This window comes from Bacillus sp. AC266 (genome assembly GCF_979253805.1).
In genome coordinates this window covers 168,669-226,339 of the sequence record NZ_CEEDEC010000004.1, presented here as the reverse complement: position 1 = coordinate 226,339, position 57,671 = coordinate 168,669, and the positions used below count along the sequence as shown (strand labels likewise).

The 57,671-nt window shown below is 37.3% G+C and carries 60 protein-coding genes, 1 tRNA gene and 1 other RNA gene (2 of these 62 cut by a window edge); 45 read left to right on the top strand and 17 right to left on the bottom strand.

All coding sequences use genetic code 11. From position 1 onward, the window contains the following. The 17 genes from AC0IXC_RS18220 to AC0IXC_RS18140 form a co-directional block, all read left to right on the top strand. Positions 1-96, top strand: the 3' end of a protein-coding gene (locus AC0IXC_RS18220) for a hypothetical protein (RefSeq protein ID WP_471653114.1). The gene continues 525 nt to the left of window position 1, outside the view; 96 of the gene's 621 nt are visible here — the last part of the coding sequence; the start codon falls outside the window, past its left edge; its stop codon occupies positions 94-96. A gap of 47 nt (positions 97-143) precedes the next feature. Further along, the gene (locus tag AC0IXC_RS18215; RefSeq protein WP_471653186.1) at positions 144-575 is read left to right on the top strand and encodes a DUF4362 domain-containing protein; all 432 of its coding nucleotides are present in this window, start codon (positions 144-146) and stop codon (positions 573-575) included. A gap of 153 nt (positions 576-728) precedes the next feature. Continuing rightward, complete coding sequence (uvrB, locus tag AC0IXC_RS18210) at positions 729-2,705, top strand: excinuclease ABC subunit B (RefSeq protein ID WP_002016097.1); 1,977 nt, start codon at positions 729-731, stop codon at positions 2,703-2,705. Positions 2,706-2,710: 5 nt separating this feature from the next. After that, positions 2,711-5,581, top strand: a complete 2,871-nt coding sequence (uvrA, locus tag AC0IXC_RS18205; RefSeq protein ID WP_002016096.1) for an excinuclease ABC subunit UvrA — start codon at positions 2,711-2,713, stop codon at positions 5,579-5,581. 186 nt (positions 5,582-5,767) lie between these two features. Beyond that, positions 5,768-6,148, top strand: a complete 381-nt coding sequence (locus AC0IXC_RS18200) for a phage holin family protein (protein ID WP_002089574.1) — start codon at positions 5,768-5,770, stop codon at positions 6,146-6,148. Between the two features lie 156 nt (positions 6,149-6,304). Then, a complete protein-coding gene (gene hprK / locus AC0IXC_RS18195; protein ID WP_002016091.1) occupies positions 6,305-7,234 on the top strand; it encodes an HPr(Ser) kinase/phosphatase in 930 nt (309 codons plus the stop codon). 24 nt (positions 7,235-7,258) lie between these two features. Further along, a complete protein-coding gene (gene lgt / locus AC0IXC_RS18190) occupies positions 7,259-8,071 on the top strand; it encodes a prolipoprotein diacylglyceryl transferase (protein WP_002034719.1) in 813 nt (270 codons plus the stop codon). A gap of 66 nt (positions 8,072-8,137) precedes the next feature. Beyond that, a complete protein-coding gene (gene ppaX, locus AC0IXC_RS18185) occupies positions 8,138-8,785 on the top strand; it encodes a pyrophosphatase PpaX (RefSeq protein WP_002089567.1) in 648 nt (215 codons plus the stop codon). Between the two features lie 53 nt (positions 8,786-8,838). Continuing rightward, positions 8,839-9,345, top strand: coding sequence for an acyltransferase (locus AC0IXC_RS18180; protein WP_471653113.1), 507 nt, complete (start codon positions 8,839-8,841; stop codon positions 9,343-9,345). 145 nt (positions 9,346-9,490) lie between these two features. Then, a complete protein-coding gene (locus AC0IXC_RS18175) occupies positions 9,491-11,002 on the top strand; it encodes a tetratricopeptide repeat protein (RefSeq protein WP_471653112.1) in 1,512 nt (503 codons plus the stop codon). An 84-nt stretch (positions 11,003-11,086) separates the two neighbouring features. Beyond that, on the top strand, positions 11,087-12,043 hold the full coding sequence (gene trxB, locus AC0IXC_RS18170; protein ID WP_002089563.1) for a thioredoxin-disulfide reductase: 957 nt from the start codon (positions 11,087-11,089) through the stop codon (positions 12,041-12,043). 160 nt (positions 12,044-12,203) lie between these two features. Beyond that, positions 12,204-13,010: a DUF368 domain-containing protein gene (locus tag AC0IXC_RS18165; RefSeq protein ID WP_002034722.1), complete on the top strand. Its 807-nt coding sequence runs from the start codon at positions 12,204-12,206 to the stop codon at positions 13,008-13,010. Between the two features lie 215 nt (positions 13,011-13,225). Then, a complete protein-coding gene (locus tag AC0IXC_RS18160; protein ID WP_002124062.1) occupies positions 13,226-13,684 on the top strand; it encodes an NUDIX hydrolase in 459 nt (152 codons plus the stop codon). Positions 13,685-13,704: 20 nt separating this feature from the next. Continuing rightward, positions 13,705-14,586, top strand: coding sequence for an RNase adapter RapZ (gene rapZ / locus AC0IXC_RS18155; RefSeq protein WP_002016084.1), 882 nt, complete (start codon positions 13,705-13,707; stop codon positions 14,584-14,586). A gap of 3 nt (positions 14,587-14,589) precedes the next feature. Next, the gene (locus AC0IXC_RS18150; RefSeq protein ID WP_002016083.1) at positions 14,590-15,543 is read left to right on the top strand and encodes a gluconeogenesis factor YvcK family protein; all 954 of its coding nucleotides are present in this window, start codon (positions 14,590-14,592) and stop codon (positions 15,541-15,543) included. A gap of 88 nt (positions 15,544-15,631) precedes the next feature. Then, positions 15,632-16,582 carry a DNA-binding protein WhiA gene (gene whiA, locus AC0IXC_RS18145; protein WP_002016082.1) on the top strand — a complete coding sequence of 317 codons (951 nt, stop codon included), beginning with the start codon at positions 15,632-15,634 and terminating at the stop codon, positions 16,580-16,582. A gap of 23 nt (positions 16,583-16,605) precedes the next feature. Beyond that, positions 16,606-16,854 (top strand): HPr family phosphocarrier protein, encoded by a 249-nt coding sequence (locus AC0IXC_RS18140; protein WP_002016081.1) that lies wholly within the window; start codon positions 16,606-16,608, stop codon positions 16,852-16,854. 525 nt (positions 16,855-17,379) lie between these two features. On the opposite strand, the gene clpP is transcribed toward AC0IXC_RS18140, so the two are convergent. The 8 genes from clpP to AC0IXC_RS18100 all read right to left on the bottom strand — a co-directional run bounded on the left by clpP (position 17,380) and on the right by AC0IXC_RS18100 (position 21,978). Continuing rightward, positions 17,380-17,961, bottom strand: a complete 582-nt coding sequence (clpP, locus tag AC0IXC_RS18135) for an ATP-dependent Clp endopeptidase proteolytic subunit ClpP (protein ID WP_001049163.1) — start codon at positions 17,959-17,961, stop codon at positions 17,380-17,382. 240 nt (positions 17,962-18,201) lie between these two features. After that, positions 18,202-19,071, bottom strand: coding sequence for a DUF421 domain-containing protein (locus tag AC0IXC_RS18130; RefSeq protein WP_002016080.1), 870 nt, complete (start codon positions 19,069-19,071; stop codon positions 18,202-18,204). 20 nt (positions 19,072-19,091) lie between these two features. Beyond that, on the bottom strand, positions 19,092-19,298 hold the full coding sequence (locus tag AC0IXC_RS18125) for a DUF1657 domain-containing protein (RefSeq protein WP_002191146.1): 207 nt from the start codon (positions 19,296-19,298) through the stop codon (positions 19,092-19,094). Between the two features lie 9 nt (positions 19,299-19,307). Continuing rightward, positions 19,308-19,658, bottom strand: a complete 351-nt coding sequence (spoVAE, locus tag AC0IXC_RS18120; protein WP_000575919.1) for a stage V sporulation protein AE — start codon at positions 19,656-19,658, stop codon at positions 19,308-19,310. Further along, positions 19,655-20,671, bottom strand: a complete 1,017-nt coding sequence (gene spoVAD, locus AC0IXC_RS18115) for a stage V sporulation protein AD (RefSeq protein ID WP_000938981.1) — start codon at positions 20,669-20,671, stop codon at positions 19,655-19,657. Before spoVAD ends, spoVAE begins: the two co-directional genes overlap by 4 nt. After that, positions 20,672-21,148, bottom strand: coding sequence for a stage V sporulation protein AC (gene spoVAC, locus AC0IXC_RS18110; RefSeq protein WP_002034730.1), 477 nt, complete (start codon positions 21,146-21,148; stop codon positions 20,672-20,674). It lies immediately after the preceding gene. Between the two features lie 28 nt (positions 21,149-21,176). After that, positions 21,177-21,665, bottom strand: coding sequence for a YhcN/YlaJ family sporulation lipoprotein (locus AC0IXC_RS18105; protein ID WP_002034731.1), 489 nt, complete (start codon positions 21,663-21,665; stop codon positions 21,177-21,179). 106 nt (positions 21,666-21,771) lie between these two features. Further along, positions 21,772-21,978, bottom strand: coding sequence for a DUF1657 domain-containing protein (locus AC0IXC_RS18100; protein WP_000216167.1), 207 nt, complete (start codon positions 21,976-21,978; stop codon positions 21,772-21,774). Positions 21,979-22,888: 910 nt separating this feature from the next. Here AC0IXC_RS18100 and AC0IXC_RS18095 point away from each other — a divergent pair. The 10 genes from AC0IXC_RS18095 (at position 22,889) to eno (ending at position 32,502) form a co-directional block, all read left to right on the top strand. Further along, complete coding sequence (locus tag AC0IXC_RS18095; protein WP_002129884.1) at positions 22,889-23,089, top strand: hypothetical protein; 201 nt, start codon at positions 22,889-22,891, stop codon at positions 23,087-23,089. Positions 23,090-23,444: 355 nt separating this feature from the next. Further along, a tRNA-Arg gene (locus tag AC0IXC_RS18090) sits at positions 23,445-23,520 on the top strand. A 260-nt stretch (positions 23,521-23,780) separates the two neighbouring features. Then, positions 23,781-25,088 carry an RNA polymerase factor sigma-54 gene (gene rpoN / locus AC0IXC_RS18085; RefSeq protein WP_002016074.1) on the top strand — a complete coding sequence of 436 codons (1,308 nt, stop codon included), beginning with the start codon at positions 23,781-23,783 and terminating at the stop codon, positions 25,086-25,088. Positions 25,089-25,097: 9 nt separating this feature from the next. Then, positions 25,098-25,343, top strand: coding sequence for a glutaredoxin family protein (locus AC0IXC_RS18080; RefSeq protein WP_002143722.1), 246 nt, complete (start codon positions 25,098-25,100; stop codon positions 25,341-25,343). A 135-nt stretch (positions 25,344-25,478) separates the two neighbouring features. Then, on the top strand, positions 25,479-26,507 hold the full coding sequence (cggR, locus tag AC0IXC_RS18075) for a gapA transcriptional regulator CggR (RefSeq protein WP_471653111.1): 1,029 nt from the start codon (positions 25,479-25,481) through the stop codon (positions 26,505-26,507). Positions 26,508-26,533: 26 nt separating this feature from the next. After that, positions 26,534-27,538, top strand: coding sequence for a type I glyceraldehyde-3-phosphate dehydrogenase (gene gap, locus AC0IXC_RS18070; protein ID WP_471653110.1), 1,005 nt, complete (start codon positions 26,534-26,536; stop codon positions 27,536-27,538). Between the two features lie 139 nt (positions 27,539-27,677). Continuing rightward, entirely contained in the window at positions 27,678-28,862 is a 1,185-nt protein-coding gene (locus AC0IXC_RS18065; protein ID WP_002016070.1) for a phosphoglycerate kinase, read from the top strand. 32 nt (positions 28,863-28,894) lie between these two features. After that, the gene (gene tpiA, locus AC0IXC_RS18060) at positions 28,895-29,650 is read left to right on the top strand and encodes a triose-phosphate isomerase (RefSeq protein ID WP_002016069.1); all 756 of its coding nucleotides are present in this window, start codon (positions 28,895-28,897) and stop codon (positions 29,648-29,650) included. Further along, positions 29,647-31,176: a 2,3-bisphosphoglycerate-independent phosphoglycerate mutase gene (gene gpmI / locus AC0IXC_RS18055; RefSeq protein WP_002129880.1), complete on the top strand. Its 1,530-nt coding sequence runs from the start codon at positions 29,647-29,649 to the stop codon at positions 31,174-31,176. The genes tpiA and gpmI overlap by 4 nt, the downstream gene beginning before the upstream one ends. 30 nt (positions 31,177-31,206) lie before the next feature. Further along, positions 31,207-32,502: a phosphopyruvate hydratase gene (eno, locus tag AC0IXC_RS18050; protein ID WP_000103948.1), complete on the top strand. Its 1,296-nt coding sequence runs from the start codon at positions 31,207-31,209 to the stop codon at positions 32,500-32,502. A 50-nt stretch (positions 32,503-32,552) separates the two neighbouring features. On the opposite strand, the gene AC0IXC_RS18045 is transcribed toward eno, so the two are convergent. Next, positions 32,553-33,503 (bottom strand): nucleoside hydrolase, encoded by a 951-nt coding sequence (locus AC0IXC_RS18045; protein ID WP_063218051.1) that lies wholly within the window; start codon positions 33,501-33,503, stop codon positions 32,553-32,555. Positions 33,504-33,789: 286 nt separating this feature from the next. On the opposite strand from AC0IXC_RS18045, the gene AC0IXC_RS18040 reads away from it, so the two are divergent. The 7 genes from AC0IXC_RS18040 to ssrA all read left to right on the top strand — a co-directional run bounded on the left by AC0IXC_RS18040 (position 33,790) and on the right by ssrA (position 40,155). Then, positions 33,790-34,167 (top strand): CidA/LrgA family holin-like protein, encoded by a 378-nt coding sequence (locus AC0IXC_RS18040; RefSeq protein ID WP_002016064.1) that lies wholly within the window; start codon positions 33,790-33,792, stop codon positions 34,165-34,167. After that, entirely contained in the window at positions 34,164-34,856 is a 693-nt protein-coding gene (locus AC0IXC_RS18035) for an LrgB family protein (protein WP_471653109.1), read from the top strand. Before AC0IXC_RS18040 ends, AC0IXC_RS18035 begins: the two co-directional genes overlap by 4 nt. A gap of 94 nt (positions 34,857-34,950) precedes the next feature. After that, on the top strand, positions 34,951-35,184 hold the full coding sequence (gene secG, locus AC0IXC_RS18030; protein ID WP_002016062.1) for a preprotein translocase subunit SecG: 234 nt from the start codon (positions 34,951-34,953) through the stop codon (positions 35,182-35,184). A gap of 161 nt (positions 35,185-35,345) precedes the next feature. Then, positions 35,346-36,086, top strand: coding sequence for an alpha/beta hydrolase (locus tag AC0IXC_RS18025; RefSeq protein WP_162836430.1), 741 nt, complete (start codon positions 35,346-35,348; stop codon positions 36,084-36,086). Between the two features lie 222 nt (positions 36,087-36,308). Next, positions 36,309-38,747, top strand: coding sequence for a ribonuclease R (gene rnr / locus AC0IXC_RS18020; RefSeq protein WP_471653185.1), 2,439 nt, complete (start codon positions 36,309-36,311; stop codon positions 38,745-38,747). Between the two features lie 460 nt (positions 38,748-39,207). Then, complete coding sequence (gene smpB / locus AC0IXC_RS18015) at positions 39,208-39,675, top strand: SsrA-binding protein (protein ID WP_193652127.1); 468 nt, start codon at positions 39,208-39,210, stop codon at positions 39,673-39,675. 125 nt (positions 39,676-39,800) lie between these two features. After that, positions 39,801-40,155: a transfer-messenger RNA gene (gene ssrA, locus AC0IXC_RS18010) on the top strand. Between the two features lie 297 nt (positions 40,156-40,452). Here the strand turns inward: ssrA and AC0IXC_RS18005 are convergent. After that, on the bottom strand, positions 40,453-41,412 hold the full coding sequence (locus tag AC0IXC_RS18005; protein WP_326996750.1) for a choline-binding protein A: 960 nt from the start codon (positions 41,410-41,412) through the stop codon (positions 40,453-40,455). A gap of 1,113 nt (positions 41,413-42,525) precedes the next feature. On the opposite strand from AC0IXC_RS18005, the gene AC0IXC_RS18000 reads away from it, so the two are divergent. The 6 genes from AC0IXC_RS18000 to alo all read left to right on the top strand — a co-directional run bounded on the left by AC0IXC_RS18000 (position 42,526) and on the right by alo (position 49,650). Next, a complete protein-coding gene (locus AC0IXC_RS18000; protein WP_002034688.1) occupies positions 42,526-43,203 on the top strand; it encodes a response regulator transcription factor in 678 nt (225 codons plus the stop codon). A 480-nt stretch (positions 43,204-43,683) separates the two neighbouring features. Further along, positions 43,684-44,697, top strand: coding sequence for a siderophore ABC transporter substrate-binding protein (locus tag AC0IXC_RS17995; protein ID WP_471653108.1), 1,014 nt, complete (start codon positions 43,684-43,686; stop codon positions 44,695-44,697). 19 nt (positions 44,698-44,716) lie between these two features. Beyond that, positions 44,717-45,733, top strand: a complete 1,017-nt coding sequence (locus AC0IXC_RS17990) for an ABC transporter permease (protein ID WP_002143714.1) — start codon at positions 44,717-44,719, stop codon at positions 45,731-45,733. After that, positions 45,730-46,794 carry an iron chelate uptake ABC transporter family permease subunit gene (locus AC0IXC_RS17985; RefSeq protein ID WP_002089519.1) on the top strand — a complete coding sequence of 355 codons (1,065 nt, stop codon included), beginning with the start codon at positions 45,730-45,732 and terminating at the stop codon, positions 46,792-46,794. The genes AC0IXC_RS17990 and AC0IXC_RS17985 overlap by 4 nt, the downstream gene beginning before the upstream one ends. Next, on the top strand, positions 46,791-47,543 hold the full coding sequence (locus AC0IXC_RS17980; RefSeq protein ID WP_002089518.1) for an iron ABC transporter ATP-binding protein: 753 nt from the start codon (positions 46,791-46,793) through the stop codon (positions 47,541-47,543). Before AC0IXC_RS17985 ends, AC0IXC_RS17980 begins: the two co-directional genes overlap by 4 nt. Before the next feature lie 568 nt (positions 47,544-48,111). Continuing rightward, positions 48,112-49,650 (top strand): anthrolysin O/cereolysin O family cholesterol-dependent cytolysin Alo, encoded by a 1,539-nt coding sequence (gene alo / locus AC0IXC_RS17975; RefSeq protein WP_098635133.1) that lies wholly within the window; start codon positions 48,112-48,114, stop codon positions 49,648-49,650. A 51-nt stretch (positions 49,651-49,701) separates the two neighbouring features. Here alo and AC0IXC_RS17970 read toward each other — a convergent pair whose 3' ends face one another. The 3 genes from AC0IXC_RS17970 to AC0IXC_RS17960 form a co-directional block, all read right to left on the bottom strand. Beyond that, the gene (locus AC0IXC_RS17970; RefSeq protein ID WP_471653107.1) at positions 49,702-50,982 is read right to left on the bottom strand and encodes a purine/pyrimidine permease; all 1,281 of its coding nucleotides are present in this window, start codon (positions 50,980-50,982) and stop codon (positions 49,702-49,704) included. A gap of 127 nt (positions 50,983-51,109) precedes the next feature. Next, complete coding sequence (cynS, locus tag AC0IXC_RS17965; RefSeq protein WP_199662730.1) at positions 51,110-51,559, bottom strand: cyanase; 450 nt, start codon at positions 51,557-51,559, stop codon at positions 51,110-51,112. Between the two features lie 31 nt (positions 51,560-51,590). Further along, entirely contained in the window at positions 51,591-52,172 is a 582-nt protein-coding gene (locus tag AC0IXC_RS17960) for a beta-class carbonic anhydrase (protein ID WP_016102247.1), read from the bottom strand. A gap of 167 nt (positions 52,173-52,339) precedes the next feature. On the opposite strand from AC0IXC_RS17960, the gene AC0IXC_RS17955 reads away from it, so the two are divergent. After that, positions 52,340-52,771 carry an Lrp/AsnC family transcriptional regulator gene (locus tag AC0IXC_RS17955; RefSeq protein WP_002016035.1) on the top strand — a complete coding sequence of 144 codons (432 nt, stop codon included), beginning with the start codon at positions 52,340-52,342 and terminating at the stop codon, positions 52,769-52,771. A 262-nt stretch (positions 52,772-53,033) separates the two neighbouring features. On the opposite strand, the gene AC0IXC_RS17950 is transcribed toward AC0IXC_RS17955, so the two are convergent. From AC0IXC_RS17950 to AC0IXC_RS17940, 3 genes are all read right to left on the bottom strand, one after another. Then, a complete protein-coding gene (locus AC0IXC_RS17950) occupies positions 53,034-53,273 on the bottom strand; it encodes a DUF896 domain-containing protein (protein WP_088040408.1) in 240 nt (79 codons plus the stop codon). A 19-nt stretch (positions 53,274-53,292) separates the two neighbouring features. After that, positions 53,293-54,285 carry an LLM class flavin-dependent oxidoreductase gene (locus tag AC0IXC_RS17945; RefSeq protein ID WP_471653106.1) on the bottom strand — a complete coding sequence of 331 codons (993 nt, stop codon included), beginning with the start codon at positions 54,283-54,285 and terminating at the stop codon, positions 53,293-53,295. 69 nt (positions 54,286-54,354) lie between these two features. Beyond that, positions 54,355-55,002, bottom strand: coding sequence for a nitroreductase family protein (locus tag AC0IXC_RS17940; protein ID WP_471653105.1), 648 nt, complete (start codon positions 55,000-55,002; stop codon positions 54,355-54,357). Between the two features lie 164 nt (positions 55,003-55,166). Between AC0IXC_RS17940 and AC0IXC_RS17935 the strand changes: the two genes are divergently transcribed. The 4 genes from AC0IXC_RS17935 to AC0IXC_RS17920 all read left to right on the top strand — a co-directional run bounded on the left by AC0IXC_RS17935 (position 55,167) and on the right by AC0IXC_RS17920 (position 57,047). After that, positions 55,167-55,523: a winged helix-turn-helix transcriptional regulator gene (locus AC0IXC_RS17935; protein WP_471653104.1), complete on the top strand. Its 357-nt coding sequence runs from the start codon at positions 55,167-55,169 to the stop codon at positions 55,521-55,523. Positions 55,524-55,594: 71 nt separating this feature from the next. Then, the gene (gene psiE / locus AC0IXC_RS17930) at positions 55,595-55,999 is read left to right on the top strand and encodes a phosphate-starvation-inducible protein PsiE (protein ID WP_044439305.1); all 405 of its coding nucleotides are present in this window, start codon (positions 55,595-55,597) and stop codon (positions 55,997-55,999) included. 137 nt (positions 56,000-56,136) lie between these two features. Then, positions 56,137-56,652, top strand: coding sequence for a spermidine N1-acetyltransferase (gene speG / locus AC0IXC_RS17925; protein ID WP_002034701.1), 516 nt, complete (start codon positions 56,137-56,139; stop codon positions 56,650-56,652). A gap of 182 nt (positions 56,653-56,834) precedes the next feature. Beyond that, positions 56,835-57,047 carry a DUF3955 domain-containing protein gene (locus tag AC0IXC_RS17920; protein ID WP_181295495.1) on the top strand — a complete coding sequence of 71 codons (213 nt, stop codon included), beginning with the start codon at positions 56,835-56,837 and terminating at the stop codon, positions 57,045-57,047. Between the two features lie 292 nt (positions 57,048-57,339). Here the strand turns inward: AC0IXC_RS17920 and crcB are convergent, their stop codons facing one another. Further along, positions 57,340-57,671, bottom strand: the 3' portion of a protein-coding gene (gene crcB, locus AC0IXC_RS17915; RefSeq protein WP_193652119.1) for a fluoride efflux transporter CrcB. The gene runs 25 nt beyond the window's last position; only the last 332 of its 357 coding nucleotides appear in the window; its start codon lies beyond the right edge, outside the window; it ends in the stop codon at positions 57,340-57,342.

The window sequence follows — 57,671 nt, the reverse complement described above, 5'->3', positions numbered from 1 at the left end:
GTATGGGCTATTATTCTTTTAGTGGATACTGTAATTTCATTTTCATATGTTATTTTTCCGAAGAAGGAGAAAGGAAACAAGAAGCTACTTTCATAGAGGAAAGTAGCTTTTTTCTAGTATACCAATAGTTTGTATAGGAGAGGATAACGATAGGAAAAAGAACAGGTTTTATATGCTTATTTCTCTTTAGTTTAGTAGCATGTTCACAACCTAACAGTGCAATTGATAAGAAGAATGATGTCGTTGCAGAGGGGGCGGAAATTTCTAATCTAGATAAATTCGAGAAGTTCATTTGGAATGTGGAACAAGGGAAAGTTGATAAAATAAGAATTGTACAGTATACACATGAAGGTGATCCGATTTTTCAAACGTTAGAGCATAGTGAGAAAGATATACTTTATGTGTTAGATAATAGACGAGATCAATTTGCTGGTGACCATAAAGGGTTACATAAAGATAGTTGTAAAAGGATTGTTAAAGAGCAACGTGAATCAGAAACGGCATATAGGTTAATAGATTGTACGAATGAAAATGGGCGCAATGGATATGACTTATTATATGTACTTAAAAAATAGAGTTAGTAGAGGAAGGAAGTATTTATTCCTTCCTTTTTCTATATATAACTTGTCGAAAACTTTACCGAATATCTGTTCGTTTTTTTTTAGGTTTTTTATGGGCATTCGTGGTAAAATAATAATACAGATTTTTATGAGGAGGTCGGTTTTTAGTTGGAACATCCATTTGAAATTATCTCAGAGTATTCCCCGCAAGGTGATCAGCCGGGAGCGATAGAGAAGCTTGTAGAGGGAATTAATAGTGGAAAGAAAAAGCAAGTGTTGCTTGGAGCGACAGGAACGGGTAAGACATTTACGATTTCAAATGTCATTAAAGAAGTGCAGAAGCCAACACTTGTAATGGCTCATAATAAAACGTTAGCAGGACAGTTATATAGTGAGCTGAAAGATTTCTTTCCTAACAATTCTGTGGAGTATTTTGTTAGTTATTACGATTATTATCAGCCAGAAGCGTACGTACCACATACGGATACGTTTATTGAAAAAGATGCGCAAATTAACGATGAAATTGATAAATTACGCCACTCGGCAACGTCTTCTTTATTTGAAAGAGATGATGTTATTATCGTTGCGAGTGTTTCGTGCATATACGGTTTAGGTTCTCCGGAAGAATACCGCGAGTTAGTTGTTTCGCTTCGAGTTGGTATGGAAAAGGACCGCAATCAATTGCTTCGTGAACTTGTTGATGTACAGTATGGACGTAATGATATTGATTTTAAGCGTGGTACATTCCGTGTGCGCGGAGATGTAGTTGAAATCTTCCCCGCATCACTTGATGAGCATTGTATTCGAATTGAATTTTTTGGGGATGAAATAGATCGTATTCGAGAAGTAAATGCATTAACGGGTGAAGTATTAGCAGAACGTGATCATGTAGCAATCTTCCCGGCATCTCACTTCGTTACACGTGAAGAAAAGCTGAAGGTCGCTATTGAAAATATCGAAAAAGAATTAGAAGAGCGTTTAAAAGAATTAAATGATAACGGTAAGTTGTTAGAGGCGCAGCGCATAGAACAGCGAACGCGTTATGATTTAGAAATGATGCGCGAGATGGGCTTTTGTTCAGGGATTGAAAACTATTCCCGTCATTTAACACTTCGTCCAGCAGGTTCAACGCCGTATACGCTTTTAGATTATTTTCCAGAGGATTTCTTAATCGTTATGGATGAGTCGCACGTATCGGTTCCGCAAGTAAGAGCGATGTATAACGGGGACCAAGCACGTAAGCAAGTGCTTGTTGATCATGGATTCCGTCTGCCATCAGCTTTAGATAATAGACCGCTCACGTTTGATGAGTTTGAAGAGAAAACGAATCAAGTTATTTACGTTTCGGCAACGCCAGGACCGTACGAGTTAGAGCAGTCACCGAAAGCAATAGAACAAATTATTCGTCCAACAGGGCTTTTAGATCCACCAATTGATATACGACCAATTGAAGGACAAATAGATGATTTATTAGGAGAAATCCATGACCGGATTGCGAAAAATGAACGTGTATTAATTACGACTTTAACGAAGAAAATGTCAGAGGATTTAACGGACTATTTAAAAGATGTAGGAATTAAAGTGAATTATCTTCACTCTGAAATTAAAACATTAGAGCGTATTGAAATTATCCGTGATCTTCGCCTTGGTAAGTTTGATGTACTTGTCGGTATTAACTTATTACGAGAAGGATTAGATATTCCAGAAGTATCACTTGTAGCTATTTTAGATGCTGATAAGGAAGGGTTCCTACGTTCAGAGCGTTCATTAATTCAAACAATTGGTCGTGCGGCGCGTAATGCAAACGGCCGCGTTATTATGTACGCAGATCGCATAACGAGATCAATGGGAATTGCAATTGAAGAAACACAGCGTCGTCGTAGTATACAAGAAGCTTACAATGAAAAGCATGGTATTACGCCGAAAACGATTCAAAAAGGAGTACGTGACGTTATTCGTGCGACAACAGCAGCTGAGGATACGGAAATATATGAAGCAACACCAGCTAAGAAGATGACGAAAAAAGAACGTGAAAATACAATTGCGAAAATGGAAGCAGAGATGAAAGAAGCAGCAAAGGCATTAGATTTCGAGCGTGCAGCTGAATTAAGAGATTTACTATTAGAATTAAAAGCGGAAGGGTGAAAAGAGTGAGTAAAGATTTTATTGTTGTAAAAGGTGCTAGAGCGCATAATTTAAAAAATATTGACGTAACCATTCCGAGAAATCAGCTTGTTGTTGTGACGGGATTGTCTGGTTCGGGGAAATCATCGTTAGCATTCGATACGATTTATGCAGAAGGGCAGCGTAGATACGTGGAATCTTTATCTGCGTATGCGCGCCAGTTTTTAGGGCAAATGGATAAGCCGGATGTTGATATGATTGAAGGTTTATCTCCAGCGATTTCAATTGATCAAAAAACGACGAGTCGTAATCCTCGTTCAACGGTTGGAACGGTAACGGAGATTTATGATTATTTACGTTTATTATTTGCACGAATTGGTACGCCGATTTGTCCGAATCATGGAATTGAAATTACATCACAAACAGTGGAACAGATGGTAGACCGTGTTCTTGAATATCCTGAACGTACGAAGTTGCAAGTGTTAGCGCCTATCGTGTCAGGGCGTAAAGGTGCGCATGCGAAAGTATTAGAAGATATTAAGAAGCAAGGTTATGTTCGTGTGCGCGTTGATGGAGAGATGCTGGATGTATCGGAAGAGATTACTTTAGAAAAAAATAAGAAGCATTCAATTGAAGTTGTTATTGACCGTATTGTTGTGAAAGAAGGAATTGCAAGCCGACTTGCAGATTCACTAGAAAGTGCTTTAAAGCTTGGCGGGGGCCGAGTTTTAATCGATGTAATGGGAGAGGAAGAACTTCTATTTAGTGAACATCATGCTTGTCCACATTGTGGTTTTTCAATCGGAGAATTAGAGCCGCGTATGTTCTCGTTTAATAGTCCGTTCGGCGCGTGTCCTTCTTGTGATGGACTTGGATCGAAGTTAGAGGTAGATTTAGAACTTGTTATTCCGAACTGGGATGTATCATTAAATGAACATGCGATTGCTCCTTGGGAACCGACAAGTTCACAATATTACCCGCAATTATTAAAATCTGTGTGTAATCATTACGGCATCGATATGGATATGCCGGTGAAAGATATACCGAAGGATTTATTTGATAAAGTGCTGTACGGAAGCGGGGAAGAGAAGCTTTATTTCCGCTATGTGAATGAATTTGGTCAAGTAAAGGAAAATGAGATTTTATTTGAAGGTGTTATTCCGAATATTGAGCGTCGTTATCGTGAGACGAGTTCTGATTATATTCGTGAGCAGATGGAGAAATATATGGCAGAGCAAGCTTGTCCGAAGTGTAAAGGTGGACGCTTAAAGCCTGAGAGTTTAGCTGTTTTCGTTGGTGATAAAACGATTGCCGATGTAACGAAATATTCTGTTCAAGAAGTACAGGAGTTCTTCTCAACTGTTGAGTTAACGGAGAAACAACAAAAAATTGCTCATTTAATTTTAAGAGAAATTCAGGAACGTGTTGGGTTCTTAGTGAACGTCGGTTTAGATTATTTAACGTTAAGTCGTGCCGCAGGAACTTTATCAGGTGGTGAGGCGCAGCGTATTCGTTTAGCGACACAAATTGGTTCTCGCCTTACTGGCGTACTTTACATTCTTGATGAGCCTTCTATTGGTTTGCATCAGCGTGATAATGATCGTCTTATTCGTACATTGCAGGAAATGCGTGATTTAGGAAATACGTTAATTGTTGTTGAGCATGATGAAGATACGATGATGGCTGCTGATTATTTACTTGATATCGGACCTGGTGCAGGTATTCATGGTGGTCAAGTTGTATCAGCAGGTACACCAGCTGAAGTTATGCAAGACGAGAATTCATTAACTGGGAAATATTTAAGCGGTAAAGAGTTTATTCCGGTACCACTTGAAAGACGTAAAGGTGACGGACGTAAAGTGGAGATTGTCGGTGCGAAAGAAAATAACTTAAAGAATGCGAAAATGTCATTCCCTCTAGGAACATTTGTAGCAGTAACAGGCGTATCTGGCTCTGGAAAAAGTACGATAATTAATGAAGTACTATACAAATCATTAGCTCAAAAGCTATATAAAGCGAAAGCAAAGCCAGGGGCTCATAAAGAAATTAAAGGTCTTGAGCAGTTAGATAAAGTGATTGATATTGATCAATCACCAATCGGGCGTACACCACGTTCAAATCCGGCGACATACACTGGCGTATTTGATGATATTCGTGATGTATTTGCGCACACGAATGAAGCGAAAGTACGTGGGTATCAAAAAGGACGTTTCAGCTTTAACGTAAAAGGCGGCCGTTGTGAAGCGTGCCGTGGTGATGGAATTATTAAAATCGAAATGCATTTCTTACCAGACGTGTATGTTCCGTGTGAAGTTTGTCACGGTAAACGTTACAATCGTGAAACGTTAGAAGTGAAATATAAAGATAAGAATATTTCTGAAGTGTTAGGGATGACAATTGAAGATGGGGTAGAGTTCTTTGCTAATATCCCGAAAATTAAGCGTAAACTTCAAACGCTTGTAGATGTAGGGCTTGGTTATATGAAATTAGGACAACCAGCTACGACGTTATCAGGTGGTGAGGCGCAGCGTGTGAAATTAGCTTCTGAATTACATCGTCGTTCTACAGGGCGTACGTTATACATTTTAGATGAGCCAACGACTGGCTTACATGCACATGATATTGCACGCCTTCTAGAAGTGTTGCAACGTCTTGTTGAGAGTGGTGAGACGGTACTTGTAATTGAGCATAATTTAGATGTTATTAAAACAGCTGATTATATTATTGACCTTGGACCAGAAGGCGGAGACAAAGGCGGACAAATCGTTGCTTCCGGAACGCCAGAGCAAGTAGTGAAAGAAGAGCGCTCTTATACAGGTAAGTATTTAAAAGAGATTTTAGATCGTGATAAAGCAAGAATGAAAGAGAAAATAAAAGAAGTAGAGTTATCACAATAAGTTGTTAATAAAAACCGAGTGGGAATTGCACTCGGTTTTTATTTCACTAAGGAAAACTGGTAAGGTTGTTAGTAGGTATACAAGCATGAAGGTTAGAATAAGTTGATATAAGTGTATGTATGTTACTTGCGTTTATTATCTATTAGCGTATGATGAAATATATATGTTAAAAGGATGTGTAAGGAAATGAGATGGATTGTATCACTTCTTGTAAATAGCGTTGTGTTAATCGCTGTATCCGGACTTTTAAAAGGGGTTGCACCAGACGCATTTTACATAGCAAATATACAAACTGCAATTATTGCGAGTATTATATTGGCGATTTTAAACGTATTTGTAAAGCCGCTTTTAATTTTAATTACGCTACCGATTACTCTTGTAACTTTCGGTTTCTTCTTAATTGTTATTAATGCGATTACGTTAAAGATGACGGATTCGTTATTAGGGGACGCCTTTAATATATCTGGATTTGGTGTAGCGATTGTTGCGGCAATTTGTATTTCTATTTTTAATATGATAATTGAAAAAGTAATTGTTGAACCATTACATGAAAAAAAGAGAAAATGACAAAAAGAAAAACATTTCATGATTCATATGAAATGTTTTTTTCTATTTATTAGAAACCGAGTTTCTTGTTTCCAGAAAAAAATGGTACAATATCCGATAGAATGGAATTTTACATCAAATGAGACTGAACCCGCAGCGGAGTGGAGGTTTATACATATGCCGAAAGTAAGGACAAAAGATTTAATTGAACAATTTCAATTGGAGTTAGTAAGTGGTGAAGAAGGGATTCATCGTCCGATTGATACGAGTGATTTATCGCGACCTGGAATTGAAATGGCAGGATTTTTTACATATTATCCAGCTGATCGCGTGCAGCTTCTTGGAAAAACGGAGCTTACGTTCTTTGATACGTTAACGACAGAGCAAAAGCAAGAGAGAATGAAAGCGCTTTGTACTGAGGAGACGCCTTGTATTATTGTAACTCGTAATCAAGATGTACCGGATGAGTTATTACAAGCATCACGTGAATCAGGCGTGCCTTTATTACGTTCTGCTCAAACGACGACGAGATTATCAAGTCGTTTAACAAACTATTTAGAAGGTAAGTTAGCGCCAACAACAGCTGTTCATGGTGTGTTAGTAGATATTTATGGTGTTGGTGTTTTAATTACAGGTCAAAGTGGTGTCGGGAAAAGTGAGACAGCGCTTGAACTTGTAAAGCGTGGTCACCGCCTTGTTGCGGATGATAGCGTAGAAATTCGTCAAGAAGATGAAGATACATTAGTAGGGAGCTCACCTGATTTAATTGAGCACTTATTAGAAATTCGTGGTCTAGGTATCATTAACGTAATGACGTTATTCGGTGCAGGGGCAGTACGAAATTATAAACGTATTACACTTGTTATTAATCTTGAAATTTGGGATCAAAAGAAAAATTATGATCGCTTAGGTCTTGATGAAGAGAAGATGAAGATTATTGATACAGAACTTACGAAGATTACACTTCCAGTTCGTCCTGGTCGAAACTTGGCTGTTATTATTGAAGTAGCAGCGATGAACTTCAGATTAAAACGTATGGGAGTCAATGCGGCGCAACAGTTCTCTGAACGATTAATGAGTGCGATTGAGTTAGGAAATCAAGAGTAGACTCTGGAGAGGGAGGTCATATATATGCTGTTAGGTTCTGTACCACAGCTTGACCGTATAGCAGTCCAACTTGGGCCGTTCCCTGTTTATTGGTATGGGGTTATTATCGGTACAGGTGTGCTATTAGGTCTTTGGCTAGCAACTCGCGAGGGAGAAAGGCTTGGTATTCACAAAGATACATTTATCGACCTTGTATTAATCGCAGTACCAATTGCCATTCTTTTTGCGAGAATGTATTATGTCATTTTTGAATGGGAATATTATTCGCAAAATCCGAGTCAAATTATTAATATTCGTCAAGGTGGTTTGGCGATTCATGGTGGTTTAATCGGGGCTGTTATTACAGGAATCCTTTTTGCGAAACGACGCGGGCTTTCATTCTGGAAGTTAGCGGATATTGCTGCGCCGAGTATTTTACTAGGACAAGCAATTGGCCGATGGGGAAACTTTATGAACCAAGAGGCGCATGGTGATGAAGTAACGAGACAGTTTTTAGAAGGTCTTCATTTACCGGATTTCATTATTAATCAAATGTACATTGATGGTGTGTATTATCACCCAACGTTTTTATATGAATCATTATGGAACTTTGCAGGTGTTATTTTACTACTCGCGTTACGAAAAGTGAATTTACGCCGTGGTGAATTATTCTTCACATATTTAATTTGGTATTCAGTGGGACGCTTCTTCGTAGAAGGTTTGCGTACAGATAGTTTAATGTTAGGACCACTTCGTATTGCGCAAGTAATGTCTATTGGAATTGTTGTTATTTCTATCATTTTCATTATTGTGAGACGAAAAATGGGGCAAGCTGATAAAAGATATTTAGAAAATTAGAGAAAAGTAGCATCTTATATAAGATGCTGCTTCTTTCATATTCAGGTAATGAAAGGATTAAGGACGATGAAAATAAATACAGTGTTATTTGATTTAGATGGAACGTTAATTAATACAAATGAACTTATTATCTCTTCTTTTTTACATACGTTAAATCACTATTATTCTAATCAGTATAAGCGTGAAGATGTATTGCCATTTATCGGTCCATCTTTGCATGATACTTTTAGTAAGATTGATGCAAGTAAGGTTGAAGAGATGATTACATGTTATCGTCAATTTAATCATGAGCATCATGATGAATTAGTGGAAGAGTATGAAACTGTATATGAAACGGTTCAAGAATTGAAGAAGCAAGGTTATAAGATCGGCATCGTTACAACGAAAGCGAGACAGACGGTTGAAATGGGATTAAAGCTTTCGAAACTTGATCAGTTTTTTGATGTTGTCGTGACGATTGATGATGTGGAACATGTGAAACCACATCCAGAACCACTTCAAAAAGCATTGAAATTATTAGATGCAAAGCCAGAAGAAACATTGATGGTTGGTGATAATCATCATGATATCGTCGGTGGACAAAATGCAGGTACGAAAACAGTAGCGGTTTCATGGACATTGAAAGGTAGGGCGTATTTAGAAGCGTATAAACCAGATTATGTGCTAGATAAAATGAGTGATTTACTACCGATTTTGTCCCGCATTAACGGGTAGTAAGATTCCTGCCGGTTAAAGTGTCACTTTATATAAGTAGAGGAGAGAGTTCAGTGCGACGGACAACGCGCTATCCTGTTTCAGGAGAAAATTCATTGTGGAATGTGTATAAAACAGTTTCTTTTTGGAAGGTAATGAAAAACTTTATTATCATCCAAATCGCACGTTACACGCCATTTTTATCCGTAAAAAATTGGTTATATCGCACGTTTTTACGGATGGAAGTAGGAAAGAAAACGTCGTTTGCACTTATGGTAATGCCAGATATTATGTTTCCAGAAAAGATTACTGTGGGAGACAATTCAATTATCGGCTATAATACAACGCTTTTAGCGCATGAATATTTAATTCGTGAGTATCGACTCGGAGAAATCGTCATAGGGAATGAAGTTATGATTGGAGCGAATACGACAATTTTACCAGGTGTGACAATTGGAGATGGAGCTATCGTTTCTGCAGGCACACTTGTCCATAAAGATGTACCAGGCGGCGCCTTCGTAGGCGGAAATCCGATGCGTATTATTTATACGAAAGAGGAAATGGCCGCTAGAGAAGGTTGATGTTAAAAATGTAACATTTCCCTTCTCTTTTTATGAATAAAAAGGAAATAATTGATTATAATATACTGTTTTGTTTTTTACGGAATCGTTTATACTTATAGATAGAAGAATGTGTGAACGAAGAAAACAAAAAACTGGAGGATATATGGGGAAAAATCAAAGAATATATAAGGAGAACGGACAAGTTATCTCTTTTAATCAGTTAGCGGACTTCTTTTATAAAAAAGGGATGAGGGCTTATAAAGGGCAAAAATTGCAAGATGCAATTAAATATTTTCGAAGAGCAGCACAAAGCGAGAAGGAGCCGTTTATTTTATGCCAACTAGCAATAGCATTATCTGAATCTGGTGAATATCAAGAGTCGAATCAGATATTTCTAAAGCTTGTTAGATCCAATCCTGAACTTGAGCAATGCTATTATTTTATTTCAAATAATTATGCATATATGGGCTTGTTTCAACAGGCGAAGAAATATGCAGAGCAATATTTAGAAGTTGCGGAAGAGAAGGAATTTGTAGAAGATACATTAGAATTGCTTGAGATTATGGAAGAAGATGCAATGGGTGCGGAAGAGATTGAGGATGAAGATGAGCTAATTGTTATGCAAGAAGAAGCGAACCGCTACATTCGTAACGGACAATTAGAAGAGGCGATTGCTACACTAGAAGTTGTTACGAAAGAATATCCAGAATTTTGGTCAGGACATAATAATTTAGCGATTGCACATTTTCAATCAGGTAATGTAGATCAAGCGCTTAAGTTAACAGAAATGATTTTAGAGAAAAATCCTGGTAATATGCATGCGCTTTGTAATACGCTTATTTTTCTATATTCAATTGGAGAGCATAAGCAAGTAGAGTCATTAGCGGGGCAGTTAGTTTCGGTATATCCAATTTCATTTGAGCATCGTTTGAAACTTGGAACAACGCTTGCAACAATTGGTCATTTTGAACCTGCATATAAATGGTTCAAAGTATTAAAGCGTCAAGGATACGAAGGAGACGTCAGTTTTTATTACTGGTTTGCATACTCTGCGTATATGGTGAAGGAACAGCAAGTAGCTGGAAAAATGTGGCAACATGTTGTAGAATTGCATCCTGATAAAAAAGGAAAAGAACCGTGGAATGCACTGAATTTAGCAGATGAAGGACAAAATCTTTTATTTGAAGAGTTACGAAAATCATTTCAGCAAAGTACGACGCTAGAAGAGAAAATGCTAGCTTTATATTTAATGAATGAATTGTCAACACCAGAGAAGGTTGGATTCTTCTTTGATGTAACGCAAGCGAAAAATGGTGTTCCAATCGTATCGCAACTTGCAAAATATTTCTTTTTACTTAATAGTCATAAAAACATCCCAGCTGATTTACAGCAATTTGAACAGTGCGTACGAATCGCGGATGCATTATACAATTATACGAAAAAAGACGATGAATTAATCGAAGAGTGTTTGAATTTTTGGTTTTGCACGTTCATACGTTTATATACATCTGGAGCGACTTTTACAAATGTGTACGGTTGGTCAGCGGCAATTGAATACATTGTGCGCGGCGAACAAAGAAATAAGATGACACAGGCAGAGCTTGGTGATGTATATAATGTATCTGTAGCGACTGTACGAAAGTATGTGCAGGCTGTTAAGCGAACGCACACGTAGGGTAGGCAAATCATTGGGAAAAAAATGATGCTAACAGTATAATGAGGGTAACTTAATGTGTATGAATGAATGGGAGTGAATAGTGTGTCAGAAGAAAAAATTTATGATGTCATTATTATTGGTGCAGGACCAGCTGGTATGACAGCTGCGGTATATACATCTCGTGCGAATTTAAGCACACTGATGCTTGAGCGTGGTATTCCAGGTGGACAAATGGCAAATACAGAAGATGTAGAGAACTATCCAGGTTATGAGTCTATTTTAGGACCAGACTTATCAAATAAAATGTTTGAGCATGCGAAGAAATTTGGTGCTGAATATGCATACGGTGATGTGAAAGCAATCATCGATGGTAAAGAGTACAAAACAATTATTGCTGGTAAAAAAGAATATAAAGCACGTGCAATTATCGTTGCAAGCGGTGCAGAGTATAAAAAAATTGGTGTGCCAGGTGAAACAGAACTTGGCGGCCGCGGTGTATCATATTGTGCAGTATGTGATGGTGCATTCTTTAAAGGGAAAGAACTTGTTGTTATTGGCGGCGGAGATTCTGCTGTTGAAGAGGGTGTGTTCTTAACACGCTTCGCATCAAAAGTAACGATCGTTCACCGTCGTGACACTCTTCGTGCACAGAAAATTTTACAAGATCGTGCTTTCCAAAATGAGAAAGTAGATTTCATTTGGAATCACACTATAAAAGAAATTAACGATGCAAATGGTAAAGTAGGAAGCGTAACACTTGTAGATGTAAACAGCGGAGAAGAACAAGAAGTTAAAACTGACGGCGTTTTCATATACATCGGTATGTTACCATTATCAAAACCGTTTGTTGAGCTAGGTATTACAAATGAAAATGGTTATGTTGAAACGAACGAGCGTATGGAAACGAAAGTTCCTGGTATTTTCGCAGCTGGTGATGTTCGTGAAAAAATGCTTCGTCAAATTGTAACGGCAACAGGCGATGGTAGTATTGCAGCGCAGAGTGCACAGCATTATATAGAAGAGTTAGTAGAGGAACTAAAGACTGTAACAGAAAAATAAGGTTATTTTTCCTTTTGAGAAGAAAGCTACCGATAGGTGGCTTTCTTTTTTTGTCCAAATGTCAAACTATTGTCAAAAACAATTAAGAATATAATGATTCTTATTGTTATACTAGAATTTACGGGAAAAATCATTATAAGAAATGAGGAATTTATTCAGTATGGAATGGCGTAATATATATCGTGGATTTTGTATGGGCGTTAGTGATTTAATTCCTGGTGTGAGCGGCGGAACAATCGCTGTTGTGTTGGGGATTTATGAACAATTGCTTGCAGCAATTAGCGGATTCTTTAGTCGTGAATGGAAAAAACATTTAGCGTTTTTAATCCCACTTGCAGCTGGTGTAGCGGCAGCTTTTCTAACGTTAAGTCACGTTATTAAATATTTATTAGCAAATCATTATGAACCGACTCAATTTTTCTTTCTCGGTTTAATTATTAGTATATTACCGATGTTAATGAGAGAAGCTGATGCAAAGGCAACGTTTAAAGGTAGTCATATTGTCTTATTAATAATTGCAGCAATTCTTGTTGCAATAACAGCATTCTTTAAACCAGATAAGGCAGCTGATCCGATTACGACGTTAACAATTTTAAATGCAATTGGTTTATTTTTCGCAGGATGGATGGCTAGTATGGCTATGCTTCTTCCTGGAATTAGTGGATCGTTTATTTTATTAATTATTGGTGTGTATCCAACAGCAATTAACGCTTTAACTACACTCAATTTACCGTTAATCGTGGTTATCGGTGCCGGCGTGATGGCCGGATTTGTTGTAAGTAGTAAAGGAATTAGTTATTTGTTAGATCGTTATAAAAGTATGACATTTGCGGCAATTATTGGGCTCGTTATCGGGTCGATTGTCATTGTGTTCCCTGGCATTCCGACTGGTGGAATTTCAATTGTAAGTTCAATTATTACTTTTATTTTAGGATTTGCGGTTGTTACTTATTTCGGTAAGAAATAAGTGTTTTAATCCCCTTAACGATAAAAATCGTTAAGGGGATTTTTATGTGCTATTCATGGGAAGTAAGGTATTTTGATTGCTTGTTATAGAAAGAATTTTTACAATTGCTTAGCGAAAGGGGACTGGCACCTTCGTTGTAGCAAACTGTTTTTGATAGTATAATGAAATGAGTATGCAGTGAGAAATTTTGCTGCAAGTAGCTGAGGTGAAGAAACATGCAAAGAGTGACAAACTGTGTGTTAATTAGAGATAATGAAGTACTCTTACTCCAAAAACCTCGCCGGAATTGGTGGGTTGCACCGGGCGGGAAAATGGAGCGTGGTGAGACAGTAAGAGATACCGTTGTTCGCGAGTATCGTGAAGAAACAGGTATTTATTTAAAGAATCCAGCATTAAAAGGGGTCTTCACTTTTGTCATCCAAGAAGGTGATAAAGTTGTTTCTGAATGGATGATGTTCTCCTTTTTAGCAACAGATTTTGCAGGAGAAAACAAATTAGAGAGCGAAGAAGGCATCATTGGTTGGCATACATTTGATAAAATTGATGATTTAGCAATGGCACCAGGAGATTATCACATTATTGATTATTTAATTAAAGGGAATGGTATAATCTACGGTACATTTGTATATACCCCAGATTTTGAGTTGCTTTCATATCGATTAGATCCGAGTTAAACCTGCAAGGAGAGGATACGATGACAGAGAATAATGATATAAAAATGGTAATTATTACAGGGATGTCTGGAGCTGGAAAGACGGTAGCGTTACAAAGTTTCGAAGATTTAGGATATTTTTGTGTAGATAATTTACCACCGATGTTATTGCCGAAGTTTATTGAACTTATGGCAGATTCAAAAGGTAAAATGAATAAAGTGGCACTCGGTATTGATTTACGTGGCCGAGAGTTTTTTGAATATTTATGGGGAGCGCTTGATGATTTATCAGAACGTACATGGATTATTCCTCATATTTTATTTTTAGATGCGAAAGATAGCACACTTGTAACTCGTTATAAAGAAACGAGACGTTCGCATCCACTTGCGCCAACTGGCTTGCCTTTAAAGGGAATTGAAGCTGAGCGTGGTCTCTTAACTGATATGAAGGCACGAGCGAATATTGTGCTTGATACATCTGATTTGAAACCGAAAGAATTACGAGAAAAAATTGTTCACTTATTCTCAACAGAAACTGAGCAAGCATTTCGTGTAAATGTTATGTCATTTGGATTTAAGTACGGAATTCCAATTGATGCTGATTTAGTATTTGATGTTCGTTTTTTACCAAATCCATATTATATTCCACATATGAAGCCATTAACAGGACTGGATGAAGAAGTTTCGTCGTATGTGTTGAAATTTAATGAAACACATAAGTTTTTAGAGAAATTGACGGATCTTATCACTTTCATGCTGCCTCATTATAAAAGAGAAGGTAAGAGTCAACTTGTAATTGCGATTGGATGTACAGGTGGGCAACATCGTTCTGTTACGCTTACAGAGTACCTTGGGAAACATTTGAAACCAGAGTATAGCGTTCATGTATCTCATCGTGATGTGGAGAAGAGAAAGGGCCATTAAGGGATGAAAAAAGAGAGAAAACCTAAAATTGTTATCATGGGAGGTGGAACTGGACTTTCTGTTTTATTAAGGGGATTAAAACAATATCCTGTTGATATTACAGCAGTTGTAACAGTAGCCGACGATGGAGGCAGTTCAGGTAGACTACGTGATGAGCTAGAAATTCCACCTCCAGGTGATATTCGTAACGTACTTGTTGCGTTATCGGATGTAGAACCATTAGTGGAGGCTTTATTTCAGCACCGTTTTACAACTGGAGACGGACTGAAAGGGCATGCGTTAGGAAATTTACTATTGGCAGGTATGACTTCGATTACAGGAGACTTTTACCACGCGATTACGGAAACGAGTAAAGTATTAAATGTCAGAGGACGTGTATTACCAGCAGCGAATCAAAGTGCGGTACTTCATGCAGAATTAGAAGATGGAGAAATTGTAACAGGTGAATCAAAGATTCCTCATTTCGGGAAGAAGATTAATCGTGTCTTTTTAACTCCAGAAGATGTAGAACCGTTATGTGAAACGTTGACGGAAATTAAACGAGCTGATTTGCTTGTTTTCGGTCCAGGAAGTCTGTACACAAGTATATTACCGAATTTAGTCGTTAACAAAATTGGAGACGCTGTTCTTGCTGCAAAAGCGAAGAAGGTATATGTATGTAATGTTATGACGCAAGCGGGCGAAACGAAGGGTTATACTGCATTTGATCATGTGCAGGCGTTACATGATCATTTAGGTAAACCATTTATCGACACTGCGATTGTAAATAATCGTGATATTCCTCGTGAATTACGTAAGTTATATGAGGAAGAGATGTCGGAACCAGTTGCACTGGATACAAATCGTTTTGCTGAACATAATATCGAAATCATTCAAGATCGATTAGCGAAATATGATGATCGTGTTGTAAGACATGATACATTAAAGTTAGCTTCTATTTTATATTCATTGTTATAAATGTGCGTTGCCTCATTTGAGGTAACGCTCCTCATTCATATAGGACAAGATTTTTGTTCCAAAGTAATAGTATAAGGAGGTGTTGACTGTGTCATTTGCATCAGAAACAAAGAAAGAGTTGACCAACCTTGAAATGAAGGAATGCTGCGAGAAATCAGAATTATCGGCGTTGCTTCGAATGAACGGATCGCTTTCTTTTTCAAACCGTCGCCTATCTATCGATATTCAAACGGAAAATGCAGCAATTGCAAGAAGGATTTATACGCTTTTGAAAAAAGGATATGATGTGACGGTAGAATTACTTGTTCGTAAAAAAATGCGATTGAAGAAAAATAATGTATATATCGTGCGGCTTGTTGAGAAGTCTCGCGAAATATTAGCAGATCTTCACATTGTTCGAGATGACTTTTCGTTTATTCGAAATATATCGCAGGAATTAATCGAGAAGAAATGTTGTAAACGATCGTATTTACGCGGTGCATTTTTAGCAGGTGGTTCAGTAAATAACCCAGAAACATCATCTTATCATTTAGAGATCTTTTCGTTATATAAGGAACATAATGATTCTATATGTGAACTGATGAACGGATTTGATTTAAATAGTAAGACGTTGGAAAGAAGAAAAGGGTACATTACGTATTTGAAAGAAGCTGAAAAAATTACAGAGTTTTTAAATATTATAGGTGCTCATAATGCACTTTTAAGATTTGAAGATATTCGAATTGTTCGCGATATGCGTAATTCAGTAAATCGTTTAGTTAACTGCGAAACAGCTAATTTAAATAAAACAATTGGTGCAGCGCTAAGGCAAATTGAGAACATCCGCTATATTGATGAGACGGTTGGGCTTGATATTTTGCCAGATAAATTAAGAGAAATTGCACAGTTACGAAGAGATTATCAAGATGTAACATTGAAAGAGTTAGGTGAGATGGTATCCGGGGGGAAAATTAGTAAATCGGGTATTAATCATCGTTTGCGTAAAATCGATGAAATTGCAGAGAAATTACGCGCGGGGGAAACAGTAGCAAAAAAATAAAAGGTTAAAGGGGAAATGGAGCTGTGGTTCAAAAACTGGTTAAAGTGGCATTAAAAAACGGCTTACAAGCACGTCCGGCTGCGTTGTTTGTACAAGAGGCAAATCGCTTTCATGCGGATATCTTCATCGAGAAAGATGGAAAGACAGTGAATGCAAAGAGCATAATGGGGATTATGAGCTTAGCAATCGGAACTGGTAGCATGATTACAATCACAACAGAAGGTTCAGATGCAGAAGAGGCTTTGGAAGCATTAACTGCATATGTACAATAAAGGGTTATCGCGAATGTGCGATAGCTTTTTTTATTTTTCTGTTTGTGGGGTGCGTGGTTGGTGTGATAACGAAGGATCGGTGGGTATATAGCTGGTTCGCGCTTGTCGGGAATGGTCGGTAAGTCGATAAGTTGTGTCGAAACGCCGATATAATTTGAGTTGTGGTCGATAAAATTGAAAAATCACCGATATATTGGATTAGATACTAGGTGGGGTATGTGATACCCTTGTACATAATAAAAAAAGCGCCCTGTAATAGGGCGCTTCCGCTTATAGATGTATCCAGCTCCAGCGGCTAGAATGGTCGGTGGCTTCGCTTCTTCCGTCGAGGTAAAAAGCACCTCTTTGTCAGAAGTTCCATCCCCCTCTCATTCTGAACGAGCCGCTTCCGCTTTTAATTCTATCCAGCTCCAGTGGCTAGAATCTCCGGTCGTTTCGCTTTTACATTCGAGGCAAAAAGCGCCTCGGAATCAGGGGCTCCAACGCCCTGCGATTCTAAACGAGCCACTTCCGCTTTTAAGTGTCTTAACGATTTGTAAAGATCTTATCGATTAAGCCGTATTCTAGAGCTCTTTCTGCTGTCATGAAGTTGTCGCGGTCTGTGTCGCGTTGTAGAACTTCAAGTGGTTGACCTGTGCGGTCAGCAAGAATTTGGTTTAATTTTTCACGTAAGAATAGGATACGTTTTGCAGCGATTTCGATTTCAGTCGCTTGACCTTGTGCTCCGCCAAGTGGTTGGTGAATCATAACTTCACTGTTTGGAAGTGCGTAACGTTTTCCTTTTTCACCTGCTGCAAGTAAGAATGCACCCATAGATGCAGCCATACCGATACAGATTGTTGATACTTGTGGTTTAATAAACTGCATTGTATCGTAAATTGCCATACCAGCTGTGATAGAACCACCAGGGCTGTTGATGTAAATGTGAATATCTTTTTCTGGATCTTGAGATTCCAAGAATAAAAGCTGGGAAACGATTGAGTTTGCTACGTTGTCATCAATTGCGCTACCAAGCATAATGATGCGATCTTTTAATAGTCGAGAGTAAATATCGTAAGCGCGTTCTCCACGATTTGTTTGTTCAATTACTGTAGGAATTAAATTCATCTGTTATTTCCTCCTTTAAAAGCTTTCTTAGTCTTATAATACAATTATGGTCAATGAAGGTCAAACGAAACCACTTTAAATCAAAAAATATGTAGTTGTATCATGATTTATTCGCTATGTTTTTAAAATTCCCTGCTTATGTATCTTCAACATCATAACCGAATTACATAAATTTAAACGTGATTAATGGTGTGGGAAAGGCAAAAGAACGCCTTTTGTATAGAAGCGTTCTTTCATTTTTTATTCTTTTAACAGATAGGTTACTTTATTTAAGATTTTCTCGATTTGTTTTGCGTTTTTACTATACATATCACTCGCTGATTTTGATTTCGTTTCTAAAGAGAATAATTCAAGATCAGCATTGCATTTCTTTAAGGATGCCAATAGTAAAGGCTTGTTTTGAGGAGAAGGCATTTGGAGTTTATCATTATAGATGTCGATAGTAAGTTGTCCGTATGAATCAACTTGACCAAGAAAGACATTTTCAATGACAACACCGAGTTTTTCTAGCTCAGAATGTAACCAAGCGCGATTATGCCCGCTAGCAGAAAGAGGTTCATCTAATACATTTCCATCCATAATAACAGTTTGCGGTTCTTTTTCGTTTGGCACTTTTAAGCTGATATCTTTTGCTGTAAGTGGTTGGCGATCTTTCTTTAATAATACATTTAATTCCCCGCTCGGTTCTAGTACAGCAAATTCAACATCAGCTACGCTGAACGCATTTTTTCCTCTGAGAAGCTCAAGTAATTCATCACTTGTATACTTTTCTTTCTTTAAATTATCTTCAAGTATTTTGCCATCTTTTATTAATACGGTAGATTTTCCTTCAAAAAAATCTCGAGCTGTTTTGTTCTTTAAAGAGAGGATTCCAGTGAAAAAAGGTACCACAGCGAAAATGAGTATCGCAAAGACGCCGTGGAAAAATTTTGAATCAAGCCCTGTAGATACTTGGGCAGCGATGTCACCGATTGTCATTCCGGCTATGTATTCAAAAAAGGAGAGCTGAGAAATTTGTCTTTTTCCTAACCATTTCGTAATAGCGAATAAAATAATTAATATGAATACAGAGCGAAGAATGACAAGTGTCCATTCCGGCAGGTGAGACATAGTCATTTCCTCCAGTCTACTTAAAACCCTTTATATTGAGGTTCTTCACGTTCTAATACTGAAACTCTATTCTGTAAATCGGTGATGACGCTGTCCATTTCTAACATACATTCATGAAATACACGTTTTGATTCCGCGTCCTGTGAATTTAGTGAAAGGGAGCTTAAACTTGCTTGAGCGCCCCTTACACTGGCAAGGCAGGTTTTAACGCTAGCGATAACTGTCATACGAACACCTTATCCTTTCGGTTTGAATAGCAATGCTCCAATGAAGCCGAAAATAATGGCAGCTGATACACCAGCACTCGTTACTTTAAACATGCCGGTAATAACGCCGACGATGCCATGTTTGGCTGCTTCCTCCATCGCGCCATGAACGAGGGCATTACCGAAACTTGTAATAGGTACAGTTGCCCCAGCGCCTGCAAAGTCGATTAATGGTTCATACAGATTGAATCCATCTAATATAGCTCCAGCAACAACGAGTGTTGCCATCGTATGAGCGGGGGTTAGTTTGCCGACATCAAACATAAGCTGTCCGATTACGCATATGAGTCCACCAATGACGAAAGCCCAGAAAAAAATCATTGCGTTGCACCTCCAAATTCAATCGAAACAGCGTGAGCGATACACGGAATCGTTTCTTCTTGTTGGAATGTAAGTGGAGATAGTAAAGCGCCTGTCGCAACGACAAGTATTTTCTTGAATTCTCCTCTTTTCATTCGGTTTAATAAATGTCCGTATACGACTGTTGCTGAACAGCCCGGACCACTTCCACCAGCTATGACAGGTTGACCTTCTCTATAAATGATGATTCCGCAATCTTGAAATTGCTCGCTCTTTACCTTTGTTCCATGTTTATGTAGTAGGTCGTAAGCGATTTCGCGACCGACATGTCCAAGGTCACCTGTTACGATTAAGTCGTAATAAGAGGCGTCAATTTGTCGTTCGCGTAAATGAGCTTCAATCGTATCGACAGCAGCTGGGGCCATCGCACCACCCATATTAAAAGGATCTGTTAGTCCCATATCAATAACCCGTCCAATGGTGGCCGATGTTACTTGTGGACCATATCCAGTGTCGCTTAAAATAGCCGCGCCTGCACCGGTCACTGTCCACTGAGCCGTAGGAGGTTTTTGACCACCATATTCAGTTGGATAGCGGAATTGTTTTTCTACCGCAGCGTTATGACTTGATGCCCCAGTTAATAAATACTTTGCACCTTTTGCATTTACGATACTTGCGCCGAGTGCTAAGCCTTCCATAGAGGTAGAACAGGCGCCGAATAAACCGAGATAAGGTGTTCCGAGTGTGCGGCATGCAAAGCTCGTTGGAGTTATTTGGTTAATTAAATCCCCTGCGAGTACGAATTGAATATCGTCTTTACGGAGCTTTGCCTTTTCGGTAGCGCGGCTACAAGCTTCTTCAAATAAAATTTTATGCGCCTTTTCGTAAGAATCTTGTCCGAGCCATAAATCTTCATGCAGGGTATCGAAGTCTTCAGGAATTTTTCCATTTGCCTCAAATGGGCCACCGACTACACCTGTTGAGATGATAACTGGTTTGTTTTCGAATACCCATGTTCGGTGTCCTTGTAACATTTACAGCCCTCCCCATTGAAAGAGAATCGTTTTAATAAGAGCGATGACAAAAGCTGAAAATACGCCAAATAAGATGACCGATCCTGCTAGTTTAAACATGTTACCACCAACGCCGAGAACGAATCCTTCTGTACGGTGTTCAATACACGCGGCAATAACAGAGTTACCAAATCCAGTAACGGGAACTGCGGTACCAGCACCAGCAAATTGTCCGAGGCGATCGTAGACGCCAAATCCCGTCAGTAGCATAGAAATAAAAATAAGAGTTGCAACGGTAGGGTTCCCGGCAGATCTTTCAGTGAAATCAAAGTACGTAATATAAAAGGTGGAAATCAGTTGGCCTATTAGACAAATTAATCCCCCGACGAAAAAAGCTTTTATACAATTTTTTAAAACGGGGCGCTTCGGCTCGCGCTGTTGTTCGAATTTTTTATATTCTTGTTGTACAGGTGTTAAATTTTTATCTTTACTAGACATTTGAATCCTTCCTTCTCTTTTAGAAAGCTTAAATATTAGATCCCATTTCTGATTGAATGAGTTTTAACTGTTCTTTAATGCCATCCTTACTCACTTTCTTTTTCTTAATTTTGTTTTCAAGTTCTTCTATGAGCATAAAGATCTTTTTGTCTGTACTTACACGAATATCGAAAGTAGGGTTTTCATCACTTAGCTTCTTTTTTAATTTACTTCTTAAAGGCTTTAAACCAAATCTTTCGTGATGTTCAGGTTTAACGGCTATGTAAAGATCTAAATTTGTATTAACTGCGGTAGCTTCTGTAATTCCCTCTATAGTGAAAGCCTTTTTCTTAGCTTCTTGCGATATAGATTGATTAAAGGATTCTGTACTCATTTTTGTTAACTTAGGGCCCTTGTCTTCTTTCGTTCGTTTAGCTTCTTCTTTCTTTACTTTTTTATCTAACGGGCTATTATCACATCCGGTAAGTGAACCGAATAGGAGCATAAATAACGCGGTTATGATTCCGAGTTTTCGCATTATAATCATTCCATTTCTATTGCATTATGTAATTTGAGAAAAAAGGATGATTGCATATCACCCTTTTTCTCAAATTGTGCACCATTAGATACAATGGCACCTTTGGTTATTGCTGTGTGTATTGTGGTTCTTCTTGCTGGACTTCTTCAACACGTGGGTTTAAAGAATCAATAATTGTTTGTGTTTGCTGCGCAGCTGTTTGGAAAAGTTGCTTTGCTTGTTGGTTATCCGTATCAAGAGCGAATCCCTCTAAGCTAGCTTGTGCACTTTTTAATCCAGAAACAGTTTGCTTTAGTTTTGTAATTACAGTCATTGAATGAAGCCCCCTTTGGAATATCAATTCAAAGATTATAATTTGTGGGTTTGGGTGAATTTATGATTGGAAAATTTAGGTTTTGAAGTTGAAGCTTTGATTCAAGCGCCAATGAATTCTTTGTTATAGTGGCGCTTTATAAGATGGAAGAGGATGATATGTAATTCATGATGTAGGTATGTTACCTGTTGAAGATTAAAAAGTAACTGAAAATTACATGAGGTTAAATTTCTGGTTATTCACAAAAAACACATCAATAAAATATATATATTTCTATTCTTGTAGTTATTTTCAATTTAAAATAAAATTTTCTTGTATAGTAAAAAAAGGATGTGTTCAGTTTTAAAAAAATAATATCTTCATTATCTTATTCGTTCAATCGAAGTCATTCACGAAAGAAGAACGTTATTAAATCAACGTTTCTTTTAATACATAAAACATTTACGAATTGTTTTGTTCATCGAAAGTCTTGCGAATTCTTTTAAATCAACGTTTAGAAGAGAAAGTCGAAAGTAACAAAAGTCATTTATGTTGTATTCGTCATTCATCAAAATGAATACGCTATTCACCACAAGCCAACCCAAACGAAAATTTTCCGAACCCTCCAAGCCACCCCGCTGAGCCGTCGCAGGAGTCCCTTAGAGATAGTATTTGTGATTTTTGAATCAGGGGGTTGATCTCTCGCGAAGTCCTGACGCAGCCCAGCGAATTGTCTTTTACCCAATCCTCGCCGAGTTTCTACTATCAAAGAAAATAACGTTTCTAATGCGATTGGGCAGCCGTTATCGGAACTTACCCCCGACAGTGTGTTAAAATTAATCGAAGCGGAAAACGAGGATCTCCAATTGACTGGACGTGTGATCGGTTGGACAGTTTAAGAGGGTTGTATAAAAAGGGAGATGGCGCAAAGATGGTGAGATCAAAAGAGAATGATTTAACGGAGAAATTGGCAGAAGGTCACCGAGAATATGGTGACGGCAACTTTACAGTACAGAACATAGGTGATGAAACTAACCCGAATTGGACTGTCGTAAAAAATGTGAGGAAGGGATCGGCAGGCATTCGTGAAGGGGAAGATATATTTAGCCTGCGATCAAAATATATAAAATAGTGCGGAGATGGGCGGGCATCACTTCGCCTGTCTTTTTTTATAGACTATATGCGAAAAGTGCGATGCCGAGAGATGTAATTCTAGACGATTAGATTTAATATGATGAAGTTATGAGCCTATATGCGTTCTATTTCGATTTAAGTAGATTAAGGGGGAACGAAAGAAGGAAAACTGCGCGCTAAAGCTAGTGTAGAAGAGGTTTTTATGCTTGCGTATTAGGTTAGCGTCAGGATATAATATCCATATGTAAAGAAGCGAACGTCTACGTGTTGGTGTTCGTATCCTACGTTTAACTTTCGGTAAGAACAAATCGGAAGAAGACGGAAGCAAACCGTTGATATTATCATAATCTCATGCGCCCATAGCTCAGTCGGATAGAGCGGTGGTTTCCGGTACCACGTCTGCCGGGGGTTCGAATCCCTCTGGGCGCGTCAAAAGGTCCTAACTTACATTTGTAAGTTAGGACCTTTTTTTATTTCTCTCTTGTTATATCTGGTTATAAGATTTACTATTAGTATGTGGTAATAATTTTTATTGCGCTATTATTTTCTTTCAATATTATTCAAATTTCGGTTGTAAGATCTAAATCTCATTAATACATATAAATTAATAATATTTTGGAATGGGTGTCTGCGTGAGGATTCTCCTTTTACCAAACTTATTGTACAATAGAAACAAGGGGGAGATTAGTTTGAAGGCAAGTCTTTTACAAGAACAAAGCTTACGTTTGGCAATGACACAAGAGTTAAGGCAAGCGATTACAATGCTCCAGTATAATGTACAAGAATTATCGGAGTTTTTGTATGAGCAATCGTTAGAGAATCCCCTTATTGAGTTAGGTGGTTTTGAGAGGGAGAAGAAAAAGAGCTCTAACACAAGTAAAAGTACCCGCAAACAAGTCGAGAATCAAATGGAAATCTACAGTGTGGATTCTACAACGATTCAGCAACATTTATTAAATCAACTACAGTATTATAAAATAGATGAAGAAGAGCGAAAAGCAGCTTCTTTCATTATTATGAACATGGATGGAAATGGCTATTTACAAGAAACAAATGAAGAGTTATCAGAGCTTCTTTCTGCGCCAATTGATGTAGTGGACTGTTCCGTGGAGCTTGTTCAATCGTTAGAGCCAGCAGGGGTAGGTGCGCGTAATATTCAGGAATGTCTATCAATCCAATTGAAGCGCTTACAAAGAAGAAATGGGTTAGCGGAAGAAATTATAGATGATCATTTTAATTATTTCGTTAAGAAAGATTGGCGAAAGCTCGTTCAAGTGTTGAAGTGTACCAACGAGGAATTACAGGATGCGGTGAACTGTATTACATCATTGCAGCCGAAACCAGGTCTTGCATTTTCTTCTGATAAACCACTTTATATTGTGCCTGATATGGCGGTAAAAAAAGATGGCGATCATCTCGTTTTACAGATGAATGAGAGAAATATGCCAAGAATTGAAATTCACTCTGAGTATAGTGCGTTACTAAATAACAGTGAAAGTGAAGTGGCTTCTTACGTATCGGAGAAGTATCAGCATGTGCAATGGATTATGCGCAGTTTGAAACAGAGAAAACAAACACTCTTACAAGTGATGAATATTATTATGGAAAAACAGCATGATTTCTTCTGGGGAGGTCCAGAGTATTTAAAACCACTTGCTTTAAAAGAGGTGGCGGAAGAGTTAGGTGTGCATGAGTCTACAATTAGTCGTGCAACGCGTAATAAATATGTGCAAACGCCGCACGGTTTATTTGAGATGAAATCGTTCTTTAGTAATTCTATTTCTACGACGGAAGATGAGGCGGTTTCTACAAAGCGTGTGAAACAATTCATTCAAACGCTTGTTGGAGCAGAAAATAAGAAAAAGCCACTTTCGGATCAAAAGATTTCAAAATTATTAGAAGAAGAGCATGAAATAGTTATTTCTCGAAGAACGGTTGCGAAGTATAGAGAACAAATGCATATTCCTGCTTCGTCTCTAAGAAAAACAATTGGATAGGTGAAGAAGATGAAGGTTGTACTATATACAAAAAAAGATTGTGGTCTTTGCGTGAAGGCGAAACAAGTTTTAAAAGAAGTACAATATGAATATTCTTTTCAAATTGAGGAAATAGATATATATGAAGATAATGACCTTTTAGAGAAATACCATCTAATGATTCCTGTTGTAGAAATAGGCGGAAGACAAGTGGAATATGGTAACATTCACAAAGGTGTCATAATAAACTATATAAAGAATGCAGTTAAGAGTTGAATAAGTTTCTGTCTCCTGTTACAATAATACACGTAGCAGGGATTATTTTTTTAACCTAAGTGGGACGCAAAATGTCACTACGGGACATAAAGTGACCACGAAGGGAAATGAACCGATGCAGTGAGGAGAAAAGATATGCGCTCATGGATTCAGAACACAAAAAAATTATTACCTGATCTGCTACCTGTTATGCAAACGAGAATGCAAGTGCTTCAGTACATTAGGCTTATGCAGCCGATTGGAAGAAGAAACTTATCTGCAAGTCTCGGTATGACAGAACGAGTATTGCGAAGTGAAGTTCAAGTTTTGAAAGAACAAAACTTAGTTCACGTCGCTTCTTCTGGAATGACTTTGACAGAAGAAGGAACAGCTTTAGTTCTTGCTTTGGAAGACTTTATGAAAGAAATTTCCGGGTTAAAGGTTTTAGAAAAACAACTTAAGGAAACATTAGACTTGGATGAAGTTTTCGTTGTCCCTGGTGATAGTGATGAATCACCTTGGGTCAAACTGGAGATGGGCCGTGCTTGTGTGACTTGTATAAAAGACCGTCTGACAGTGAATAATATCGTTGCTGTGGCTGGAGGAAGTACGCTAGCTGCTGCTGCGGACATGATGCAACTTGATTGCAAAGATTTACATATGCTATTTGTCCCAGCACGTGGTGGAATTGGAGAAGGTGTCGAGTTAGAAGCCAATACCATTTGCGCCAAAATGGCACAAAATACGATGAGTAATTATCGCTTATTGTATGTTCCAGATCACGTTAGTAGCGAAGCATATGCGTCTATTGTAACAGAGCCCTCCGTGAAAGAAGTTCTTGAGTTGATTCGATCTTCCAATATCGTCATTCATGGAATTGGTGATGCGTTAACAATGGCACGTCGCAGAAATACTGCAGAAGCAGATTGGTTAAAGATTCAGGCAAGCGAAGCAGTTGGCGAAGCTTTCGGTTACTACTTTAATGAACAAGGAAATGTTGTTCATAAAGTAAGAACAGTTGGTATGCAACTTGAAGATTTACAACATGTATCTCACGTTGTCGCAGTCGCTGGAGGTTCTTCAAAAGCAAAAGCAATACAGGCTGTAATAAAGCAAGGGCACACTTCAATTCTAATTACAGATGAAGGTGCAGCAAAACAATTAACAAAGGGTATTACCCTTTAATATAATCCCCCAAGGAGGAAATTTAAATGACTAAAATTGGTATTAATGGATTTGGACGTATCGGACGTAACGTATTCCGCGCAGCTCTTAACAACTCTGAGGTAGAAGTAGTAGCAATCAACGACTTAACAGATGCTAAAACATTAGCTCACCTTTTAAAATATGATACAGTTCACGGAACTTTAAATGCAGAAGTATCTGCTAACGAAAACAGCATCATTGTTAACGGTAAAGAAATTAAAGTTATCGCTGAGCGTGACCCAGCTCAATTACCATGGAGCGACTACGGAGTAGAAGTAGTAGTAGAATCTACTGGCCGTTTCACTAAAAAATCAGACGCTGAGAAACACTTAGGTGGATCAGTTAAGAAAGTTATCATCTCAGCTCCAGCTTCTGACGAAGATATCACTGTAGTTATGGGTGTTAACCACGAACAATACGATGCAGCTAACCACAACGTAGTATCTAATGCTTCTTGTACTACAAACTGTCTAGCTCCATTCGCTAAAGTATTAAACGAAAAATTCGGCGTAAAACGCGGAATGATGACAACAATTCACTCTTACACTAACGACCAACAAATCTTAGACTTACCACATAAAGATTTACGTCGTGCTCGTGCAGCAGCTGAAAACATGATCCCAACATCTACTGGTGCTGCTAAAGCTGTAGCATTAGTATTACCAGAACTTAAAGGTAAATTAAACGGCGGCGCTGTACGTGTTCCAACTGCTAACGTTTCTCTTGTTGACTTAGTTGTTGAACTTGACAAAGAAGTAACAGTTGAAGATGTAAACGCAGCATTCAAAGCAGCTTCTGAAGGCGAATTAAAAGGTATCCTTGGATACAGCGAAGAGCCATTAGTATCTATCGACTATAACGGATGTACAGCTTCTTCTACAATCGATGCATTATCTACAATGGTAATGGAAGGTAACATGGTTAAAGTACTTTCTTGGTACGATAACGAAACTGGTTACTCTAACCGCGTAGTAGACCTAGCTGCATACATGACTTCTAAAGGTCTTTAATTCTTAAGTATATAAGCAATCAATGACAAAACGAGGGAGAGGGTTTGTTCCCTCTCTCTCTTCTTTCGTTTTAGAAGCAAATGTGTTAAGCTTTTGAATGGGTTTTGTCAATCCTAACTAGTAGTCGGAGGGAAATCCAATGAACAAAAAATCAATTCGTGACGTAGATTTAAAAGGTAAGCGTGTATTTTGCCGCGTTGATTTCAACGTACCTATGAAAGAAGGCAAAATTACAGATGAAACTCGTATCCGTGCAGCTCTTCCTACAATTCAATATTTAATAGAGCAAGGTGCGAAAGTAATTTTAGCAAGTCATTTAGGCCGTCCAAAAGGTCAAGCAGTAGAAGAATTACGTCTTACTCCAGTAGCAGCACGTTTAGGCGAGCTTCTTGGTAAAGATGTTAAAAAAGCGGACGAAGCATTCGGACCAGTTGCACAAGAAATGGTTGCAGCAATGAACGAAGGCGACGTATTAGTTCTTGAAAACGTACGTTTCTATGCGGGCGAAGAAAAGAACGATGCAGAACTTGCGAAAGAATTTGCAGCTCTTGCTGATATCTTCGTAAACGATGCATTCGGTGCAGCTCACCGTGCTCACGCTTCTACAGCAGGAATCGCAGACTACCTACCAGCAGTATCTGGTTTATTAATGGAAAAAGAGTTAGATGTATTAGGTAAAGCACTTTCTAACCCAGAACGTCCATTCACAGCTATCATCGGTGGTGCGAAAGTAAAAGATAAAATCGGTGTAATTCGTCATCTATTAGACAAAGTAGATAACTTAATCATCGGTGGCGGACTTGCTTACACATTCGTTAAAGCATTAGGTCATGAAATTGGTCTATCTCTATGTGAAAACGACAAAATTGAACTAGCTAAAGAATTTATGCAACTTGCAAAAGAAAAAGGCGTAAACTTCTATATGCCAGTTGATGTTGTAATCACAGAGGAATTCTCTGAAACTGCAACAACTCAAATCGTTGGTATCGACTCTATCCCTTCTACATGGGAAGGCGTGGACATCGGTCCTAAAACACGTGAAATTTATGCAGATGTAATTAAAAACTCTAAGCTTGTTGTATGGAATGGACCAATGGGTGTATTCGAAATGACTCCATTCGCAGAAGGTACAAAAGCAGTAGGGCAAGCATTAGCAGATGCAGAAGATACATACTCTGTTATCGGCGGTGGTGACTCTGCAGCAGCTGTTGAAAAATTCGGTATGGCTGATAAAATGAGCCACATTTCTACTGGCGGCGGTGCGTCATTAGAATTCATGGAAGGTAAAGAACTTCCAGGTGTAGTTTGTCTTAACGACAAATAAGTAGCAGCCAAAGAAAAAGGACGGTGCAAAGCATGCGTAAACCAATTATCGCAGGTAACTGGAAAATGAATAAAACTCTATCTGAAGCAGTTAGCTTCGTAGAGGAAGTTAAAGGTCAAATCCCAGCAGCTTCAGCTGTTGATGCAGTAGTTTGTTCGCCAGCTCTATTCTTAGAGCGCTTAGTAGCAAAGGCTGAAGGAACTGACTTACAAGTAGGTGCACAAAACATGCACTTCGAAAAAAATGGTGCATTCACTGGCGAAATTAGCCCAGTAGCACTTAGCGACTTAAAAGTAGGCTACGTAGTACTTGGCCACTCTGAGCGTCGTGAAATGTTTGCTGAAACAGACGAGTCAGTAAATAAAAAGACTCTTGCAGCATTTGAACATGGTTTAACACCAATCGTTTGTTGTGGTGAGACTTTAGAAGAGCGCGAAAGCGGAAAAACATTTGATCTAGTAGCAGGTCAAGTAACAAAAGCACTTGCAGGTTTAACAGAAGAGCAAGTTAAAGTAACTGTTATCGCTTATGAGCCAATCTGGGCTATCGGTACAGGTAAATCTTCTTCTTCTGCAGATGCAAATGAAGTATGTGCGCACATCCGTAAAGTTGTTGCAGAAGCTGTTTCTCCAGAAGCTGCAGAAGCTGTTCGTATTCAATACGGCGGTAGCGTAAAACCAGAAAACATTAAAGAGTATATGGCACAATCTGACATCGACGGCGCTTTAGTTGGCGGTGCTAGCTTAGAGCCTGCTTCGTTCTTAGGTCTTCTGGGGGCGGTAAAATGAGAAAGCCAACAGCTTTAATCATTCTTGATGGTTTCGGACTACGTGAAGAAACTTACGGGAATGCTGTAGCACAAGCTAAGAAACCTAATTTTGATGGTTACTGGAACAAATTCCCTCACACAACGCTTACAGCTTCTGGTGAGGAAGTAGGTCTTCCAGCAGGTCAAATGGGTAACTCAGAGGTTGGTCACTTAAATATCGGTGCTGGCCGCATCGTATATCAAAGCTTAACACGCGTAAACGTTGCAATTCGTGAAGGTGAGTTCGATCAGAACGAAACTTTCCAAAATGCAATTAAAAGCGTGAAAGAAAAAGGTACTGCTCTTCATTTATTCGGTTTACTTTCTGATGGTGGTGTACACAGTCACATGAACCATATGTTTGCTCTTCTTCGCTTAGCAGCAAAAGAAGGCGTGGAGAAAGTATATATCCATGCATTCTTAGATGGCCGCGATGTTGGACCACAAACAGCAAAAGGTTATATCGATGCAACAAATGAAGTAATTAAAGAAACAGGAGTAGGACAATTCGCGACTATCTCTGGTCGTTATTACTCCATGGACCGTGACAAGCGCTGGGATCGCGTAGAAAAATGTTACCGTGCTATGGTGAATGGTGAAGGCCCTACTTATAAATCAGCAGAAGAGTGTGTAGAGGACTCTTATGCAAATGGTATTCATGATGAATTCGTATTGCCGTCTGTAATTGTTAACGAAGATGACACGCCAGTTGCAACAATCAATAATGATGATGCAGTTATCTTCTATAACTTCCGTCCAGACCGTGCAATTCAAATTGCTCGTGTATTTACAAACGAAGACTTCCGTGAGTTCGATCGTGGTGAAAAAGTACCTCACATTCCTGAGTTCGTTTGTATGACACATTTCAGTGAAACTGTAGATGGTTACGTGGCATTCAAGCCAATGAACCTTGATAACACATTAGGTGAAGTTGTTGCGCAAGCGGGATTAAAGCAACTTCGCATCGCGGAAACTGAAAAGTATCCGCACGTTACATTCTTCTTTAGCGGTGGTCGTGAGGCTGAATTCCCAGGAGAAGAGCGTATTTTAATTAACTCACCGAAGGTTGCAACGTATGACTTGAAACCTGAAATGAGCATTTATGAAGTAACGGACGCTTTAGTAAATGACATCGAAAATGATAAACATGATGTTATCATTCTTAACTTTGCAAACTGTGATATGGTTGGCCATTCTGGGATGATGGAACCAACAATTAAAGCAGTAGAAGCAACTGACGAATGTTTAGGAAAAGTTGTAGAAGCGATTCTTGCAAAAGATGGTGTAGCACTTATTACTGCTGACCATGGTAATGCCGATCAGGAGTTAACTGCTGAAGGTGGACCAATGACAGCTCATACAACTAACCCGGTTCCTTTCATCGTTACAAAAAATGATGTAGAGCTTCGTGAAGGTGGTATTTTAGGAGATATCGCCCCAACAATGCTTACACTTTTAAATGTGGAACAACCGAAAGAAATGACAGGTAAAACAATTATTAAATAATTTGCTTATATAAAAAGGAGAGAATTTATTATGTCAACAATTATTGATGTTTATGCTCGCGAAGTCCTTGACTCTCGTGGTAACCCAACTGTAGAAGTAGAAGTTTACACAGAAAGCGGCGCATTCGGACGCGCTATCGTACCAAGTGGTGCATCTACTGGTGAGCACGAAGCAGTAGAATTACGTGACGGTGACAAATCTCGTTACCTTGGTAAAGGTGTTCTTAACGCAGTAAACAACGTTAACGAAGCAATCGCTCCAGAAATCGTTGGTTTCGACGTAACTGACCAAGCGGGTATCGACCGTGCTATGATCGAATTAGATGGCACTCCAAACAAAGGTAAACTAGGCGCTAACGCTATCCTTGGTGTATCTATGGCAGTAGCTCACGCAGCAGCTGACTTCGTAGGTCTTCCATTATACCGTTACCTTGGTGGATTCAATGCAAAACAATTACCAACTCCAATGATGAACATCATCAACGGTGGTTCTCACGCTGATAACAACGTTGACTTCCAAGAGTTCATGATCTTACCAGTTGGTGCTCCAACATTCAAAGAATCAATCCGTATGGGTGCTGAAGTATTCCATGCACTTAAAGCTGTATTACATGACAAAGGTCTTAACACTGCAGTAGGTGACGAAGGTGGATTCGCTCCAAACCTTGGTTCTAACCGTGAAGCATTAGAAGTAATCATCGAAGCTATCGAAAAAGCTGGTTACAAAGCTGGCGAGAACGTATTCTTAGGAATGGACGTTGCTTCTTCTGAGTTCTACAACAAAGAAACTGGTAAATATGACCTTGCAGGCGAAGGCCGTACTGGCTTAACTTCTGCAGAAATGGTTGATTTCTACGAAGAGCTTTGCAAAGACTTCCCAATCATCTCTATTGAAGATGGTTTAGACGAAAACGACTGGGATGGTCACAAATTATTAACTGAGCGTATCGGTGATAAAGTACAATTAGTTGGTGACGACTTATTCGTAACTAACACGCAAAAACTTGCTGAAGGTATCGAAAAAGGTATCTCTAACTCAATCTTAATTAAAGTTAACCAAATCGGTACTTTAACTGAGACTTTCGAAGCTATCGAAATGGCTAAACGTGCTGGTTACACAGCAGTTGTATCTCACCGTTCTGGTGAAACTGAAGATGCTACAATCGCTGACATCGCAGTTGCAACTAACGCTGGCCAAATCAAAACTGGTTCTATGAGCCGTACTGACCGTATTGCTAAGTACAACCAATTACTACGCATCGAAGACGAACTAGGCGAAATCGCTGTTTACGATGGTATCAAATCTTTCTACAACATCAAACGATAATTGTAGAAAATAACGACAGACCGTGAGAAATCACGGTCTGTTTTTTTTTGCTAAAATTGTTCGTCTGTCATAAGTGACATGAAGTATTTAAAGAAGAGATTATAATCAAAATCGATAGCAATTTGCTGCGAGGGCCGATTGGTGAATGGGCTTGATCCTACTAAAGAGCGGAAATCACCGATGCTTGCTCCTTGAGCGTAAGATTCGGTCATGACGGTAATTGGTGATTTGTAGTAGGTAAACATAGAATTATCAAGTAAAGCTAATATCGGTATCGTGTCATGAAAAGGGCAGCCTTTTAATTGTGGTAAAATTTTTTCGTAATATCCATAGTAGTAATGATCGAATAGAGGTTTGACGAGAGAAGCCTTTCCTTTCGCCTCAATATATTCAGCCATATCAGGTGTAACGATGGAATACTGAGTTACATTTAACGGGTATATGTACATGTTGGATGCAGATTGTAATACAATGTTAGCCGCGATTGGATCGCCATAAAAATTCGCTTCTGATACGGGAGTTACATTACCTGGGTGCAGAAAGGAACCACCCATTACATAATAAGATTTAATTTGCTGCATTAAGTTTTTACATAAAATAAATAAAGCAGCTAGGGAAGTGAGTCGCCCTAAACTTACAATGATTAGTTCGTCTTTATACTGCTCGATAAGAGGGATAACTTCAAAAAAATTCTCCATTTCCCCGTTTTGTAACTTTTCATTTGGGATGATTGGCCCTAACCCTTCTTTACCGTGAATATTAGTAAAAAAAGCGGGTGGACCTCCATTGAGAGGACGGTCTGAACCACCAAATATTTTCATATCTCTATTTCTTGATTTTTGTTTAAGAAAATGAGCATTTTGTACGGCCATTTCTTTTGGAACATTGCCGTAATCAGCGACAATCCCAACAATTTCAATTTCATCGATAAAGAATGCGAGGAGGAGGGCTATCGCATCGTCGATTCCAGGATCACAAAAAATGAGAATTTTTTTAGACATGCGTTCACCACCTATCTTTATATATATATGTGTGCTAGAGAGAAGGCAGAATAAAAATGGAGTGAAGGATTTTGTTTTATTAAAATAATAACCATCAAAATTCAGAAAATATAAACTTTATATATTAGGTCAAGGTTTTTGACGTAAATCACATTAGGAAACGCAGTCATATCAAGGGTGTAAGCGTATAATATAGTGGGTTTTCGTTGTCGATTTGATAAATTGCAGGTTTTTACAATTTATACTATGATAAGGATATTAACAGAAGATCGTATAAACATGAGGGATGATGAACATGAAACTTACAAAGATTCTTGTCCAAATTGCTGCTCTTTATGTATTTTATATGGTTGGAAATTGGGTGCAAGAAATGTTGAATCTTCCGATTCCAGGAAGTTTGATTGGGATGTTCCTCCTACTTGTTTTGCTTAGCCTAAAAGTACTTCCAGTGAAATGGTTTGATTTAGGAGCAGAAACACTCGTTGCTATTATGCCGTTTTTATTAATTCCGCCAACGCTTGGCTTAATGAATTACGGTGCTTTTTTTATGAGTAAAGGAATTTCCCTTTTCATTACAGTTGTAGCGAGTACGTTTTTAATTATTATTGTCGCAGGACATACAGGACAATATCTTGCGAATAGAAAGGAAAAAGAGACACAATGAGCCAAATATTAATCGGAATCGGTTGGGTTCTTTTTACGGTGCTATTATATCAATTATCTAAAAAAATCTACAAATTATTTCCAACACCATTTACCATTCCAATGCTTGTTGCAACAGGATTAATGGCTTTCTTATTTATACTGCTTGATATACCATATCAAAATTATATGGAAAGTGGTGGTGGCTGGATTGCGAAGCTACTAGGACCAGGTGTTGTAGCATTTGCAATCCCGCTTTATAAACAACGTCATGTTCTGCAAAAATATGTTGTACCAATTGCTGGTGGTGTATTAGTAGGTACAACAGTTGCTATTGCAAGTGATTTTGCTATCGCCACACTTATGGGAACAGATAAAAGCTTAATTTTATCTTCTTTACCAAAATCAGTGACAATGCCAGTTGCGATGAGTGTATCTGAACAAGTTGGTGGTGTCCCGTCCTTAACAGCAGCATTCGTCGTTATCGCAGGGATTACTGGAACGATTTCAGGACCAATTTTATTAAAATGGAGCCGTGTTACAAACTCAGTTGGTAAAGGGATTGGCTTTGGATGTGCGTCTCATATTATGGGTGTTATGAGAGCGATGAAAAATAATGAGCATGAAGGTGTTATTGGATCGGTAACAATGACATTAACAGCAATTTTGACATGTTTGCTTGGACCGTTATTCGCAATGATGTTCATGTAATAGAAGAAAAGCGAGAGCGATTCTATAGCTCTCGCTTTTCTATAGGATTTATGCTACATTTAAAATAACTGAATCTTTGTAGGAGGTACGCCAAGTGCATACGTTATTATCAGTTTTACTTATTATTGTATCGATTTTAATGATTGTTATGGTACTTATGCAGTCTAGTAATAGCTCAGGCCTTTCAGGCGCTATTTCAGGTGGTGCAGAGCAATTGTTTGGTAAGCAAAAAGCACGTGGAATTGAAGCGGTATTAAACCGTGTTACAGTTGTCTTAGCTGTACTATTCTTCGTACTAACAATTGGTGTTACGTACTTAAATTTATAAAATTAAAAGAAGAAGCGTTAGCGGATTATGCTAATGGTTCTTCTTTTTTTGATTTGTTATTCAAAAAAAGTTTCTAATTAGATTATAGAATTATAAATATGGTACACTAAGAATAGAAAGAATACGACTAGATTACAGAAGAGAAAGAGGAGAAGTACATGATGAAATTAGCATCTCCGAAACCATTTACATTTGAAGGTGGAGACCGCGCTGTTTTATTATTACATGGATTCACAGGGAACTCAGCTGACGTACGCATGCTAGGGCGTTTCTTAGAGAAGAAAGGCTATACTTGTCATGCGCCAATTTATAAAGGACACGGTGTACCACCAGAAGAGCTTGTTCATACAGGCCCTGAAGACTGGTGGAAAGATGTAATGAATGCCTACCAGCATTTAAAAGATCAAGGTTACGAGAAAATAGCTGCGGTTGGATTATCATTAGGCGGAGTATTCTCATTAAAACTTGCTTATACATTACCGATTTTAGGTGTTGTACCAATGTGTGCACCGATGTACATTAAAAGTGAAGAAATTATGTACCAAGGTATATTGGCATATGCCCGCGAATATAAAAAGCGTGAGCAAAAATCACCAGAACGAATTGAGCAGGAAATGTTTGAATTCAAACAGACACCAATGAATACATTAAAAGCATTACAGGAGTTGATTCGTGACGTACGCAATAATGTTGATATGATTTATGCTCCAACATTCGTTGTACAAGCACGTCATGATGAGATGATTAATACAGATAGTGCTAACATTATTTATAACGGTGTAGAATCTACGTTAAAAGACATTAAATGGTATGAAGACTCTACGCATGTCATTACACTTGATAAAGAACGTGATGTGCTACATGAGGATGTATATAACTTCTTGGAGCAACTAGATTGGTAAGGTCTAGTTGCCTCTTTTTTTCATAAGGGAATTTTTATCCCGCTATTTGTGGGCTAATAATCAGTGGGGACGGACAAAAAACCACTGGTTAAAGTTACACTTTATGAAAGCTGTAAAAAATCATTGGGAGATGATTAAAGTTTCACTTTATACATCCCCCATCTTTCGGATACACTAAATAATATAAGGGTTTAAAGGAGGTATTTCTGCTTGGAAGAAATCATGCAAGAACATATTGATAAGTTGTTATTATTTATGAGGGAAGAAGCGTATAAACCGTTAACGATACAAGAATTAGAATCGGCATTTGGAATCGAAGGCTCTGAGGGCTTTAAAGATTTTGTAAAGGCACTTGTAATGATGGAAGAGAAGGGGCTTGTTATCCGCACACGTAGTAACCGCTACGGTCTTCCAGAAAAAATGAATTTAGTACGCGGTAAATTAATTGGGCACGCACGTGGTTTTGCGTTCGTCGTTCCAGAAGAGAAGAAAACAGGAGATGATGATCTTTTCATCCCGCCGACAGAATTAAATGGTGCACTTCATGGTGATACAGTATTAGCACGTGTTAGCGCACAATCAAGTGGATCACGCCAAGAAGGCGCGATTGTTCGTATTTTAGAGCGTGGAACGAAGGAACTAGTTGGTACATATACAGAGTCAAAGAACTTTGGATTTGTTATACCTGATAATAAACGCTGGACAAGTGATATTTTCATCTTGAAAAGTGCATCTATGGGCGCTGTAGAAGGCCATAAAGTAGTTGTGAAAATTACGGGCTACCCAGAGAACCGTTTAAGCGCAGAAGGTGAAGTTATTCAAATTCTAGGTCATAAAAATGACCCAGGAGTAGATATTTTATCTGTCATTCATAAACATCATTTACCTTTAGCATTCCCTGAAGAAGTGATGGAGCATGCAAACAGTGTACCAGAAACGATTTCAGAAGAAGATATAAAAGATCGTCGTGATTTACGTGATCAAATGATTGTTACAATTGATGGTGCGGATGCGAAAGACTTAGATGACGCTGTTACAGTAACGAAGCTTGAGAACGGTAACTATAAGCTTGGTGTTCATATTGCGGATGTAAGTCATTACGTTCAAGAAGGTTCTCCAATTGATGTTGAAGCAGCAGAGAGAGCGACGAGTGTATATCTTGTAGACCGTGTAATTCCGATGATTCCGCATCGTTTATCAAACGGTATTTGTTCATTAAATCCGAAAGTAGACCGTCTGACACTATCTTGTGAAATGGAAATCAACAATCTAGGTGATGTTGTAAAACACGAGATTTTCCAAAGTGTAATTAAAACGACAGAGCGTATGACGTATGCTGACGTAAGAAGCATTTTAGAAGATGAAGACGAAGCACTAATTGAACGTTACGAGCCGCTAGTACCAATGTTTAAAGAAATGGGGCAGTTAGCACAAATTTTACGTGAAAAACGTATGCGCCGTGGTGCGATTGACTTTGACTTTAAAGAAGCGAAAGTACTAGTAGATGAAGAAGGAAAACCGACTGATGTTGTAATGCGTGATCGTTCTGTATCAGAGAAGTTAATTGAAGAGTTTATGCTTGTTGCGAACGAAACAGTAGCGGAGCATTTCCACTGGATGAACGTACCGTTTATGTACCGTGTCCATGAAGATCCGAAAGAAGATAAGCTTGAGCGTTTCTTCGAGTTTGTAACAAACTTCGGATATGCAGTAAAGGGACGTGCGAATGAAATACACCCTCGTGCATTGCAGCAAATTCTTGAAATGGTTCAAGGTCAGCCGGAAGAAATAGTCATTTCAACAGTTATGCTTCGTTCTATGAAGCAAGCACGTTACGACTCGAACAGCTTAGGACATTTTGGTTTATCAACTGAGTTCTACACGCATTTCACATCGCCAATTCGTCGTTACCCAGATACGATTGTTCATAGATTGATTCGTGAATACATCATTAATGGTAAAGTAGACAACGAAACGCAAGCGAAATGGCGTGAAAACTTACCTGAGATTGCAGAGCACTCTTCTAATATGGAACGCCGTGCTGTTGAAGCAGAGCGTGAAACAGACGAAATGAAAAAAGCAGAGTATATGGTCGATAAGATCGGTGAAGAGTATGACGGTATGATTAGCTCTGTAACAAACTTCGGTTTATTCGTAGAGCTTCCAAATACAATTGAAGGTCTTGTACACGTTAGCTATTTAACAGATGATTACTACCGTTATGACGAAAAACATTTTGCGATGATCGGAGAACGTACAGGTAACGTATTCCGCATCGGTGACGAAATTACAATTCGTGTTATTAACGTAAATAAAGACGAGCGCGCAATCGACTTTGAAATCGTTGGCATGAAAGGCACACCTCGTCGTAAGTTCAAAGATCGTCCAGTTGTGATTGAACAGCCAAGAACAGGCAGAAAGAAACGCGGTGGACGTAGCGAACGTAGTAATGAGCGCGGTGGTGAACGCGGCACAGGAAGAAAGTTTGATCGTGGTGGACAAGGAAAAGGAAAAGCATCTGCATCAGCATCTGCATCCACATCCGCTAGTCAGCCAGGGAAAAAAGATGGTAATAGTAATAGTAATGGTAATGGTAAGAAGAAAAAAGGATTCTTTGAAAATGTACCAGGATTCAAGAAGAAAAAGAAAAAGCGCAAGTAAGAAAAGAGTGGCTTCGCCTTACATTCTGAGCGAGCCACTTTCGCTTTTTGTGGAATCCAGCTACAGTGGCTAGAATGTTTGGTGGCTTCGCTTCTTCCCAGGAGGCAAAGAACGCCTCAAGGTCAGAAGCTCCATCCACCTCACATTCTGAGCGAGCCACTTTCGCTTTTTGTGGAATCCAGCTACAGTGGCTAGAATGTTTGGTGGTTTCGCTTCTTCCCAGGAGGCAAAGAACGCCTCAAGGTCAGAAGCTCCATCTACCTTACATTCTAAGCGAGCCGCTTTCGCTTTTTGTTGGAATCCAGCTACAGTGGCTAGAATCTATTGGCCATTTCGCGCCCTCGGACGAAGCAAAAAGCGCTTCTCTGTCGGGAGCTCCAATGTCCAAAGATTCTAAGCGAGCCACTTTCGCTTTTTGTTTACATTTGTTACAATGGTAAAAATAGAGGAGGGACGTTATATGCCAAAAGGTACAGGTAAGGTTATTGCGCAAAATAAAAAAGCATTTCATGATTATTTCATCGAAGAAACATACGAAGCAGGGCTTGTCCTTCAAGGAACGGAAATTAAGTCGATTCGCGCTGGACGCGTGAACTTGAAAGACGCGTTTGCACGTATACATAACGGTGAAGTATGGGTTCATAATATGCATATTAACACATATGAACAAGGGAATCGTTTCAATCACGATCCGCTACGTACAAGGAAGTTACTTCTTCATAAAAAAGAAATTGATAAGCTAGCAGGTTACGCAAAAGAAACAGGATATGCATTAGTTCCAGTTAGAATCTATTTGAAAAATGGATTTGCGAAAATGGCACTTGGTTTAGCAAAAGGTAAGAAGCAATATGATAAGCGTCACGATTTAAAAGAGAAAGAAGCTAAACGTGAAATTGCACGCGTGTTCCGTGATCGTCAAAAGATGTAATACAGATATTTACATTTGTAAAACGGCGCGCGTATGATATAATAACTTATGTAAGGTTGTTGCACATTGAAAAACAGCTCTTAGTAGCTATCACGATATTTCTTCGTATGCTCCATTTTTATCATGGGGACGTTACGGATTCGACAGGGATAGTTCGAGCTTAGGTTGCGAGTCGAGGGGATCGGCCTCGTTAAAACGTCAAAGCCTATAATTGGCAAACAAAACAATCTTTCTTTAGCTGCTTAATTGCACTAAAGGTTCCTCCCTCCATCGTCCATGTGGTAGGGTAAGGGACTCAAACTAAGTGGACTACGCCGGAGTTCGCCGTCTGAGGGCGAAGGAAGAGAACAATCAGACTAGCAACTTGGAAGCCTGTCGATAGGCCGAAGAGTTCGCGAAATGCTAATATATCGACTACACTCGTAGAAGCTTAAGTGCCGATATTTTTGGACGTGGGTTCGACTCCCACCGTCTCCACCAATACATATTTGGTGGTTTTTTTATTTTGTATATAACAAGAAGCATAAGATGGCCGTTTTGGTCAACTTATGCTTCTTTTAGTATACGGCCAACTTGTGCTTCCAGGATTTCAAGAATATTTTTAATGTCGCCTTTAAATAAAGTCGCGACTTTTAGGGATAGCATCACATCGCCATCAACTTAAGAAATTCATTGTTCCTCAAAATGAAAAAACGAGCTGAATTCCCATAAATAAATGCAGAAAGAACAAATTTCGTTTTGGATATATTTCAAAGTCTCAAGTCGATAGGCATATGGCTACTTTTCAACTAGTACGATATCATCAAGATAGGCATTAATATTGTCAATATTGTCATCAAGAGAGACATCAATTCTTGGTAATACGGCAGGAAGATCAATTATCAATTCAATTGGAGAACTATCATTTAGAGTAGTAAATTCGAGCGATTTTTGTTCATACTGTGAGGACCTAAGTTCCAAAAACCGTTGGCCTATTACTTTACTCCCTAAAAATACGTGTATACTTTCATCAGGATAAGTTACTTTTCCAGATACGGAAAGTATGTATGTAGTATTAGGCTTCAAAGCTACGTTTCCCCTAAGCCCACCGTATAATCCTTTTAAATGAAGTCCTTTAGAGTTATTTACTCCTACATGCTCTTCAATAGTGGATTTTGCATCGCCAAATGGTTTAAGAGGTTCTAAACTTGAATTGTGGTCAAAATCAACATTTAAAATATAAGATTTCTCCTTTTCCTTTAAGTGTACATTATCAAACTTAGCCCTCCCATTTGCTGTAGAAGCAAGTTTGACAGCAAAGTTTGACACATCCTCCCCTGTTTTAAACTTTATCTCATGATGTTCCGGCTTAAATCCTGTATACTGCTTCTTTGTTAATGGAACGATTTCTTGATTGGCATTCAGATTACCTACTGTTACTTCTGATGGGGAAACTATACTTCCCGCTATATCAAATGTTAATGTATATTCTGTATTCGGTTTTACAGTAACAAGTTGATAGGCTGTGTCTGCATGTATTAATTTGAGATAATGATTGCCGGGTTCAGAAGTGCCGATATTCTCGGTAGAAGAATTAGGGTTAGATAAAATCCAGTTATTTAGCCCATCCTCAAATTCTCCATTCCTAACTTGTTCATTTGCAGATGGACTATCTGCGGATACAATACCTGAAAAACCTATACTGGCACTTAATACAATTGCTGTAGAAAATACTCCTATACCGACTTTTTTAAACAATTTCTTCATCTCCTTTGGTCAGATTAAACTTTATTTTTTTCATACTTTCTATATATATTTGGATAAACCTTCCAAAGAACAACTTTATTTATAAATGATTTATAGGTTATTTTCAATTGAAAGATCTTCAACATATACAAGGCCACTTTGCTCAAATTGAACGGGTAAAGAAATCATATCAAGAGAGCATAGTGACCTATTAACTAACGAAAGCGTCAGTTCCACTTGCTCGTATATTAAGGTTATTAGTATCAATTTAACCAAATATTATTCCAAAGCTACATTAATAAAACACACGGCCAGCTTATGGGTAAAGTGACATTTATTTTATACTCTTATCATTACAATAAGAATCTCTTTCCACAATGCTAGGAACATTTGATTGAACTTCGCTTTTTCTGCATGAGCAAAAATGCTTACCCTACTTAACGATGAATTAGCCAAAATAGAAGTAGTGACTAACTTTTGTTATACCCAAAATATCTATCCCATAATTTTTATTCGAGAGATAAATAATAGAATGTTCTAGTATTTCGAAGTGCACGATAAACAGCAAAAATATAAATATACTATTCTTTTTTTGTTTATCAGAATTAATAGCCCTATAAAGAGAAGTTTGTGAAACTCCTGTTTTTTGAATAATTCCTTTTATTGAATACTTATTGCTATAATACAATTGAAATCTTCTCCTTTTCTAATGGTAGTCTCCCTAATTTCGTCCCTTTTTTTCACTTTGTTTCAGACTCTTTTTTATCCTCTTCCCAACCAATTTATTTTCTAGATTTAAAACAATAGAAAGAATACAGTTTTTTTGTTTTGTGGTTTTATAAAATGCTTAAGTTGAGGATGGTACCCTTGAAACAGAAACTGAATGAATAGTTATTGATAATAAGCAACTAGATAATATAGTTGCTCTTAATGATTAAATAATATGTATTTAAATCTTCATATATTTTGTGTTTTCATCCATATCTATTGTAAGATTATATAGAGTTCTCCTAATAAGCTGTTATAACGGCTTTTTTAGGGATTTAATATTTATAGATCTTAAATTATTTTTTTGGGATAACTTTTTATCCAACTAAGTTATATTGAAGTAGAGGTGAACCATCGGTGAAGCAGGTGTTAGTAATTAAGAATGAACGGTCTTTTGCAAAGAAAATCGTAAGCGGTCTAACGCAAGAGGGCTATTTCATTTTAAAACTTCACAATGAAAACCAAGGTTTAAATATAGTATATGAACAAGATTGGGATATTATCATATTGGATTGGGATTCGTTAAGTATATCGGGGCCAGAAATTTGTAGACAAATACGACTTGTTAAAACGACACCGATAATTATTGTGACCGACAATATTTCTAGCAAGGATTGCATAGCAGGGCTACAAGCAGGAGCAGATGATTATATTAGAAAACCGTTTGTGAAAGAAGAATTAGTAGCGAGGGTTCAAGCTATTTTAAGGAGAAGTGACTGTATCCAGCAAAATGAGACAAACTTTTTTCAGTTTAAAGATCTCTTTGTTGATGCATCTAGCAATATTGTAAAAAAAGGTGGTAAAAATCTCACGCTTACTAAGCGCGAGTACGATTTACTTGTATTTTTAATCAAGAATAAAAATACAATATTGAGCCGTGAAATGCTTTTGAACCAGGTTTGGGGATATAACGTAGTAGTCAATCCCAATGTAGTGGATTTATATATTGGGTATGTAAGAAAAAAGTTAAAGTGCGAGAAGAGAGATAGATATATTCAAACGATACATGGCAGGGGCTATTCAATGATTGAATGATAAAATAAGATAATAGGTAAAGTACAGTTTGTCATAATAGAAAAAACGAGTAAAACTATTTCATACAGTTTTACTCGTTTTTTCTATTAAACCTGATAATCAAATAGTTTCTGTGAAATATTAAAAGACGGAAACTATAAAAAGAAGATTGCTACCAGGCAATGGATTATGAAAAATTAGCTATTCATGGGCATTTTTTTTGCAGTAGAAATCATGGTTTATAAGGTGCCCAATCTATTGATTAGTACGTGTGGGGGATGACTCTAGTGCGCATTAGATGAGACTGTATCTAATGTATGTTTAATTGTATTAACTCACACCATTCACAAGATTTTCACATAATTAATGACTATACTTATTAACAGGATGTTCAAATGAAAATGATTATCAATAGCAATTTAGATACATAAAAGTTACTATCTAATTTAATCTATGGACGTTATCATTTTCGAACTAAATTACATTATAAGGAGTATACGTATGAAAAAAACTATGCTTTTAAAATTAGTAAGTATTTTAGCAATTTTCACTTTAATGTTAGTGGCTTGCTCAGATTCAAGTAAGGAAACTTCGAAAGCTAATAAAGGTGATAGTAGTGATAAGCCAAAAACAGTTGAAATCACTGATGCACATGGAACTGTTAAAGTCCCTGTAAATCCAAAAAATGTAGTTGCTTTAGATAATAGAACTTTTGAAACTTTAGCTGATTGGGGAATTAAATTAGCGGCTGCTCCAAAGGATGTAATGCCTGCAGATTCAGCATATGTAAAAGATGATTCAGTTAAAAATATTGGGAATCACCGCGAACCAAATCTTGAAATTATTGCAGCGGCAAACCCTGAACTTGTAATCGTTGGTCAAAGATTTGCTGGTCATTACGAAGAAATCAAAAAATTAGTGCCAAATGCAGCTGTTATTGATCTTAATGTTGATGTTTCTGAAAAAGCTACTAAGCCTGGCGAAAACTTAGTAAAAGGACTTACAGATTCTACAATTACTTTAGGGAAAATCTTTGATAAAGATAAAGAAGCTAAACAAGTAGTAGCTGATTTTGATAAATCTATTGAAAAAGTAAAATCTGCTTATAATGGAAAAGATAAAGTTATGAGTGTTATTGTTACTGGTGGAAATATTGGTTTTGCTGCTCCACATTCTGGTCGCGTTTGGGGACCGATGTATGAAATTTTCGGTTGGACTCCAGCACTAGAAGTTGCTAATTCTACTGCAGGTCATAAAGGTGATGACGTTTCTGTTGAAGCTATTGCACAAACAAATCCTGATTGGCTTTTCGTATTAGATCGTGATGCTGCAACATCTGATGCTGCTAAGTCAGCTCCTGCTCAAGATGTTATTTCTAAATCACCAGCTCTTCAAAACACAACTGCTGTTTCTAAAAAACAAGTTGTTTATGCACCAGCAGATACTTACACAAATGAATCAATTCAGACTTATATAGAGTTATTTGGAAATATCGCAAAAACTTTAGCTAAGTAGTGTAAAGGAGTACGAAACAGTGTCAAAAAATATGATTTCTAGGGTTGAGAATATTTCTCAACCCCAGTTTTATAATCACAATAAAATATGGACAAAACCTTTTATAATAGCGATTATAGTTGTTACAATTTTAGGGATTATATCACTGTTTACTGGAGTTTATGATATACGTGGACAAGAGGACGGAATGGAGATGTTTTTCATAACTCGTGTTCCGAGAACAGTTGCATTAATGCTTACTGGAGCTGCAATGGCGATGGCAGGGCTTGTAATGCAATTAATTACACAGAATCGTTTTGTTGAACCTACTACAACGGGGACTATTGAATGGTCAGGCTTAGGCCTGCTTTTTGTATATTTATTATTTCCTGCCCCGACGTTAGTTCAAAGAATGACTGGTGCAATCATTTTTTCTTTTATAGGAACTATGATTTTCTTTCTATTTTTAAGAAGAGTTAAACTTCGTTCGTCTTTAATTGTTCCGATTATTGGATTGATGCTTGGAGCAGTTATTTCTGCAGTGTCTACTTTTTTGGGACTCCTTTTTCAAATGACGCAAAGTATTGAAACTTGGTTCGTAGGTTCATTTGCTACCGTTCAGGTGGGAAGATATGAATATTTATGGCTGATTGTTATCGTTACTGTGCTTATTTTTATGTATGCTAATAGATTGACTCTAGCTGGACTAGGAGAAGATGTCGCAACAAGCCTTGGAGTTAATTACAATAGAATTGTTCTTTTTGGGACTGGCCTTATCTCTGTTGCAGTTGGAATTGTTGCAGCTGTTATTGGAAACTTACCTTTCTTGGGATTAATTGTTCCAAACATTGTTTCAATGTTTAGGGGAGATGATCTTAGGAGTAATTTACCTTGGGTATGTGTGATCGGAATGGGGACAATAACTGCCTGTGACATCATTTCTCGAACAATTATAAAGCCTTTTGAAGTACCTGTTTCTTTAATACTTGCAACAGTGGGAGCAGTCGTATTTATTACTATTTTATTGAGAAAAAGAAAACCAAGGAGGCTGCGATGATCACATTAGACTATAGAAATAAAGAAAATGTCGAAATCGATTCTAGCCTTCATAATGAAAGTAGATCAGCTAGCGCTTTTCGTTCTAAGAAGGAAGCAAGACGTTATTGGATTGTACTGATAACATTGATCGCTTTAGGTCTCCTTTCTTCATATGGACTTTTAGTTTATAACAATCCAGTTCCGATAGATTCACCTTCTTTTATCCCAGTTGTTAAGAGAAGGATAATAGCCATTGTTGCGATGATTATTGCTGCAGTTTGCCATAGCTTGTCGACAGTTGCTTTCCAATCTATTACGAACAATAAGATTATTACTCCTTCGCTTTTAGGTTTCGAATCACTTTATTCAGCAATACATACGAGTACAATATTCTTCTTTGGTGCTAGTGCATTAATAAACTTTAATGGAATTGGATCGTTTGTATTCCAAGTTGTTGTTATGGTCTTCATGAGTTTGATACTTTATGGATGGTTACTTTCCGGTAAATACGGGAATTTACAACTTATGCTTTTAGTTGGAATTATTATTGGTACCGGACTAAATTCTGTGTCAACTTTTATGAGAAAGCTACTTGCGCCTTCAGAGTTTGATATTTTACAAGCGAAATTATTTGGTTCTGTTAATCATGCAGATCCTGCATATTTTCCTATTGTAATTCCTATGATCATAATTGTAGCAGTATTAATTTTTGCTCATTCTAAGAATTTGAATGTTTTGTCACTAGGAAAGGATGTTGCTACTTCTTTTGGAGTTAAATATCAACCTAGTGTAATTTATACGCTTGTATTAGTAGCTATTTTGATGTCCATTTCAACAGCTCTAATTGGGCCACTTACTTTCTACGGCTTTTTAGTAGCAACTTTGAGTTATCAGGCGGCGTCAACTTATGATCATAGATATATTTTTCCAATGGCTTTTGCAATAGGATTTTTGATAATGACGAGTGCATACTTTTTAATGTATCATGTATTCCATGCTCAAGGTGTAGTTTCAGTTATTATTGAATTATTTGGTGGAATCATATTCTTAACTATAGTTTTAAGGAAGAGGGCTTTATGATAAAAATTGATAATGTTAAAAAGTTCTATACTGATAAGGTGAAAATAGGACCTTTGGATATTGAAATACCAAAAGCGGGCTTTACTTCTTTAATTGGACCAAATGGCGCTGGAAAGTCAACGACACTATTGATGATTGGAAGACTTTTAGATATGGATGAAGGCCAAATTCAGGTAGCAAATATGGATGTTTCTGAATCCAAATCAAAAGACTTAGCAAAAGTTTTGACCATATTGCGACAAGAGAATCATTTTGTAACTAGGCTTACTGTTAGACAATTAGTTGGATTTGGGCGCTTTCCTTATTCAAAGGGAAGATTAACTAAAGAGGATGAAGCTATTATTTCTAAATATATCGATTTCCTAGATTTAACTAATTTAGAGAATAGATATTTAGATGAGCTTTCTGGTGGTCAAAGACAAAGGGCATATGTAGCGATGGTATTGTGCCAAGAGACTGAATATGTACTTTTGGACGAGCCTCTGAACAACCTTGATGTTGCTCGTTCTGTTCAAATGATGGAGCATTTGAGACGTGCAGCTAATGAATTTGGAAGAACAATTTTGACTGTTATGCATGACATAAATTTTGCAGCCAAATATTCGGATAAAATTTGTGCTATGAAGGATGGACAAATTGCTGCTTTTGGAACAGTAGAAGAGGTTATGGACCCAACAATTTTAACAGATATTTTTGAAACGAAAATTGAAATTATCAAAGGTCCTTATGGGCCAATCGCTGTTTATTAGTTACAAAATGTGAAAAATGAGTATGTCAAAAAAATACTGTAGCTTGTGTAAATCATGCCAGCTACTCTAGTTGAAGTTGCTGTCTGTATTTTATAGGCAGCAGCTTTTTTTATGCGGTTGCCCATGATAACTCTTAATATTTCTGGCTGCTCGTAACAGTCCTGCATGTATTTCATTACTTCCGGTTCTGCGATGCTTCCAACAATAAGCTTGTAAATTACTCATGAAATGCAAAGGAACGCTTTGTGTTTTCAAGTATTTACCAAACGAAAAATTTATCTCTGTATAACTTTTTATAAGAATTCAGCTTGTTTTTTTTGTATGTAATATTGCATATAAGAGTGTATTGATAAAAGTGTAAGGGGTCACTATAATGAGGGCATAAAGATAAATCACATTTTCGTAGCAATAAAAAAGGAGGAAATAATATGGAAATCGCAATGGCAGTTTTGAAATTTGTAGGTGGCGTAATCCCGTTAATTCAAGAACTTTTGAAAGCATTTATGTAGGTTTATTAGTTAGCTATCATTTATCAATCATTATCATATCTTACTAAAAAAAGAACGGGGTGATTTTTCTGAATATTAAGAAAAACACTAAAAGAAGAAAGTTCCTTGCGTGTTTATTAGTTAGTCTATGCACTATTAATTATTCATCTATTTCCTTCGCAGAAACACAAGTAGGTAATGCAACTGATGTAACCCAAAATGCTAGTGGCATTGATACTGGTATAGCAAGCCTTAAATATAATAATCAAGAGGTTTTAGCTGTAAATGGTGATAAGGTAGAGAGTTTTGTTCCGAAAGAAAGTATCAATTCAAATGGTAAATTTGTAGTAGTGGAACGCGAGAAAAAATCACTTACAACTTCACCAGTCGATATTTCGATTATTGATTCTGTGGTGAATCGTACGTATCCAGGAGCGGTACAACTTGCAAATAAAGCTTTTGCAGACAATCAACCGAGTTTATTAGTGGCTAAGAGAAAGCCTTTAAATATTAGTATAGACTTACCTGGCATGAGAAAAGAAAATACAATTACTGTCCAAAATCCGACATATGGTAATGTGGCTGGAGCAGTGGATGATTTAGTATCTACTTGGAATGAAAAGTATTCTAAAACACATACGTTACCTGCAAGAATGCAGTATACAGAATCTATGGTTTATAGTAAATCACAAATCGCAAGTGCCCTTAACGTTAACGCTAAATATCTCGATAACAGTCTAAACATCGATTTTAATGCGGTTGCAAATGGAGAGAAGAAAGTGATGGTAGCGGCATATAAGCAAATATTTTATACCGTAAGTGCTGAACTACCTAACAATCCATCCGATCTTTTTGATAATAGTGTTACTTTTGGTGAGTTAACTCGTAAAGGTGTAAGTAATTCGGCTCCACCTGTTATGGTTTCAAATGTAGCTTATGGTAGAACTGTTTATGTAAAATTAGAAACAACATCTAAGAGTAAAGATGTACAAGCTGCTTTTAAAGCTTTACTTAAGAATAACAGCGTCGAAACGAGTGGACAGTATAAAGATATTTTTGAAGAAAGTACTTTTACTGCTGTAGTATTAGGCGGAGATGCGAAAGAGCATAACAAGGTTGTTACTAAAGATTTCAATGAAATCCGAAATATCATTAAAGATAATGCTGAATTAAGTCTTAAAAATCCAGCATACCCAATTTCATATACAAGTACTTTTTTAAAAGATAATGCAACTGCTGCTGTTCATAACAATACAGATTATATCGAGACGACAACTACAGAATATTCAAGTGCTAAAATGACACTGGATCATTACGGTGCTTACGTTGCGCAATTTGATGTATCTTGGGATGAATTCACATTTGATCAAAATGGTAAAGAAGTACTAACACATAAAACATGGGATGGTAGCGGCAAAGACAAAACGGCTCATTACTCTACAGTTATCCCTCTTCCACCAAATTCAAAAAATATAAAAATCGTAGCAAGAGAATGTACTGGTCTTGCATGGGAATGGTGGAGAACAATTATTAATGAACAAAATGTTCCATTAACAAATGAAATAAAAGTTTCAATTGGAGGAACAACATTATACCCAACTGCTAGTATTAGTCATTAAGTATAAAAAGGCGCCCTGTAAGCAGGGCGCTTTTTTACTTAGTCACAAATTTTACTCTTTCCAAAACTGTTCCAATAGAATGACAAGCATGATACCCACAAGTAATCCATTACTTAAAACATATTGTAAGGAAGAAGGAATTCCGCTAAATGCACTTTCTGGAAGAAACATTATTCCCAAACTGATTAATAATGAAATTCCTAATATAGTTAATCGGCGTTGATTTAATTCTTCACGTAAAATGGATTGAAATGAAATGCCTATTACTTGGACAAATGTTGCTAAAAGTGCGGCATTAGCAATAGGACCTGGTAGCAAGGATATAAAGTTTACAATTGAAGGAATAAAAGAAATTCCTGCTAATATAAGACTTGCTATAAGGAACGACTTCACTTTTCTTTGTCCTGTTAGTTGAATAAATCCTGCTGATGCAGGTAATGGTACAATTCCAATTGTAGAAAACAACGACGAGATAATATGCGATATACCTCCGGCCCACACGCCGCGGTTCAGTATTTGCTTTTCATTTTCTTTAGATAACGGAGCCACTTGTTTTACAGCCGAAATAGCAGCGATTGTATTTGCAACTAAAAGAAATGTAAATAAAGTTGCAGTTAGAGCCATTCCGATATCTAATCTAGGTGTGCCCCAAGAAAATAGCTCTGGTAACTTAACTAACGGTGTGTGTGAAGGCATATGAGATGATTTTCCTAATACAGCATACAAAAGCCAACCACATGAAATTCCAAGTAACACAGCGTAACTTTTCATCCATCCGTTCCCTTTAATTGATAAGAAAGTAATAAGGGCAAAAACAAAGAGCGCAATAGCAGCCGTTGTATAATCAGGATGAGTTACAGCTCCTTGTAATCCCATCATTCCTTTTAGTAACACACCACTAAGCTGAAGAGATAATATTAAAAGAAAAGTTCCTGTAACCAAGGGTGTAAATAAACGTAGAATTCGATGAACAAGCCCTGTTATACCAAGGAGGAAGAGTAATATACCTGCAATAATTAATCCACCTTCTAAAAGTTGTAATACATCCTTTGCACTTTGTCCCTGATGCATAGCGACTTGTCCCAATATGACAAATATACTTACCCATGAGCCGGCTGGCCCATCCGCTATGGGATAGCGATGCCCAAACCATGCTTGTATAAATGAACTTACTCCTACAACTAAAAAAGTTCGTTGCATTAATGTTGAGATATCTTCTATTGATAAATGGAATATGCTACCAATAATGATAGGCAATGCAATTGCATTTGCTAATAAAAACACAAACCACTGTAGAATACTAAAGCTCGTATCGACGTATTTTTTATTCATATTATTCTCCCTCGTATAAAAAGAATCTCATAATAAAAATCCATCCTTTCTACACAGCTAGATTAAAAAGGATGGATTTTGTAAATCTATAAAATCACTTTAATTATATAAATAGATTTTTAATTAATTACCATGTCCGGAACGGTAAGAATTTCCCGTTAAGTGTAATCACGATACGAGGGTCGCCACCTTTTGGATCTTCTTGTGTGTCCACACCTAGATTGAAGTTAATTGCACTCATTACACCTTCGCCAGCTTTTTCTAGAATTAATTCTCTAAGAGTTGGTGCGTATTGTAACATCATTTCATATAATCGATATAAGATTGGGTCAGTAGGAGGTATTTGCATTACTTGACCTCTAAGTGGAACTACTGTTAATGCTTGAACTACTTCTTCATCTAATTCTAATAGTTTACCGATTTTTTCTGCTTCTGGACGTGTCATTGTAGCTTGTCCTAATAACGCTGTTACAACCCAAGTCTCAGAGTTTTCACTTACTTTTGAAATTTCTTCCCATGTTAAACCTTTTGCAATTTTTGCTTCCATAATTTTTTGCGTAGCTTCTTGTCTATTCATATCTAATAACTTCCCTTCATTTAAGTAATAATTAATTTTTCATACCATTTAATGCTTTATATCCATCAACTATTAAATCTAATTTACCTGTGTGAGGATCAATAACTAAACCATGTACAGGAACATCTTTTGGAATAAGTGGATGATTTCTTACTAAATCAACATTAGCTTGAGTTGAACCGTTGACATCATCGAATCCAAATAACCATTTTTCAAGGTCAACACCAGCATATTCAATCGCTGATAAAATTTCTGGTGAAGCTACTCCACGATCTAATATTTTTTGAAGTGTTCCTTTCGGATTAGTTTGGCTCGCACCACATCTTTGGTGTCCGATAAGGAAGATTTCATCTGCATTTAGATCATATACTGATGCGACAACACTTTGCATAACACTATCGAAAGCAGAAGCAATTTTACCACCTGCATTTCTGATAACTTTTGCATCACCATCGTGTATATCTAAAGCTTTTGGAAGTAGCTCAATTAAACGAGCGTCCATGCAAGAAACAACAACCATACGTTTTTTAGGCATTTTTGTCGCTTCATGAGGAGCGTATTCTTTATTTTCTACAAATTGTTCATTGAACGATAAAATCTCTTGTAATAACATATTTGTAACCTCCTTTAAATCTAGATGTATTTTTTTGTTGCGTCCTCTGTGTTATAAGTAAATATAACTGATAAACAATGTGATGTAAGAGGATAAACTAAGTATAGTGAATTGTATCGACAAGCAGAATAAGTTGGCGAAACACTTTCTGGCTTTCTACTTTCACGATGAAAGGATTGGTTTATATCATTGATCAAACAGATTTTGAGATACTGAAATTATTAGGAGAAAACTCAAGAATACAATGGAAAGAACTTGGTCAAAAAATACATATGACGGGGCAGGCTGTAGGAAATCGAATTCGAAGATTAGAGGATTTAGGGATTATTGAACAATATACAATCGCAATAAACCGAATCAAATTAGGACAAGTAGTGACTGCATTTGTTACTTTATTCGTAACAACAGCTAATCATCAAGAGTTTATGAATTTCTTTCAAAAAGAAGAAGGGATTTCTGAAGTAGACCGTATAAGTGGTGAGGGATGTTATTTATTAAAAACACATTTTGCTTCTAATGAAGAATTGGATAACTTTCTGGGGCGACTATTAAAGTATGGGAATTATCGTGTTAACTTATCAATAGGAAAGTTAAAATAAGATTTCTTTTTTTTGAGGGTTATAGTAACCTTATTTGCTGTTTTGTGGAATTCACGGCAAACTTATAAGTAGATTGACATTGTAGGATAAAAACCATAACTTTGCTGGAGGGGCGGGGGTATGGTTTTTTGTTTGTAGATTTTCAAGTTAGAACTAAAAGTTTGAAGGATACGTCGATGAGGTATGTAATGTTAACTTAATGATCCATCTGATCATATGTTTACTTAGATGAATCATTAAGTAACAAAAAGTCTCGGTATTTTCATGCATTGTTATCTGTGTTTAGTGATAGCTTTTGTTGTTCTTTTAATTTTTCAGGTGTCACATCGTTTCCTAAAGGGTCTAATATTTTTAATCCTGTAACAGTGGTGTTGATTTGACCTCGAATAATTTGAAGGTACTCCTCACGTAATGCTTTACGCTCATGTAATTCTGTTTTTGTTAAACCGTCTTCTTTTTGTTTTTTAGCTAGTTCATTGATTCGATTTAAAACTTCAAGCATTGTTTTCCCGCCTTTCTTTTTATAGAAGCTCTTTTGCAAGTAGTCCATAAGATTGTAGCTTTGCGTCATGATTATGACTGATTGTCCCAATCATAGCTTCGTTAACTCCGAATTTTTCTTCATGTTCGCGAAGTGTATTTGCAACTTCTTTAGCACTTCCAACAAGGAATTTTTTACGATTGTTCTGTATATGCATTTTGTCCATTTCAGTGTAATTGTAATTTATTGCTTCTTCAGGAGAAGGTACGTGGAAGTACTTACCTTTATCTAAAAATAATAGAGATAAATCTAAAGAAGCTGCATGATATTCTGCTTCTTCAGCAGTTTCTGCTGCTAGTGCAAAATACCCAATGTTTATTTTAGGCTTAACCATAAACTCAGAAGGGACGAAATTTTTACGATAAGATTCTAACATTTCACTAGATAACTCCCCACTAATAAACTGAGCATAGGAATAACCAATACCGAATCTTCCTGCCTGTGCAGCGCTACTACCACTAGAACCTAATAGCCAAACTTCAGGTAATGGGGCACCTAATGGAGAAGCAAGTGTGCGATTGTATAAATGATCTGCAGGCATTGTTTCTGTCATAAACATCATCGTATCCATTAATTTATCGTACAGATTCAGCATATTTGGATGTTTTCCTTCATGTAATGCAAGTGTAGAAAATTGATTGCCACCTGGCGCTCGACCTACACCGAAATCAATTCTATCTGGATATAAAGATGTTAATGTTTTAAATACTTCTGCCATCTTTAATGGTGAATGGTGCATTAACATCATTCCACCAGAACCAACGCGAATTTGCTCTGTTACAGATGCGATATGAGAGATCATAATTTCTGGTGAAGCACTAGCAAAATTGGCTGAACCATGATGCTCAGAATACCATAGTCTGTGATAGCCTAGTTTATCTACTAACTGTGCTAATTCAATCGTATTTTTAAAAGTTTCTTGAGTAGTTACCCCGTTTGAAACTGGAGTTTGATCTAAAACACTTAATTTCATAAGAAAACCTCTTTTCTTCTTAGTAGTGTTTATCGTACTTTCATTCCAAAAGTACGATAAACACGGTGATTAAAACTCGCCATTCCAAGACGTTACTTCATCTACAGTTAATCGAACTGATGGGAATCCTGGCTCTTTTGCTTTGCCTAATGCAATCATTAAGACGTCAGTTAAGTTTCCTTGAACGTTAAATGCTTTGCGGAATTCTTCAACGTTATAGCCAAGCATTGGGACTGTATCGTATCCTCTCGCTTTTGCAGCAAGCATAAATTGCATAGCTAGCAAACCACCGTCAAGCATTTGCCATTCTCTTTTTCCTTGTTCGCTTACAGGTGCATAAAACTCACGAATACTGTTGTTCAGTCTGTTTTTAATTTCTTCTGTCATGAATCCAGCAGCTACTGCACGTTCATTCACTTTATTGATATGTTCGAATTCATGGGCATTATTTTCGCTTAAAATTACGATCATAGCGGATGCTTCTAGCACTTGTGGTTGATTTAAAGCAACTGGATGAAGTTTCTCTTTTAAGTCTTGATCTGTAATTACCATGAAACGCCATGGGTTTAAGTTGGAACTACTTGGTGCTAGCATTGCTTCTTCTAAAAGTTCTTTAATTTCTTCATCAGAGATTGTAACTGAAGGATCATAAGAGCGAACGGAACGGCGCTCACGAATCACATCATAAAAATTTGCAGTACGATTTTCTTTTTTCATTTTAAAATACCTCCACTAATTTAATGCTCTGTTATAAGTTGCTTACATGCATCATTATGGTATAGTACAGATATTATGAAAAGTACGCACTTTTCCGTGATATAGACACCATCTCGTGACATAGGCACGAGAAAGTGCCTATCAAAATACAGAAGGAGTTCAATATGAAAAAAGAGTATAACAATAGAATTGAAGTCGTTTTGGATGTGATCGGAGGTAAGTGGAAATCCCACATTTTATATCATTTAACAAGCGGACCGACAAGAACGGGTGAGTTAAAACGATCGGTAACTGGTATTACACAAAAAATGCTTACTGAGCAATTGAAAGAGCTTGAAAAAGATGGGCTTGTGTCTAGAAAAGTATATAATCAAGTACCACCGAAAGTTGAGTATTCTCTTACAGAACAGGGAGAATCATTAAAAAAGGGTTTGAAGGTGCTTTGCGATTGGGGAAGCGATTATATTAAGCATAAATATCCGAATGGTGAAGTAATCGTGAAAGAGGACGATCATATATGATTTAACATTTCTGTAAGTATAATTTTGCTATAATGAATAAGTACTTACACGAAGGGGAGCTAAAAGAGGAAATGAAGTCATTTAATATCGATCATTATATAGCTAGCGTTTTACAGTGGATATTAAATATAGCGTTAATCATATTATCCATTGTTTTATCAATCTTTTTAATTAACGAGACGATTACTTTTGTTCAATACATATTTTCAGCGAAGAAATACACACCGTATAAGTTAGTTGAAAGCATCATTGTCTACTTCTTATACTTCGAGTTTATCGCATTAATTATTAAGTATTTTAAATCTAATTATCATTTTCCGTTACGGTATTTTATTTATATCGGGATTACGGCTTTAATTCGATTAATTATCGTGTCTCACGATGAACCGATGGAGACGTTGTTATATGCAGGGTCTATTCTTGTTTTAGTCATTTCTTTATACATATCAAATATGAGGGATTTGAGAAAAGAGTAGTGCAGACATAAGTTTGCACTACTTTTTGTACCTTGACCTTCAAGTTACTTGAAGGTTTACAATGTAATTAGGACGTTTGAAATCGAAAAAAATTGAGAAATTAAGTGAAGAGGTTATTTTACTTGGAGGTTATAGAAATGAGTCAGGAATTAAAGTTACGTCCTTTAGAACGGGAAGATTTAAAGTTCGTGCACGAACTTAATAATAACGCACATATTATGTCTTATTGGTTTGAAGAGCCGTATGAGGCTTTTGTAGAACTACAGGATTTATATGATAAACATATCCACGATCAAAGTGAACGCCGTTTTATCCTGGAGAAAGATAATGAGATGGTTGGATTAGTTGAGTTAGTGGAAATTGATTATATTCATCGAAGAACTGAATTCCAGATTATTATTGATCCGAATTATCAAGGACATGGTTATGCAGCGGAAGCGACGCGTTTAGCGATGGATTACGCTTTTTCTGTATTAAATATGCATAAACTCTATTTAGTTGTTGATAAAGAGAATGAAAAGGCTGTACATGTTTATAAAAAGGTTGGATTTATGGTAGAAGGAGAACTTCTCGACGAGTTTTTCGTTGATGGAAACTACCATAATGCGATAAGAATGTGCATGTTCCAGAAGGAATATTTTAGAACGAAATAATGGAGTGAAAAGGCTATAGACGATCATTGTCTATAGCCTTTTTTTATTGTGTTTAACAACAACTTTTTATTGTAAAACAATAAAAAGTTGTTGACTTAAAATGTTAGTGGGCTTATTATGATGGTATTGAGAATAGTAAAAAGGAATGCAGATAAATTAATTGTGAAATCAAAGGAGAATATATTATGAAAAAATATTTATTAGCTTCTAGTCCAATATTTTTAGGAGTGTTATGCATCATTATGTTTAATGTAATTGGTTCGGAAGTAAAACCAGACGGAACTTTAGTGGAGCCATTTTACTTAATTCCGTTAGCATATTTATTTACCTTCACTGGAATTGTTGCAATTTTGTTTGTGGCCCTTTTCTCGGTGCTTCGAAAAAAGACAGCGTAATAAAACACTTGCCATGAAATAGAAACATACGATAGGGAAGAAAAATAAAAAGTGAGCTGAATCATGGTGAATCATTATTGTTATCCTGAAAGACAAGTAGGATCGGCTATTACTTTGGCAGGAGCAAAGAAGTTAGGTGGGAGTCGGACTGCCTGTAAACGCCCGATTGGTGAAGGCTAATAATCAGTGGGTAAGAACAAAACCCCGACTGATTAAAGTTTCACTTTATTTTCCATTCCATATGGCGGGACATACTTCTTATGAAAGAAAGCGACTCAATAGAGTCGCTTTTTTATATTCCACCGAGCTTCATTCCAAGGAATGCGAATAGGATACCAATTATGTAAGTAGTACTTAAATATAAAAGGAATGTGTAAATTTTTTTGCGATTGAGAAGCTGAATGGACTCTAATTTAAGTGTCGAAAATGTGGTGAATGCGCCCATAAATCCAGTTCCTAATAATAATTTCCATTCTGTAGAGACTCCGTTGCCAATTATATACCCGAGTAAAAATGCTCCTGTTATATTAATAAGGAATGTAGCAATTGGAAAGGGTGTTTTATTTCTTTTTTTAAACCAATTGCTAATTGCAAATCGTGTAATCGCACCGAAAAATCCTCCAG

Excerpts from the sequence above, each read along its gene's own strand:
- AC0IXC_RS18200 (WP_002089574.1), top strand. The coding sequence starts at position 5,768 with ATGAGATGGATTGTATCACTTCTTGTAAATAGCGTTGTGTTAATCGCT.
- hprK (WP_002016091.1), top strand. The coding sequence starts at position 6,305 with ATGCCGAAAGTAAGGACAAAAGATTTAATTGAACAATTTCAATTGGAG.
- lgt (WP_002034719.1), top strand. The coding sequence starts at position 7,259 with ATGCTGTTAGGTTCTGTACCACAGCTTGACCGTATAGCAGTCCAACTT.
- ppaX (WP_002089567.1), top strand. The coding sequence starts at position 8,138 with ATGAAAATAAATACAGTGTTATTTGATTTAGATGGAACGTTAATTAAT.
- AC0IXC_RS18175 (WP_471653112.1), top strand. The coding sequence starts at position 9,491 with ATGGGGAAAAATCAAAGAATATATAAGGAGAACGGACAAGTTATCTCT.
- AC0IXC_RS18165 (WP_002034722.1), top strand. The coding sequence starts at position 12,204 with ATGGAATGGCGTAATATATATCGTGGATTTTGTATGGGCGTTAGTGAT.
- AC0IXC_RS18160 (WP_002124062.1), top strand. The coding sequence starts at position 13,226 with ATGCAAAGAGTGACAAACTGTGTGTTAATTAGAGATAATGAAGTACTC.
- rapZ (WP_002016084.1), top strand. The coding sequence starts at position 13,705 with ATGACAGAGAATAATGATATAAAAATGGTAATTATTACAGGGATGTCT.
- AC0IXC_RS18150 (WP_002016083.1), top strand. The coding sequence starts at position 14,590 with ATGAAAAAAGAGAGAAAACCTAAAATTGTTATCATGGGAGGTGGAACT.
- clpP (WP_001049163.1), bottom strand. The coding sequence starts at position 17,961 with ATGAATTTAATTCCTACAGTAATTGAACAAACAAATCGTGGAGAACGC.
- AC0IXC_RS18130 (WP_002016080.1), bottom strand. The coding sequence starts at position 19,071 with ATGTCTCACCTGCCGGAATGGACACTTGTCATTCTTCGCTCTGTATTC.
- AC0IXC_RS18125 (WP_002191146.1), bottom strand. The coding sequence starts at position 19,298 with ATGACAGTTATCGCTAGCGTTAAAACCTGCCTTGCCAGTGTAAGGGGC.
- spoVAE (WP_000575919.1), bottom strand. The coding sequence starts at position 19,658 with ATGATTTTTTTCTGGGCTTTCGTCATTGGTGGACTCATATGCGTAATC.
- spoVAD (WP_000938981.1), bottom strand. The coding sequence starts at position 20,671 with ATGTTACAAGGACACCGAACATGGGTATTCGAAAACAAACCAGTTATC.
- spoVAC (WP_002034730.1), bottom strand. The coding sequence starts at position 21,148 with ATGTCTAGTAAAGATAAAAATTTAACACCTGTACAACAAGAATATAAA.
- AC0IXC_RS18105 (WP_002034731.1), bottom strand. The coding sequence starts at position 21,665 with ATGCGAAAACTCGGAATCATAACCGCGTTATTTATGCTCCTATTCGGT.
- AC0IXC_RS18100 (WP_000216167.1), bottom strand. The coding sequence starts at position 21,978 with ATGACTGTAATTACAAAACTAAAGCAAACTGTTTCTGGATTAAAAAGT.
- AC0IXC_RS18095 (WP_002129884.1), top strand. The coding sequence starts at position 22,889 with ATGGTGAGATCAAAAGAGAATGATTTAACGGAGAAATTGGCAGAAGGT.
- AC0IXC_RS18080 (WP_002143722.1), top strand. The coding sequence starts at position 25,098 with ATGAAGGTTGTACTATATACAAAAAAAGATTGTGGTCTTTGCGTGAAG.
- cggR (WP_471653111.1), top strand. The coding sequence starts at position 25,479 with ATGCGCTCATGGATTCAGAACACAAAAAAATTATTACCTGATCTGCTA.
- gap (WP_471653110.1), top strand. The coding sequence starts at position 26,534 with ATGACTAAAATTGGTATTAATGGATTTGGACGTATCGGACGTAACGTA.
- AC0IXC_RS18065 (WP_002016070.1), top strand. The coding sequence starts at position 27,678 with ATGAACAAAAAATCAATTCGTGACGTAGATTTAAAAGGTAAGCGTGTA.
- tpiA (WP_002016069.1), top strand. The coding sequence starts at position 28,895 with ATGCGTAAACCAATTATCGCAGGTAACTGGAAAATGAATAAAACTCTA.
- gpmI (WP_002129880.1), top strand. The coding sequence starts at position 29,647 with ATGAGAAAGCCAACAGCTTTAATCATTCTTGATGGTTTCGGACTACGT.
- eno (WP_000103948.1), top strand. The coding sequence starts at position 31,207 with ATGTCAACAATTATTGATGTTTATGCTCGCGAAGTCCTTGACTCTCGT.
- AC0IXC_RS18045 (WP_063218051.1), bottom strand. The coding sequence starts at position 33,503 with ATGTCTAAAAAAATTCTCATTTTTTGTGATCCTGGAATCGACGATGCG.
- AC0IXC_RS18040 (WP_002016064.1), top strand. The coding sequence starts at position 33,790 with ATGATGAACATGAAACTTACAAAGATTCTTGTCCAAATTGCTGCTCTT.
- AC0IXC_RS18035 (WP_471653109.1), top strand. The coding sequence starts at position 34,164 with ATGAGCCAAATATTAATCGGAATCGGTTGGGTTCTTTTTACGGTGCTA.
- AC0IXC_RS18025 (WP_162836430.1), top strand. The coding sequence starts at position 35,346 with ATGAAATTAGCATCTCCGAAACCATTTACATTTGAAGGTGGAGACCGC.
- rnr (WP_471653185.1), top strand. The coding sequence starts at position 36,309 with ATGCAAGAACATATTGATAAGTTGTTATTATTTATGAGGGAAGAAGCG.
- smpB (WP_193652127.1), top strand. The coding sequence starts at position 39,208 with ATGCCAAAAGGTACAGGTAAGGTTATTGCGCAAAATAAAAAAGCATTT.
- AC0IXC_RS17995 (WP_471653108.1), top strand. The coding sequence starts at position 43,684 with ATGAAAAAAACTATGCTTTTAAAATTAGTAAGTATTTTAGCAATTTTC.
- AC0IXC_RS17985 (WP_002089519.1), top strand. The coding sequence starts at position 45,730 with ATGATCACATTAGACTATAGAAATAAAGAAAATGTCGAAATCGATTCT.
- AC0IXC_RS17980 (WP_002089518.1), top strand. The coding sequence starts at position 46,791 with ATGATAAAAATTGATAATGTTAAAAAGTTCTATACTGATAAGGTGAAA.
- AC0IXC_RS17970 (WP_471653107.1), bottom strand. The coding sequence starts at position 50,982 with ATGAATAAAAAATACGTCGATACGAGCTTTAGTATTCTACAGTGGTTT.
- cynS (WP_199662730.1), bottom strand. The coding sequence starts at position 51,559 with ATGAATAGACAAGAAGCTACGCAAAAAATTATGGAAGCAAAAATTGCA.
- AC0IXC_RS17960 (WP_016102247.1), bottom strand. The coding sequence starts at position 52,172 with ATGTTATTACAAGAGATTTTATCGTTCAATGAACAATTTGTAGAAAAT.
- AC0IXC_RS17955 (WP_002016035.1), top strand. The coding sequence starts at position 52,340 with ATGAAAGGATTGGTTTATATCATTGATCAAACAGATTTTGAGATACTG.
- AC0IXC_RS17950 (WP_088040408.1), bottom strand. The coding sequence starts at position 53,273 with ATGCTTGAAGTTTTAAATCGAATCAATGAACTAGCTAAAAAACAAAAA.
- AC0IXC_RS17945 (WP_471653106.1), bottom strand. The coding sequence starts at position 54,285 with ATGAAATTAAGTGTTTTAGATCAAACTCCAGTTTCAAACGGGGTAACT.
- AC0IXC_RS17940 (WP_471653105.1), bottom strand. The coding sequence starts at position 55,002 with ATGAAAAAAGAAAATCGTACTGCAAATTTTTATGATGTGATTCGTGAG.
- AC0IXC_RS17935 (WP_471653104.1), top strand. The coding sequence starts at position 55,167 with ATGAAAAAAGAGTATAACAATAGAATTGAAGTCGTTTTGGATGTGATC.
- psiE (WP_044439305.1), top strand. The coding sequence starts at position 55,595 with ATGAAGTCATTTAATATCGATCATTATATAGCTAGCGTTTTACAGTGG.
- speG (WP_002034701.1), top strand. The coding sequence starts at position 56,137 with ATGAGTCAGGAATTAAAGTTACGTCCTTTAGAACGGGAAGATTTAAAG.